Genomic DNA, 55,413 nt, shown 5'->3' with positions numbered 1-55,413 from the left:
AGGAAAAAAATCACGCAGGGGCTCTGAGGAGCGATCAATGCGCAGTCTCCAGAGATTTGATCTGCATCAGGGAAAGCCATAGACCATCAAGTTATGCTATATTGGCGATCTTTGAATATACCGCATGGAGGAGACAACATGAGACAGCTGATCTGGGCAACGCTTGGGGCGGGACTGCTGGCCGGGCCCGCGTTTGCAGAGGGATTCTTTACAATCGAACTGGCTGCAGAGTTCGAGGATGTAGCGCTGGATGTCGAGGACGCGATCACGAATCGCGGGCTGGTCATCGACAGTGTCAGTCATGTCGGGCCGATGCTGGCGCGCACCGGTGCCGATCTTGGGGCAGAGACCGAACTCTTTGCGGATGCGCGAATCTATTCCTTCTGCTCGGCCACATTGTCCCGCGAAGCGATGGAGGCTGACCTGCGCAATCTGCAATATTGCCCCTATAACGTCTATGTCTTTCAGGCAGCCGAGGAAGGGGCCCCTGTCATCGTGGGGTATCGCGAGGCCGATGTGCCCTCGATGCGCAATGTGAACGGATTGCTTCAGCAGATCGTCGCGGCGGCAGCCGGAGCGAACTGACGAATGGCGAAAGTGGTCCCGCTTTACCGCGCGATCCGCACATCATCGTGACTTGAACAACGAAGGAACGCGGGCTTAGCACCGGCCTGCGGTCTTTCAACAGCTTTCCCGGATTTTTGAGACTCATCCGCCTCAGGACATGCGCCGTATTCTCCGCGGTATCAATGACGATACATCAAAGGAGATCTTCCATGTACACATCACCTCTCAAGGCACTCGCCATCTCGACGGCATTGATGGTTCCCGCAGCAGCCTATGCGGATAGCCACGCGCCGAGCGGGGATATTGTCGACATTGCTGCGGGCAACGAAGCTTTTTCGACACTCGTGGCTGCGGTAACGGCGGCCGGGCTGGTGGACACACTGAAAGGCGACGGGCCCTTCACGGTCTTCGCCCCCACAGATGAGGCTTTCGCGGCCCTCCCCGAAGGCACTGTCGAGGCGCTGCTGGAGGATATTCCGGCACTGACCGCGATCCTCACCTATCATGTGGTGTCCGGCGCGGTCATGTCCGGGGATCTGGCGGCAGGCTGCAATGAGGTCGAAACCGTCAATGGCGCCAGCGCGACCATCTGCGCGGGCGAGAGCGTGACCATTGATGGCGCCAATGTCGTGCAGGCAGACATCGCGGCGAGCAATGGCGTGATCCATGTCATCGATGCGGTGATCATGCCGGAATAAGGCGGCACTTCCGCACCGATACTTTGCTACAGACCATCAGGCTGGCCGGGAAACGCACCGGCCAGCTTTTTCATACCCGCAGGCAGGTCGTGGCTTGCCATCCCCGCACCGCACTGCCTAAGGTTGCGCACACCACGGCACCGGGGGGCGCATGTCAGAAAGCCGCAAACGCATCTGGGGATGGTGGATGTTCGACTGGGCCAACCAGCCCTATAACACCCTTCTTCTGACCTTCATCTTCGCGCCCTATTTCACCTCTTTCGTGGCCCCCGACCCGGTAACGGGACAGGCCATGTGGGGCTGGATGCTGGCGATCTCGGGCATATTGATCGCGATCTGTGCGCCCATACTCGGCGCAATCGCAGACAGTTCGGGATACAAGCGGCGCTGGCTCTTGCTCTGGTCGGCGCTCTATCTGTCAGGCTCTGCAACGCTCTGGTTTGCCGTGCCGGACGCAGACAGCGCGACGGTTCTGTTCATTCTGGTCGCTTTCGCCATCGGGCTGGTCGGACTGGAATACGGGATTGTCTTCACCAACTCGCTCCTGCCCAGCCTTGCCCCGCGCGAGGAGCTGGGGCGCATTTCCGGCAATGGCTGGGCCCTGGGCTATCTGGGCGGGCTTGCCTCCCTCGCGATCATGCTGCTTCTGCTGGCCGAGAACGAAGCGGGCGTGACCTTCCTCGGAATCGCCCCGATCTTCGGACTGGATGCCGAGGCACGGGAAGGAACCCGCGCTGTCGGCCCCTTCACCGCGCTCTGGTTCGCGGTCTTCGTGATCCCCTTCTTTCTCTGGGTCAAGGAGCCACCTGCCGTCAAAGCACCACGCGGGGCTGTCAGGCGCGGGCTGGCCGAACTCGGCGCCAGCCTGCGCGCCCTGCCGCATCGCCGCAGCCTCTTTGCCTATCTCGGATCCTCGATGATCTACCGCGACGCGCTGAACGGCATCTATGCCTTTGGCGGCATCTATGCCGCGGGCGTTCTGGGCTGGTCGGTGGTTCAGATCGGGGTTTTCGGCATCGTCGCCGCAGCCATCGGCGCGGGGGCCTGCATTCTGGCCGGAAGGATCGATTCGCGCTTCGGGCCGAAACCGGTGATTCTGGGCGCGATCAGCTTGCTGATTCTGGTCTGCATCATTGTCGTCGGAACAGATCGCAGCATGGTGCTGTTCATTCCCATCCCCGAGGGTTCCAGCCTGCCCGATATCGTCTTCTATATCTGCGGCGGGCTGATTGGTGCGGGCGGCGGCAGCCTGCAATCCTCATCGCGCACCATGATGGTGCGCCAGGCCGATCCCGAACGCATGACCGAAGGGTTCGGGCTCTATGCCCTGTCGGGCAAGGCGCTGTCTTTCGTGGCCCCGGCGCTGATCGCCCTGACGACCACATTGACCCAAAGCCAGCGTCTGGGCGTTGCGCCCCTGATAGGGCTTTTCGTTCTGGGGTTGATCCTGCTACTCTGGGTGAAACCCGAAGGTGAGCCCGAGTTCCAATGCGTATCCCCCTCTTCGCCCTGATCCTAGCCATATTGCCTGCGACTGCCTCGGCACAGCAACTTGCCAATCGTCTGTTTGGCGCGCATCCCATGCCCTCGCTGCAAGGGCCCGAGGCCATCGGTTCCTACGCCAAAGGCTGTGCCGCGGGCCTGGTGCGCCTGCCGGAAACCGGGCCGACATGGCAGGCGATGCGCCTGTCGCGCAATCGCAACTGGGGCCATCCCGAAGCGATTTCCTATGTTCAGGATCTATCGCGCAAGGCGGTGCAGATCGGCTGGAACGGCCTTTATATCGGCGATATCAGCCAGCCTCGGGGCGGTCCGATGACCTCGGGCCATGCCAGTCACCAGATCGGGCTGGATATCGATATCTGGATGCTGCCGCCGCGCCGCCTGAATCTTTCCGCCGCTGAACGCGAATCGATCAGCTCGATTTCCGTGCGCACCGAGGATCAGCGCAGCGTCAACAGCAACTGGTCGCGCCAGCACCATGAATTGCTGCGCCAGGCTGCGCTTGACCCGCGCGTCGACCGGATCTTCGTCGCGGCTGCGGTCAAGATCGAGATGTGCAAAACCGCCACCCGCGCCGACACGCCCTGGCTGCAGAAAATTCGCCCCGCAGTGGGCCACAACTATCATTTCCATGTCCGTCTGCGCTGCCCGCAAGGCAATCGCAACTGCGTAACGCAGTCACCAACCGTTGCCGAACTGAGCAATGGCGGCAATGGTTGTGACGAAACCTTGCAATGGTGGGTCACGGATTTCCTGAACCCGCCCCGGCGCGAGCGCACGGAAGAACCGGCACCGCGCCAACGCCATCCGCGCGAATACACAATGGCCGATCTTCCGGCACAATGTCAGCAGGTTCTGGCATCGAACTGACGCGCGCGCCGAAATTCCTTGCGCGAAAGGGCAGGCTGCCTAAGCTTGTCATCATTGTGTTGCATTGTCCGGGCAGTTGCTCGGTATCCGGAAGCAGCACTGACTTTCAACAGAGGATGGCAGATATGGCACATAACAAGCTTACCCCCGCGCTCAGTCGGCGCGGTTTCCTATCGGTCGCGGGCGCAAGCCTTGCGCTTGCGGGCGCGGGGCGCTTCACAATCGCCACTGCGCAGGCAGGAACGGGTTTCAGCCTTGCGATCCTGCATATCAACGACATGCATAGCCGCGTCGACGAGATCAGCCGGTTCAACTCGAATTGTTCGCCCGCAGATGCAGAGGAATCCAATTGCTTCGGCGGCTCATCCCGCCTTGCCACGGCGATTCGCCAGCACCGCGCCGCGCATGAAGAGGCTGGCCGCGCGACTGTAACACTGGATGCGGGCGATCAGTCGCAAGGCACGCTCTACTACACCACCTATGGCGGGCGCGCGGAAATCCAGATGATGAATGCCATCGGCTTTGACGCCATGACCATCGGCAATCATGAATTCAACCGCGGCCCCGAGAATCTGGCGCGGATGATCGACGAGGCCGATTTCCCCTTCGTCGCGGGGAATATCAAACTCACAGAGGACTCCCCCCTTGCAGGCAAGATCGCGCCGCATCTGATCGTCGAGCGCGATGGCGAGCAGATCGGCATTCTGGGCATCACGACCCCGGATACGGTGTTTCTGTCCTCGCCGGGCGATACTGTCAGCTTTCAGGACGAGATCGAGCACCTGCGCGAAGGCGTGGCCGAATTGCAGGCGCAGGGCGTTTCCAAAATTCTTGTCCTCAGCCATGTGGGCTTCGTGCGCGACCAGCAGATCGCCGCAGAAGTCGATGGTATCTCGGCGATAATCGGCGGGCATAGTCACACACTGATGTCGAATACCGAAGAGGGCGCCGTGGAATATGCCACGCTGGTCTCAAGCCCTTCGGGCCGCGCGGTTCCCATCGTGCAGGCTTTTGCATTCTCGCGCTATCTGGGCGATCTGACGCTGGAATTTGCCGAAGATGGTGCAGTGATTTCCGCGACGGGCGACACGATTCTTCTGGATGCGAGCTTCGCACCCGCCGAGGATATCGAGGCGCTGATCGAGCCCCTGCGCGCGCCCATCGAGGAACTGACACGCCGCCCCGTGGCAGAACTGGCCGCTGACATTGATGGCAGCCGCGAGACCTGCCGCGCGCAGGAATGCGAGATGGGCAATACGGTCGCTGATTCGATGCTGGCCGAAGTCGCCCATCAGGGCATTCGCGTGGCGCTGGCGAATGGCGGCGGTTTGCGTGCCTCGCTGGGCGCGGGCACAGCCACGCTGGGCGATGTGTTGACCGTCCTTCCCTTTCAGAACACGCTCTACACGCTCGAAGTCTCTGGCGAGACACTGCTTGCCGCGCTGGAGCATGGCGTGAACGGCGTCGAGGAAGGCGCTGGTCGTTTCCCGCAGGTCGCCGGTGTCCGCTTCAGGCTCGACCTCTCCGTCGCGCCGAATGAAGGGCGCGTCTCGGAGGTTGAAGTCATGGGTTCGGACGGATGGGAGTCATTGGACCCAGGCGCCACCTATGGTCTTGTGACCAACAACTTCATGGCGGGCGGCGGCGATGGCTATGCGATGCTGCGCGACGGCGGCATGAATGGCTATGACACGGCGATTGACCTCGCCGAAGTACTGGCGCGGCATCTGTCCGAGAACGAACCCTACGCTCCGAGCCTCGACGGGCGCATCATCCAGTAAACCTTTGGCCCCGGCGGCAACGCCGGGGCCTTGCCTGAAGCCGCACAAGTCGCTATCTGCGCGACGTCCATCGGGCACAAGTCTCCGCAACCTTGCCAAAACGGAAACCATATCCATGACCCGCAGCTACCTGCCCGGCATTCTTGCCATGGCGGCCATCGTCGTCGCCTCGAATATCCTCGTTCAGTTCCTGTTCGGAAACTGGCTCACCTGGGGGGCCTTTACCTATCCGCTGGCCTTCCTCGTCAATGACGTGATGAATCGTGTCTATGGTCCCGCTGCTGCGCGTCGCGTGGTCTGGGTCGGCTTTGGCGTCGGTGTCGCCTGCTCGCTGATCGGCACGCAGATCATCGGCGAATTCGGGCCGCTTGTGACCCTGCGCATCGCCCTTGGCTCGGGCATCGCCTTCCTGACCGCGCAGATGCTCAACATCTTTGTCTTCGACCGGCTTCGCGAAGGGCGCTGGTGGCGCGCGCCGCTGGGCTCCACCCTGATCGGGTCGGCGGTGGATACTGCCCTTTTTTTCAGCATCGCCTTTTCGGCAAGTTTGAGCGTCATCGCACCCGGTGATGACGTGTCCTGGGCGGGGGAGATCCTGCCAATGCTGGGTTTTGGCCCGGAATTGCCGCTCTGGGTCAGTCTTGCAGTCGCCGATTGGGGTGTGAAGCTGTCACTGGCCCTGCTGGCACTGGTGCCGTTTCGCCTGATCGTGAGGAAATTAACGCAACCTGTCGCATAATTTCTTTTGACAAACACCAAATATGTGCCACCATCCCCTTATCGGCAACTTATTGAAAGGAGGTGATCCAGTGTCTAGAGTGATGTTGGAGAGAGGTGCAAAGACAGTCAGAGGGGGCAGAACCTGACGGCAGCCCAGATGGGAAAGCCACTCTGATTGGGCCAAGACTCTAACTTGGACCATCTCCTTAAACTCGCTTAGGGCCGCCTCGTTACCAAGGCGGCCCTTTCGATTCAGAACCCGGTAAGTGCCGATGCGTATCAATGACCAGATCACCTTGCAGGACTGGGAACTATCCGAAAGCTTCACCCGCGCCACCGGGCCGGGCGGGCAGAATGTCAACAAGGTCTCGACGGCTGTGGAGCTGCGCTTTGAGGCCGAGCGCAGCCCGAACCTGCCCGCCGCTGTCAAGGCACGGCTGAAGCGACTGGCCGGGCGGCGCTGGACACAGGATGGCGCGCTGATCCTGCGGGTCGAGGAAACGCGCAGTCAGGCACGCAACCGTGACATCGCACGAAAGCGGCTTGCAGAACTGATCACACAGGCGCTGGAGCGCCCCAAGCCGCGCATCGCGACACGCCCGACCCTTGCAAGCAAACGCCGCAGACTTGAAACCAAGGCACATCGCGCCACAGTAAAGGCAATGCGCGCACCACCGAAGAACGGCCTTTGACCGTCATCAAATTGTAATTCACGCGTGCCACCGCGTGTAACAAACGAGACTCATAGCCGATGAATGTCCTGACATCACCAATGGAAAAAATAGGGGCTTTCCTGAACCTCATCCGGCCCAGTTTCGTCCAGACTGGGTCGCTGTGCTGGCGCGCAGGCCCCGAAGGGCCAGAGGTGCTTCTCGTCAAGACGTTGCGACGCGGCCATTGGATCATTCCCAAGGGCTGGCCGATGGCGCGCAAGACACTCGCAGAAGCAGCCGCAATCGAGGCATGGGAAGAAGCTGGCGTGATCGGAACTGTCGCTGCCGAGCCGATTGGCGCGTTTACATATACCAAGATCAAGAAGAGTGGACTTCCGGTCCAATGCAGGCCGCAGGTCTATCTGCTAGCAGTCGCGCAAACCGAAGATGTCTATCCCGAATCCGGCAAGCGCATCCGCAAATGGTTCGCCCTGTCCGAGGCGTCGCAGGCCGTCCAGAATACGGGACTGAAGACCCTGCTCGCCTCTCCGCACCTGGGGAAGGCGCTCACGCCCGCGAAATGATTGCTCATCGCGGCACGCTCTGATACTGCGCCGTGTAACAATTTTATGACACACCCCAGCGTCAGAAAGGCCCCGCGTGAGCAATACTCCCGAACGGTCGTGGAAGACCCTCAACAAGGATCTTGAGCGCATAACCGCGCTCGAACAGGCGACCAGCCACATATCCCGTCCGCTGGTGGCGCCTGGGCTTGCGCTGGCCTTCATGGCCCTGACCGGGCTGATCACAGCCGTGCTGATCGGCTTCGACCCGCTGGGGCTGATCGTTGTCGCCGCGGCGATCATCGGCGCCTATATGGCGATCAATATCGGCGCGAATGATGTCGCCAACAATATGGGCCCCGCAGTTGGCGCGCGCGCGCTGACGATCGGCACCGCCCTGATCATCGCGGCCATCTGTGAAACCGCGGGCGCATTGATCGCGGGCGGCGATGTGGTGGGCACGGTGTCGCGCGGGATCATCGCCCCCGAGGCCGTCGCCGAAACGCAGGTCTTCATCTGGGCGATGATGGCCGCGCTGCTGGCCGGCGCGCTCTGGGTGAATCTCGCCACCTGGATCGGGGCGCCGGTCTCGACCACGCATTCCATTGTCGGCGGGGTCATGGGCGCGGGCATCGCCGCGGCCGGATTTGCGGCTGTGAACTGGCCGATGATGGGCCGGATCGCGGCAAGCTGGGTGATTTCACCACTTCTCGGCGGGGTATTCGCGGCCATCTTCCTGGCCATCATCAAATCGCGCATCATCTACCGCCCCAATATGATCGAGGCGGCCCGCACCTGGGTGCCGATCCTGATCGGCATCATGGGCGGGTGCTTCGCCACCTATCTCGCAATCAAGGGGCTGGACAAGATCTACAAGGTCAGCTTCGGCAATGCGGTGATGCTCGGTGTCGTGATCGGTGTCGTGCTGACATTGCTGATGCGGCCCGTGATCCGCCGCCAGTCGGCGGGACTGGACAACCGCAAGAAATCGCTGAAGGTACTTTTCAACATCCCGCTGATCTTCTCGGCCGCGCTTCTGTCCTTCGCGCATGGGGCGAATGATGTGGCCAATGCCATCGGCCCGGTCGCGGCCATCGTGCATGCGGTGCAGGATGGCGGGGCGTCTGATCGCGTGGGCATCCCGCTCTGGGTCATGCTGATCGGCGCGGTCGGCCTGTCGGTCGGGCTGCTTCTCTTTGGTCCGAAACTGATCAATATCGTCGGCAACGAGATCACGCGCCTGAATGCCATGCGCGCCTATTGTGTTGCGCTGGCGGCGGCCATCACGGTGATTTTCGCATCCTGGCTTGGCCTGCCGGTCAGTTCCACGCATATCGCCATCGGCGCGATCTTTGGTGTGGGCTTCTTCCGCGAATGGTATCACGAGCGGGTTCTGCGCGAGAACCGGCTCGATACGACCAGCCCGCCCGAAGTGCGCAAGCGCAAGAAAGTCGTCCGCCGGGGGCATTTTGCGACGATCCTCGCAGCCTGGATCATAACAGTCCCCTCGGCGGCCCTGCTTTCCGCCATCCTCTTCTATCTGCTCAATCTGATCGTGATCTGAACCGGACCAGAATCAATGAAAAAAGGCGCGAAGGTCATTCCCCTCGCGCCTTTTCTCTTTTGTCTTCCTGGTACTTACTCGGCCGGAACTGCCTCTGCTTCATGGCTCAGCGGCTGAGGCAGATGGATCAGCATCTCTTTCGGACAGACCTGTACGAAATGCGCTTTCTCACGATCCCAGTTGCGCAGGATCTCACGGGCGCGCTGCGATTCCGTCTCGGCAGCGTGGCGCTCGATCAGCGAATGCAACTGCTCTTCCCAATGCGCCACCGTGACAGGGCATGTGACCAGGGTTTCCGTATTGATCAGCGGGGCCACTTCACCTGCAGGATCATAAAGATAGGCCATGCCCCCGGTCATACCCGCGCCGAAATTGGCGCCGATGGAACCAAGGATCACCGCGACCCCGCCGGTCATGTATTCGCACCCGTTGGAGCCACAGCCCTCGATCACGACCTTCGCGCCGGAGTTGCGCACAGCAAAACGCTCGCCTGCCCGGCCCGCAGCAAAGAGATAGCCATCCGTCGCACCGTAAAGCACCGTGTTGCCGATGATCGTATTCTCATGCGCCACAAGCGGAGAGGACATGCGCGGACGCACCACAATCAACCCACCCGAGAGACCCTTGCCAACATAGTCATTGGCGTCACCAAAAACCTCGATCTTCAGGCCCGGTGCGGCAAAGGCCCCGAGCGCCTGCCCGGCACTGCCCGCAAGCTTCACGGTCAGGTGATCGGGTTGCAGATTGTTGCGCATCCCGAAGCGCTGAACAATATGGCTGGAGGCGCGCGTGCCGACCGTGCGGTGGGTATTCTCGACCGCATAGGAAAGCTGCATCTTCTCGCCATCCTCGAAGAACCGTGCGGCATCGCGGATGATTTCAGCATCCAGCGTATCCGGCACAGCATTGCGCGGCTTGGCGCGGTCATAGCGGATCTGATCCGCGCCATCGACCGTCAGCAGCAGCGGGTTCAGGTCCAGATCATCGAGATGCGCGGCGCCGCGGCTGACCTGTGCCAGAAGATCGGCACGGCCAATCACCTCGTCCAGACTGCGCGCCCCGATCGAGGCGAGGATCTCGCGAACCTCCTGAGCGTAGAAGGTGATCAGATTCACCACCTTATCCGCATTACCGGTGAATTTCGCGCGCAGCGATTCATCCTGCGTGCAGACGCCCACCGGGCAGGTATTCGACTGGCATTGCCGGACCATGATGCAGCCCATCGCGATCAGCGCAGCGGTGCCGATCCCGTATTCCTCGGCCCCCATCATCGCCGCCATAACGATATCGCGGCCCGTGCGCAGCCCGCCATCGGTGCGCAGCGTCACCCGCTCGCGCAACCGGTTCATCGCCAGAACCTGATGCGCCTCCGACAGGCCCATTTCCCAGGGCAGACCAACATATTTGATCGAGGTGCCGGGGCTTGCGCCCGTGCCCCCATTATGGCCCGAAATCAGGATAACATCGGCCTTGGCCTTGGCCACACCGGCGGCAATCGTGCCCACACCGGATTGCGCCACCAGTTTCACGGTGACTTTGGCGCGCGGGTTGATCTGTTTCAGATCATAGATCAGCTGCGCCAGGTCCTCGATAGAGTAGATATCGTGATGCGGTGGCGGCGAGATCAGCGTCACACCCGGCGTCGAATGCCGCAGCCGTGCGATCAGCTTTGTCACCTTCATCCCCGGAAGCTGACCGCCTTCGCCGGGCTTTGCGCCCTGGGCGATCTTGATTTCCAGCTCCTCGCAGGCGTTCAGATATTCCGCCGTCACCCCGAACCGCCCCGAGGCCACCTGCTTGATCTTGGCGCAGGGATTGTCGCCATTGGGCAGCGGATGCGCATGCGCCGGGTCTTCCCCACCCTCGCCCGAATCCGATTTCGCGCCGATCCGGTTCATCGCGATGTTCAGCGTCATATGCGCTTCGGGCGAAAGCGCCCCCAGCGACATGCCGGGCGTGACGAAACGCTTGCGGATCGCGGTGATCGATTCGACCTCCTCGATGGGGATCGCCTTGCCCAGAGGCTTGATATCCAGCAGATCACGCAGATGGATCGGCGGATTGGCCTGCATCGCGCTCGAATACTGCTTCCACATCGCATAGCTGGAACTGTTGCACGCCTGTTGCAGCATATGCATGGTCTGGGCTTCCCAGGCGTGTTTCTCGCCCGAGCGCCGCGCCTTGTAGAACCCACCGATGGGCAGAATATCCTGACCCTGACGCCAGCCTTTCGCGTGGATCTCTTCCAACTTCATCTGGATGCCGTGCAGACCGATCCCCGAGATCCGGCTCTGCATGCCGGGGAAATACTCGGCGACCAAGGCGCGCGACAGCCCGACAGCTTCGAAATTCAGCCCGCCACGATAGGAAGAGAGAACCGAAATCCCCATCTTCGACATGATCTTGAGCAGACCCAGATTGATCGCTTCGCGATAACGGCGCATTGCGTCGATCAGGCTGCCTTCGATCAGCCCGCGATCAATCCGGTCGGCGATGGTTTCCTGCGCCAGATAGGCATTGACGGTCGTGGCACCGCAGCCGATCAGGACGGCGAAGTAATGCGGGTCAACACATTCTGCCGAACGCACATTCAAGGAACAGAAAGTGCGCAGCCCCTTGCGCGTCAGCCAGCTATGCACCGCGCTCGTGGCAAGGATCATCGGCATGGAAACCTTGTCCGGTCCCTGATGCACATCGGTCAGCACCAGATGCCCGGCCCCTGAACGCACCGCATCCTCGGCCTCGGCGCGAATACGCTCCAGCCCGTCGCGAAGCGCATCTTCGCCAGCATCAGCCGGGAAGGTACAGTCGATGAAAGCCACCTGATCGCCGAATTCGCGCACCATCTCGGCAAATTCGCCATTCGCCACAAAAGGCGATTCCAGCACCAGAATTTCCGTCTGGCTGCTGTCCTCATCCAGCACGTTCTTCAGGTTGCCGAAGCGCGTGTTCAGGCTCATCACCCGGTATTCGCGCAGGCTGTCAATCGCAGGGTTGGTCACCTGGCTGAAGTTCTGACGGAAGAAATGCGACAGCGGGCGATAGATCTTTGACAGCACCGCTGCGGGCGTATCATCGCCCATCGAGGCGACCATTTCCTTGCCGTCCTCGGCCATCGGCGCGAGAACCTGCTCGATTTCCTCGATGGTGAAGCCCGCCGCGACCTGCCGCTTGCGCAGTTCAGATGCCTCCATCTGCCGCGTCTCGGGAATGTCGCGCAGCTTTTCGTTCAGATCAACGATCTTGTCGTTCCACTCACCAAAGGGCTGGGATTTGGCCAGCTTGTCCTTGATTTCAGTGTCGTGATAGAGCTTGCCCTCTTTCAGATCGACCGCAATCATCTGACCCGGACCGAGCGCACCCTTTTCGCGCACGGCCAGTTCGTCAACCGTGACCATCCCTGCCTCGGAACCGGCAATCAACAACCCGTCACCGGTGACAACATAGCGCATCGGGCGCAGGCCATTGCGGTCAAGCCCGGCGCAGACCCAGCGGCCATCCGTCATGGCCAGCGCGGCAGGGCCGTCCCATGGCTCCATCACCGAGTTGCAATAGGAATACATGTCGCGCCAGGCGCTGGGCATCTCAACCGCCTGTCTGGACCAGGCTTCGGGCACCAGCATGGTCTTGGCCATCGGCGCATTGCGCCCTGCGCGCACCAAGACCTCGAATACCGCATCCAGCGCCGCCGAATCCGACGCGCCAGAGGCGACGATGGGCTTGATATCCTCCGCCATCTCGCCAAACGCCCCAGAGGCCATCCGGATCTCATGGCTTTTCAGCCAGTTCAGATTGCCCTTGAGCGTGTTGATCTCACCGTTATGCGCCAGCATCCGGAAGGGTTGCGCCAGCCACCATTGCGGGAAAGTATTGGTCGAATAGCGCTGGTGATAGATCGCAAAAGCCGATTCAAACCGCTCATCTTTCAGATCCGGGTAGAACTCGGCCACCTCTTCAGCCAGCATCATCCCCTTGTAGATGATCGAACGGCAGGAAAGCGAGCAGATGTAGAACCCTGCGATCCCGGCGGAGGTTATGGCTTTCTCGATCCGGCGACGGATCACATAGAGTTCGCGCTCGAAAGTCTCTTCATCCGTCCCCTTGGAGTTGCGGATCAGAATCTGTTCGATCTCGGGGCGGGTCGCATTGGCCTTTTCGCCCAGCACGGCCACATTCACCGGCACATGCCGCCAGCCATAGATTGCATAGCCCATGCGCAGAACTTCGGTTTCCACAATCGTGCGCGACCGCTCCTGCGCACCGAAATCAGTGCGCGGCAGGAAAACCTGACCCACGGCCATAAGCTGATCCAGCTGCGGATGATGGCCCGTGCGCTGGATCTTGTCGTAGAAGAAATTGACCGGAATCTGCACATGGATCCCGGCCCCGTCGCCGGTCTTGCCATCAGCATCCACAGCGCCGCGATGCCAGATCGCTTTCAGCGCGTCGATCCCGTTCTGAACGACCTGCCGCGACGGCTTGCCGTCCAGCGCTGCGACCAGCCCGACGCCGCAGGACGAATGCTCGTCCTCGGCCTTGTAGAGACCATGTTCCGCCATATAGGCGCGGCGGGCTTCTTCGGCGGCGGCCCAGGCTTCATCATATGTCGTCATGTCAGTTATCCTCTTCCGAGATACCGAATCCTGCCAGCGTTTCCTTGCGTGTCAGCCGGGGATGATCCCCCGAATACGCAAATGCCTGTGGCTTGTGGTCGATAAAGATTTCCTTGCTCAGCGTCAGGCCCGACGGATCGTCAAACAGACCAAGCGACAGTTCGAGCGAGGCGCTGAACGGCCCCTCTGTGGTCACATGATAGTAAAGCGGTGCGCCGCATTCCTTGCAATTCGCGCGCTCTGCCCAATCCGAACTCTGATAACGCCGGATCGCCTCGCTGCCCGTCCATGTGATCTCGCGCACCGGTACGGTAACCGCGAGGAACGCACTACCGGTCCAGCGTCGGCACATCTCGCAATGGCAGCCATGCACCTCGCGCGTGCTGACCTTTGCCGAGAACCGGACAGCCCCGCAAAGGCAGCCCCCTTCCCGGATTGTGGCTTCCGCGCTCATTCTGCGGCCACCCGTGCCGGAGCAGCCAGATAGCTCAGGATCGCATCCGCCGCCTCGCGCCCGTCGCGGATCGCCCAGACCACCAGCGACGCGCCGCGCACGATATCACCCACGGCCCAGACGCCCGGCAGATCGGTTTCATGCGTGTTGAACTTCGCCTTGATCGTACCCCAACGGGTGACAGCCAGTTCCGGCACGCCCCAAAGCATCGGCAGATCTTCCGGTTCAAACCCCAGCGCCATGATCGCCAGATCGGCCTCTTCAGTGTAATCCGCCCCCTCGATCAGTTCCGGCGCGCGGCGTCCCGTAGCATCGGGCTGCCCCAGACGCATCTTCTGAACCCGCACCCCCGTCAGCGTGCCGTCCGCATCCGTCACAAAACCCGAGGGCGCGGTCAGCCAGACAAACTCGACGCCCTCTTCTTCGGCATTCTGGGTTTCACGGCGCGACCCCGGCATATTGTCCCGGTCACGCCGATACAGACACCGCACCGAGGTCGCCCCCTGACGCACCGCCGTGCGCACGCAATCCATCGCCGTATCGCCCCCGCCGATCACGACCACGCGCTTGCCGCGCGCATCCAGATCGCCATTGTCGAATTCCGGCACCTCATCGCCAAAACTCTTGCGGTTCGAGGCGGTCAGGAATTCCAGCGCCTTGACCACACCCGGAGCCCCGGAATTGGGCGCGACCAGATCCCGCGCCTTGTAAACTCCGGTCGCGATCAGAACGGCGTCATGCTTGCCGCGGATAGCGTCAAAGGTAATGTCCTCGCCAACAGTGCAGTTCAGCACGAATTCGACGCCACCGGCCTCAAGCTGCTCGATCCGGCGCATCACCACGGGCTTTTCCAGCTTGAAACCCGGAATGCCATAGGTCAGCAGCCCGCCTGCGCGGTCATAGCGGTCATAGACCGTGACCTGCACCCCGGCGCGGCGCAGCACATCCGCCGCAGCGAGCCCGCCGGGCCCGGCACCGATGATCGCGACCGATTCCGGGCGCTCCTGCGCGGGCGCAATGGGTTTGACCCAGCCCTTTTCCCAGGCGGTGTCAGTAATGTACTTTTCGACCGACCCGATGGTCACAGTTCCATGCCCGGATTGCTCGATGACGCAATTGCCCTCGCAGAGACGGTCCTGCGGACAGATACGACCGCAAATCTCCGGGAACGTATTGGTCGCCTGTGACAGTTCATAGGCTTCCTGCAAGCGCCCCGAGGCGGTCATCAACAGCCAGTCGGGAATGTTATTGTGCAACGGGCAATGGCTCTGACAATAGGGAACGCCGCACTGGCTGCACCGGCCCGCCTGTTCGGTGGCCTTCTCGTCCGAATACTCGCTATAGATCTCGTCGAAGTCTTCCGCGCGCAGAGCGGGCGGGCGCTTCTCGGGCATTTCGCGACCGATCTTTACGAAACGGAGCATTGGCTGTTTGGCCATTGGCTGATCCTCCAGAATTTTCCAGTCTTCTAGCCTGAGTTGCGCGACATGAAAAGTCATAATTGCTGACCTAAAACCAGAAAAATGTCACGCACAGCGCCTCATCTACCAGAAGAAGGCGGTTTTTAGGTCATCTTTGCTGACATATATTCGCGATTCCCCTGCCCCCTCAGAGACTTTAGGTTCTGCGCGACTCATCATAAAGGCCCACCATGACGCTCTTTCACATCTTCCTGCTCGCCGCGATTCAAGGCGTCACCGAGTTTCTACCCGTCTCCTCTTCCGGCCATCTTATCCTGTTGCCAGCGCTGACCCCGCTCGAAGATCAGGGGCTGGCATTGGATGTGGCCGTGCATATCGGCACACTTTTCGCGGTCTGCTGGTATTTCAGAACCGATGTGGCCCTGGCGGTGCGGGGCGTCCCCGAATTGCTGCGCGGACGGGTGGAAACGCAGGCTGGCTTTCTGGCGCTCTGCCTGATCATCGCCACCATCCCCGTGATCATCCTCGGGCTGATCTTCAAGCTTCTGGGCGTGATGGAAATGCTGCGCTCGATCGCGGTGATCGGCTGGATGATGATCCTCTTCGGCATCGTGCTCTATCTGACAGACCGGATGGGACCGCAGACCCGCACGGCACAGGGCTGGACGATGAAACATGCGCTCTATCTGGGGCTGTGGCAGGCCATCGCCCTGATCCCCGGCACATCACGCTCGGGCATCGTGATTTCGGGCGCCCGCGCCCTGGGCTATGCGCGCCATGACGCCGCGAAACTCTCGATGCTCATGTCGATCCCGACCATCATCGCCTCGGGCACTCTGATGACCTTCGATGTGATCCGGGTCGCCGACTGGGACGTCGCCCGCGACGGCGCCATCGCCGCCGTGATTTCCTTTTTCGCAGCCTGGGCCGCGCTCGTCTTCATGATGAAACTGCTGCGCTCGGTCAGCTTCACCCCCTATGTGATCTATCGTCTCGTGCTTGGCGTGATCCTGCTCTTCATCGCCTATACCTGATCTGGCTTCATCTTGCCCAAAATACTCAAACTCACCGCTTCACCGAAGCGGTGACATAGTTCACGGACAGATCTTGCGCGGAAAGCGACCATGACCATGTGATCTTGTTGAACACAAACCCCTTGCGATCCACAGGCTCCAGCCCGGCCTTGCCGATCAGATCGTATAGCTCGTCAGGGGTGATGAATTTCGACCAGTCATGCGTGCCTCTGGGCAGCCAGCGCATGACATATTCCGCGCCGATGATCGCCATGAGATAGCTCTTGGGGTTGCGGTTGAGCGTAGAGCAGATCATCAGCCCGCCGGGCCGTAGAAGCTGCTGGCAAGCGGTCAGATAGGCCAGCGGATCGGCGACATGCTCGACCACTTCCATATTCAGCACCACATCGAACTGCTCGCCCGCCGCCGCCAGATCCTCGGCGGTGGTATGGCGATAGTCGATCTCCAGCCCTTCCTGCTTGGCATGAAGCCGGGCCACGGGAATATTCCGCGCCGCCGCATCCGCCCCCACCACCGTCGCCCCGAGCCGCGCCATCGGCTCTGACAGCAACCCGCCACCGCAGCCGATATCCAGCAGCCGCAACCCTTCGAACGGACGCGCGTGCGCCAGATCCCGGTCGAACTCGGCCGCGATCTGCTGGGTGATATAGTCCAGCCTGCACGGATTAAGCATGTGCAGTGGCTTGAATTTGCCATGCGGATCCCACCACTCAGCGGCCATGGCCTCGAATTTCGCAACTTCGCTGGGGTCGATGGTCGAGACGCTCATGCTTCCTCCGGTTTTTCCCTTCTCGCCCATGGCAGGGCGGCGCAACACGCTATATAGTCTGCGGGATGGACAAGTCTGCAGGACATGACAGCGCAGCCCCGGCACTTTATCCCGTGGCAGAGCCGTTCGACCAGCGCCTTCTGGACGTAGGCGACGGGCATCGCGTCTATGTCGAGCAGATCGGCCATCCCGACGGGGTTCCGGTGGTCGTCCTGCATGGCGGCCCCGGCGGAGGATGCAGCCCGACAATGCGCCGCTTCTTCGATCCCAAAACCTACCGCGTGATCCTGTTTGACCAGCGCGGCTGCGGGCGCTCGAAACCCGCCGCCTCGATCACCGCGAATACGACCCAACACCTGATCGCCGATATCGAGTTGATTCGCGAAACGCTGGGCATTGCGCGCTGGATGGTATTCGGCGGAAGCTGGGGCGCAACGCTGGCATTGGCCTATGCTCAGGCCCATCCCGACCGCGCCGCCTATCTGATCCTGCGCGGCGTGTTCATGGGAACACGCGCCGAACTCGACTGGTTCTACGGGGGCGGCGCGGCGCGGTTCTTTCCCGAAATCTGGGCGCAATTCATCCGCCCCATTCCGGCCGATGAACAAGGCGACCTGATCGCCGCCTACGCAAGGCGCCTGTTCAGCGGCGATCCGCATGAAGAAAACCGATTCGCGCGCAACTGGACCCGCTGGGAAAATGCGCTGGCCTCGATCGAAACCCGCGGGCTGGGTGTCGGCGATGCGCCCTCGGACTATGCCCGCGCCTTCGCCCGGCTGGAGAATCACTATTTCACCAATAGCTGCTTTCTGGGCGAGGATGGCGCGCTGATGCACGGCCTGAACCGGATGCAAGATGTTCCGGGCACCATCGTGCAGGGGCGCTATGACATGATCTGCCCACCGCAAACCGCCTGGAACCTGCATGCAGGCTGGGGGCGGTCGCGGCTGGAAATGGTGCCTGTCGCGGGCCATGCGCTGTCGGAGCCGGGCATCAGTGCCGAACTTCTGCGGGTGATGAACCATCTGCGCCATGAGGCCGCGCGCCTGAAGCTGTGACTGAACGCTTGCAATACACGCGCGACTTGCCTATACGGCGCTCAACAGCGGTGCCTGTGTGACAGGCTCCACCGGAAATCACAACGGGCCGCGCGGCCCGTTTTTTTGTTTTGCCCGAAGGAGGGCGTGCATGAGCGATCTGATCGCCAAGACCTCCATTGACCAGCGCCTCGCCGAAATCGTGACCCCGGTCATCGAAGGCCTGGGCTTTGAACTGGTGCGCCTGCGGCTCATGGCCGGCAAGACGCGCACGCTGCAGATCATGGCCGACCGGCCCGAGGGCGGGATCGAAGTGCAGGATTGCGCCGATATCTCCACTGCGGTCTCTGCCGTGCTCGATGTCGATGACCCGCTTGAAGACGCCTATACGCTCGAAGTTTCCAGCCCCGGCATCGACCGCCCCCTGACCCGGCTGAAGGATTTCGCCACATGGGAAGGCTATGAGGCGCGGATCGAGACCTCGGAACTGATCGACGGGCGGCGGCGCTTCAAGGGCGTTCTGGCGGGCGTTGAAGAAAATGAAGTGCTGATCGAGATCGAGGAAGGCAGCGAGACGCTGACCATCGGCCTGCAATTCGACTGGCTGTCGGACGCGAAGCTGATCCTGACCGATGAGTTGATCGCCGAGATGCTGCGCGCCCGCAAGGCGAGTGGCGCCATCGACGAAAGCCAGTTTGACGAGATTGAGACGGAAACAGAGGAGGGCGCGGAATCCGCGACCCGTCAGGAGGACTGAGACATGGCAATCACCTCTGCCAACCAGCTTGAACTGCTGCAGACCGCCGAAGCGGTCGCCCGCGAGAAGATGATCGACCCCGATCTGGTCATTCAGGCGATGGAAGACAGCCTCGCCCGCGCGGCCAAGTCGCGCTACGGCGCGGATATGGATATCCGCGTCAAGATCGACCGCAAGACCGGCGTCGCAAAATTCACGCGCGTGCGCACCGTGGTCGCGGACGAAGAGCTGGAAAACTATCATGCGCAACTGACCGTTGCCCAGGCCGCGCCCTATCTTGATGACCCGCAGATCGGCGACGAGATCATCGATCAGGTGCCGCCGGTGGAACTGGGCCGGATCGCCGCGCAATCGGCCAAGCAGGTGATCCTGCAGCGCGTGCGCGAAGCCGAGCGTGACCGCCAGTATGAGGAATTCAAGGACCGCGCGCAGACGATCATCAATGGCGTGGTCAAGCGCGAGGAATACGGCAATATCATCGTCGATATCGGCCGCGGCGAAGCCGTGCTGCGCCGCAACGAGAAGATCGGCCGCGAAAGCTATCGCCCCGGCGACCGCATCCGCTGCTTTGTCAAGGATGTGCGCCGCGAAGCGCGCGGGCCGCAAATTTTCCTCTCGCGCACCGCGCCCGAATTCATGGCCGAACTGTTCAAGATGGAAGTGCCGGAAATCTATGACGGCATCATCGAGATCAAGGCCGTCGCCCGCGACCCCGGCTCGCGCGCCAAGATCGGCGTGATCAGCTACGACAATTCCATAGACCCTGTGGGCGCTTGCGTCGGTATGCGCGGCAGCCGCGTGCAGGCCGTGGTCAACGAACTTCAGGGAGAGAAAATCGACATCATCCCCTGGACCGAGGATCAGGCCACCTTCCTCGTGAACGCGCTGCAGCCCGCCGAGGTCAGCAAGGTCGTGATCGATGACGAGGCCGGCAAGATCGAAGTTGTGGTGCCGGATGAACAGCTTTCGCTGGCCATCGGTCGGCGTGGACAGAATGTGCGTCTGGCCAGCCAGCTTACTGGTCTGGACATCGACATTCTGACGGAATCCGAAGAATCGACCCGCCGTCAGGCCGAGTTCGCCGAGCGCACCAGATTGTTCATGGATGAACTCGATATCGATGAAATGATGGCACAGCTTCTGGTTGCCGAGGAGTTCACCTCGCTTGAGGAAGTGGCCTATGTCGATATGGACGAGTTGCTGACCATCGACGGCTTTGACGAGGAAACCGCTGCAGAACTGCAGACCCGTGCGCGCGAGCGGCTGGAAGCGATTGCCGCGGCAGCGCTGGAAAATGCCCGCGCTTTGGGGGCAGAGGACAGCCTCATCGATTTCGACGGTCTTTCCCCACAAATGGTCGAGGCGCTGGCCAAAGACGGCATCAAGACGCTTGAGGATTTCGCAACCTGCGCAGACTGGGAACTGGCGGGCGGCTGGACGACCGAAAACGGCCAGCGCATCAAGGATGAAGGGTTGCTCGAATCCTTTGACGTCAGCCTGGAAGAGGCGCAGACTCTGGTGATGACCGCGCGGGTCATGCTGGGTTGGGTAGACCCGACCGAGCTTGAGGCCGAAGAGGATGCCGAAACGGAAGACGAGGAAGCGGCGCACTGAGGCATTCGGAGACAAGACATGGCGCGCGGCGGCAGGCAGGTTGAGAAGGACGGGCCAGAGCGGCGTTGCATCGTCACTGGCACATCCGGCGGGAAACGTGGCCTGATCCGCTTCGTGGTCGGGCCGGAGAACGGAATCGTGCCCGATATTGCCGCGCGCCTGCCGGGCCGGGGCATATGGGTCAGCGCCGACCGCGCGGCGCTGGACAAGGCCGAAGCAAAGAAGCTCTTTGCCCGCGCAGCCCGGCAGGCCGTCACCGTGCCTCAGGGGCTGGCCGATCTGGTCGAGACGCTCCTGCGACAGCGGGTGATCGAATTGCTGTCACTCGCCCGAAAAAGCGGGCAGGCGGTGGCAGGATATGAAAAATGCCGCGATGTCGCGCTCAGGGGCGAGATGGCGGTGCTGGTTCAGGCCCATGACGGCTCGGAACGCGGCAAGACGAAACTGCGCCCGCCCGAAGGGGCGGACAGCTATGTCGGTTGTCTGAGCGCACAGGAATTGGGTTTGGCATTCGGGCGCGATCATGTGATACATGCCGCGCTTCGTGCTGGTGGACTCAGTCAAGCTGTTGTAGAGGAAGCGGCAAGACTGCAAGGTTTGCGCTTGAATATCGGTGGATACGCCACCGGAGAGGATTAGACGGACGCATGAGCGATACAGACGGTAAGAAAACACTCGGACTTGGCGGCAAGGGCGGCCATGTGAAGCAGAGCTTCAGCCATGGGCGCACAAAATCTGTGGTCGTCGAGAAGAAACGCAAGCGCGTCGTGGTGCCGAAGCCCGGTGCCGCACCAGCTTCCGGTGCGCAAGGCTCTGCGCCCGCGAAACCCGATCCCGCACGCCGTCCGGCAGGTATTTCCGACGCGGAAATGGAGCGCCGTCTCAAGGCCCTCGCGGCTGCGAAAGCGCGCGAGACCGAGGAAGCCGCGACACGCGCCCGCGAAGAGCGCGAGCGCGAGGAAGAGCGCCAGCGCCGCCGCGATGAGGCCGAGGCCCGCGAGCGCGAGGAACGCGAGCGCGAAGCGGCCCTGCGCGCCAAGGAAGAAGAAGACGCACGTCAGGCTGCCGAAGCAGAGGCGCGCAAGGCCCGCAAGGCGGCAGAGCAGGCCCCTGCCGCGACGCCCGAACCGGTCGCCCCGCTCTCCGAGCGCGCCAAGCCCGTAACGCCTTCGGATGTGCGTAAACCGGTCAAGCAACGTGCCGAAGACGACCGTCAGGCGCGGGCGAAACCGCGCGATGATGCAGGCGGCCGCCGCGCCGGGAAACTGACCCTGAATGACGCGCTCTCGGGTGAAGGCGGGCGCCAGCGCTCGCTTGCCGCCATGAAGCGCAAGCAGGAACGCGCACGGCAGAAAGCCATGGGCATGAACCAGTCGCGCGAGAAAGTCGTGCGCGAGGTCCAGTTGCCGGAAACCATCGTGGTGCAGGAACTGGCCAACCGCATGGCCGAACGCGTCGCGGATGTGGTCAAGGCGCTGATGAAAATGGGCGTCATGGCGACCATGAATCAGACCATCGACGCCGATACCGCCGAACTGGTGATCGACGAATTCGGCCACAAGGTCGTCCGCGTCTCGGATTCGGATGTCGAACAGGTCATCACTCAGACGCCTGATGACGAAGCCGACCTGCAGTCCAGACCCCCGATCATCACGATCATGGGCCATGTCGACCACGGCAAGACCTCGCTTCTGGACGCGATCCGCAAGACCAATGTGGTTTCCGGCGAAGCAGGCGGGATCACGCAGCATATCGGGGCCTATCAGGTCACGACCGATAGCGGTGCGGTGCTCAGCTTCCTCGACACACCCGGTCACGCGGCCTTCACCAGCATGCGCGCCCGCGGCGCGAATGTGACCGATATCGTGGTTCTGGTGGTCGCAGCCGATGATTCGGTCATGCCGCAGACGATCGAGGCGATCAACCACGCCAAAGCGGCCAAAGTGCCGATGATCGTCGCGATCAACAAATGCGACAAGCCCGCCGCCGAGCCGAACAAGGTGCGCACCGAACTTCTGCAACACGAAGTCGTGGTCGAGGCCATGTCCGGCGATGTGCAGGATGTCGAAGTCTCTGCAGTCACCGGTGCGGGGCTGGATCAGCTTCTGGAAGCCATTGCGCTGCAGGCCGAGATTCTGGAACTCAAGGCCAATCCCGACCGCGCCGCAATGGGCGCCGTGATCGAGGCCCAGCTTGATGTCGGTCGCGGGCCCGTGGCCACGGTTCTGGTGCAGAACGGCACCTTGCGGCAGGGCGATATCTTTGTCGTCGGCGAGCAATGGGGCAAGGTGCGTGCGCTGGTCAATGACAAGGGCGAACGCGTCAAGGAAGCCGGTCCCTCGGTCCCGGTCGAGGTTCTGGGCCTGAATGGCACGCCAGAGGCCGGGGATGTGCTGAACGTCGTCGCCACCGAAGCGCAGGCGCGCGAGATCGCCGAATACCGTGCGCAATCGGCGAAAGACAAGCGCGCGGCAGCGGGTGCTGCGACCACGCTGGAACAGCTCATGGCCAAGGCCAAGGCGGATAAGGATGTGGCCGAACTGCCCGTGCTGGTCAAAGCGGATGTGCAGGGCTCTGCCGAAGCCATTGTGCAGGCGCTGGAAAAGATCGGCAATGATGAGGTGCGCGTGCGTGTCCTGCATTACGGCGTGGGCGCGATCACCGATACGGATGTCGGTCTGGCCGAAGCCTCCGGTGCGCCGATCATCGGCTTCAACGTCCGCGCCAATGCCACGGCCCGCGCCTCCGCGCAGCAAAAAGGGGTCGAGGTGCGCTATTACTCGATCATCTATGATCTGGTCGATGACATCAAGGCAGCGGCCTCCGGCCTGCTCTCTGCGGAAGTGCGCGAGAATTTCATCGGCTATGCCGAGATTCGCGAAGTCTTCAAGGTCTCGGGCGTCGGCAAGGTCGCAGGCTGTCTGGTCACCGAAGGGGTGGCACGCCGCTCCGCCGGTGTGCGTCTGCTGCGCGACAATGTTGTCGTGCACGAGGGCACGCTCAAGACGCTCAAGCGCTTCAAGGACGAGGTCAAGGAAGTGCAATCCGGTCAGGAATGCGGCATGGCCTTCGAGAATTACGACGATATCCGCGCCAAGGATGTGATCGAGATTTTCGAGCGCGAAGAAGTCGAGCGCAGCCTGGCCTGAGGCGCAAACGCGACAGGTAGGGTGCGTGCTGAGCACGCACCCTACGGCAACGCGCCCGCCCCAAGGCATCGGCAGTTTTCAAAACCCTGTGCCGGAGGGCACTCATGTCCCAAAGTCAGGCTTCCGCCTCAGGTCGCAATTTCTATGGCCGGATCAAGGGCAAGACACTTCGCCCTGTCCAGAAACTCTATCTGCGCGAAGATCTTGACACCTTGCGCCTGCATGGCGTCGCAGAAGCAGAGAACCCCGCGCGCAACCCTGTCGACCCGACCGCTTTTTTCGGCGACGACCGCCCGCTCTGGCTGGAAATCGGCTTTGGCGGGGGCGAGCATCTGGTGCATCAATGCACGCAGAACCCGGAGATCGGCTTCATCGGCTGTGAGCCCTTCATCAATGGCGTCGCGATGCTGCTGGGCAAGCTGCGCCGCCAGCAGGTCACGAATCTGCGCCTGCATCCCTGGGATGTCCGCGAGCTTTTCGACGTTCTGCCCGATGCCTGTCTGGACCGCGCCTTCCTGCTCTATCCCGACCCCTGGCCCAAGGCGCGCCATCATCGCCGCCGCTTTGTCACGCCGGACCATCTGGATCCGCTGGCGCGCGTGCTCAAACCCGGTGCGATTTTCCGGGTTGCAACCGATATTCCCGATTACGTCCGCCAGACGCTGGAAGAGGTGCCGCCTGCTGGGTTTGACTGTCTGTCTCCCACACCGGAGGATTGGTCAACCCCTTGGGACGACTGGCTTTCCACCCGTTACGAGCAGAAAGCCCTGCGCGAGGGCCGCCGCCCGCATTACCTGACCTTCCGGCGCACCGCGCAACCTGCACGCGCATAAGCCCATCGGGCGCACACGTCATGGAACTGTTACCCCCCTGTCGCGCCGCTGACACGCGACTCGATTAGCTGACCTCGCAGGAGCGCTCACAGCGCCCTTGATCCAGCCGAAGGGGAGCAAGATCATGAAAGACTATCAGAACGATTACCCGGACCACACCCAGAGCCCGGATTACGAGCATGGCGACGAAGCACCGTCGAACCGCTCCAACAACCCGACCTTCTTTGACGTGATCGAAGCCCGCGCCTCGCGCCGTGGCTTCCTGATGGGCGGTCTGGCCGCAGCGATCACCGGATTGGTCGGGGTTGGTGTCTCGACCCGCGGCGCGCTCGCCGCCTCTACGTCGCCGCTTCTGGGCTTCAACGCGGTTCCCGTGACCGAAGACGACATGATTCATGTCCCCGAAGGCTACAAAACCCAGATCCTCGCGCGCTGGGGCGATGCCATCAGCGGCGACATGCCCGCCTATCACGGTGCCAATACGGGCGAAGAGCAGGGCCATCAGGTCGGCATGCATCATGACGGCCAGCATTTCTTCCCGATCGAGGGCGAAAGCCCCTATGAAGGATCCTCGACCGACGGTCTCTATGTGCTCAACCACGAATATATCGAACCGCGCTTCCTGCATGCCGAGAAATATGCCGGGCAGGAACTGGATTCGGGCGCGGTCGTCTATCACGATGGCAAGCGCGACGACGACGAAGTGCTCAAGGAAATCAACGCCCACGGGGTCGCAGTGTTCCGCGTGCAGAAGCAGGAAAATGGCGACTGGGAAATCATCGCCGATCCGCGCAACCGCCGCATTACCGGCAATACGCCGATGGAAATCGGCGGGCCTGTCCGCGGCTCGCATCATGTCGTCACCAAATATTCGCCTGACGGCACCATGACTCGCGGCACGCTGAACAACTGCGCCCATGGGGTGACGCCCTGGAACACCTATCTGGCGGCAGAAGAAAACTGGGCAGGCTATTTCTCGAATACCGATCAGGAAGACCAGAAACCCAACCTGCCCCGCGAACATGCGCGCTATGGTGTCTCGACCAATCCCAACGCGCGCTACGGCTGGCACCATGCCATGTCGGGCGCAGATGAATACCTGCGTTTTGATGCCTCGACCAAAGGCGCATCTGCAGCCGAAGACTACCGCAACGAGCCCAATGGCTTCGGCTGGGTTGTCGAAATCGATCCGTTCAACCCCGACAGCACGCCGGTCAAGCGCACGCATCTGGGCCGGTTTGCGCATGAGGGTGTCGTCTTTGCCAAGGCTGAAGCCGGCAAACCGATCGTGGCCTATGCAGGCGACGATGCGCGGTTTGAATACATCTACAAGTTCGTGTCGCGCGATGTCTACACCCCCGGCGAAACAGACGGCGCGATCCTGGATGAAGGCACGCTCTATGTGGCGAAGTTCAATGCCGACGGCACCGGCGAGTGGCTTGCCCTGGCGCCGGGTCGCAATGGCCTGACCCGCGACAACGGCTTTGCCGATCTGGCGGATATTCTGGTCAATACCCGTCTGGCTGCCGACACGGCAGGCGCGACCAAGATGGACCGCCCGGAATGGGGCGCAGTCGATCCGGCGACGGGCGAGGTGTATTTCACGCTGACCAACAACACCCGCCGCACCGAAGCACAGGTCGATCCGGCCAACCCGCGTGCGGGCAACCAGTTCGGCCATATCATCCGCTGGCGCGAAGGGCGCGACGATCCGGCAGCGACGAGCTTCACTTGGGATCTGTTTGTGATCGCGGGCGATGTCGGCACTTCGCGCACCTTGAGCGGCGACTCTCTGGACGAAGACAACATCTTCGCCTGCCCCGATGGTCTGTGGTTCGATGCGGATTCGCGCCTCTGGATCCAGACCGATATCGGCGAAAGCGCGCAGAACAAGGGCGATCTTGCCCCGGTCGGCAACAATGCCATGCTGGCCGCAGACCCGCGCACAGGCGAGATCCGGCGCTTCCTGACCGGCCCGATGGGGCAGGAGATCACCGGCGTCTGCACCACCCCCGATCAGCGCACCATGTTTGTCGGCGTGCAGCATCCGGGTGCCACCACAACGCCCGAAGATTTCGCGGCGGGCACTCTCGCCTCGCATTGGCCCGATGGCGGCGACGCCGTCCCGCGCTCCGCGCTCGTCGTGATCACCCGCGAAGATGGCGGCGTGATCGGCGCCTGATCTGGCTGACAGAATCGGAAAGAGCGGGCCCAGCGCCCGCTCTTTTCAGTTTGCGCGCCCCTTGAACCAACACGAGCCAGGCAAACAGCCGGAATATGGCCCCGGATCACCTCCGGGGCCGTATTTCTGTCAGTGCACCAGCTTCACACGCGGCGCATCCTCATCCCCGAAGCTCTTGCCTCCGATGATCAGCCCCTCCGGGCCGGTCGTGACCGGAACAGAGGCACCGTCCAGCACCTCACCCGCCAACAGCATCTGCGCCAGCGGATCCTGCAGATAGCGCTGGATCACCCGCTTCAGGGGCCGTGCGCCATAGACCGGATCATAGCCCTTATCCGCAAGCCATATGCGGGCGTCGGCATCCATCTCCAGCGTGATCTTGCGCGCCAGCAGCCGTTTCAGCAACCGCGCCATCTGGATATCGACAATCGCATCCATATCGTCGCGCGACAGCCTGTCAAAGATCACCGTCTCATCCAGCCGGTTCAGGAATTCGGGCCGGAAATGCGCGCGCACCGCCTCCATCACTTCGGCCTTGACGCTGGCACGGTCAGCCCCTTCCGCCATCCGGCTCAGGGCGTGGCTACCAAGGTTTGAAGTCAGGATGATCAGCGTCTGCTTGAAATCCACCGTCCGGCCGTGACTGTCGGTCAGTTGCCCGTCATCCAGCACCTGCAACAACACGTTGAACACCTCGGGATGCGCTTTCTCGACCTCATCGAACAGCACGACCTGATAGGGCCTGCGCCGCACGGCTTCGGTCAGGACACCCCCTTCTTCATAGCCAACATAGCCCGGAGGTGCCCCGATCAGCCGCGCCACCGAATGCTTTTCCATGAACTCGGACATGTCGATCCGCACCATCGCCTGATCATCGTCGAACAGATATTGCGCCACCGCCTTGGTGAGTTCGGTCTTGCCCACGCCGGTCGGCCCAAGGAACAGGAAACTGCCCAAGGGGCGGTTCTCGTCATTCAGCCCCGCCCGCGCCCGGCGCACCGCATTGGCGACCGCGCGAATGGCCTCATCCTGACCGACAACGCGCTTGTGCAGCTCTGCTTCCATGCGCAGAAGCTTCTCGCGCTCGCCTTCCAGCATTTTCGAGGTCGGAATTCCCGTCCAGCGCTCGACCACTTCCGCGATCTGCTCGGGGCGCACGGCATCGGCCACCAGCTTTTCCGCCTCGCGCGCCTCAGCCTCGGCCAGCTTGCGCTCCAGTTCCGGGATCACCCCATATTGCAGTCGCCCGGCATTGGCGAAATCGCCGCTGCGCTTGGCGGTTTCCAGATCGATCCGCGCGCGGTCCAGCTCTTCCTTGATCTGGCGCGCAGCTTCCAGCATGTCGCGCTCGGACTGCCAGGAAGCGGTCATCTCGGCACTACGCTGCATCAGGTCCGACAGTTCCTTTTCCAGCGTCGCCAGCCGGTCCTTGCTGGCCGCATCATCTTCCTTCTTCAGCGCTTCGGCCTCGATCTGCTTTTGCAGAATATCGCGGTCCAGCGCATCCAGCTCCTCAGGCTTGCTGTCCACTTCCATCCGCAGGCGCGAGGCCGCCTCGTCCATCAGGTCGATGGCCTTGTCGGGCAGGAACCGGTCCGTGATGTAGCGATGCGAGAGCGTGGCCGCCGCGACCAGCGCGCTGTCGCTGATCCGCACGCCATGATGCAACTCATATTTTTCCTTGATCCCGCGCAGGATCGAGATCGTATCCTCGACTGTCGGTTCTTCCACGACAACGGGCTGGAAGCGCCGCGCAAGGGCTGCGTCCTTCTCCACATGCTTGCGATATTCGTCCAGCGTGGTCGCCCCCACGCAATGCAACTCGCCCCGTGCAAGCGCAGGCTTGATCAGGTTCGCGGCATCCATCGCGCCCTCGGATTTGCCCGCACCGACCAGCGTGTGCATCTCGTCAATGAAGAGAATGATCTCACCATCCGCTGCCGTCACCTCTGACAGGATCGCTTTCAGCCGTTCCTCGAACTCGCCGCGATATTTCGCCCCGGCGATCAGCGCGCCCATATCCAGCGCCATCAGCTTCTTGTCGCGCAGGCTCTCCGGCACATCGCCATTGACGATACGCAGCGCCAGGCCTTCCGCAATCGCGGTCTTGCCCACGCCGGGCTCGCCGATCAGGACGGGGTTATTCTTGGTGCGCCGCGACAGCACCTGCATCGCGCGGCGGATTTCATCATCGCGCCCGATGATCGGGTCGATCTTGCCATCGCGCGCCGCCTGCGTCAGGTCGCGGGCGTATTTCTTCAGCGCGTCATAACCTTCCTCGGCCGAGGCACTGTCCGCCGTGCGCCCCTTGCGAATGTCATTGATCGCGGTATTGAGTTTCTGCGCCGTCACCGCGCCTGCATCCAGCGCGTCCTTGGCGTCGGATTTCACCAGCGCCAGCGCGGTCAGCAACCGCTCGACCGGCACGAAACTGTCCCCGGCTTTCTTGGCAAGCTGTTCGGCCTGATCCAGCAGCTTGGCGGTCTGCGGATCGAGATAGATCTGACCTTCGCCGCCCGAAACCTTCGGCATTTTCGCAAGCGCGATTTCGGTTGCCTGCACCACGCGTTCCGGCGATCCACCTGCGCTGCGGATCAGATTTGCGGCCATGCCCTGATCATCGTCCAGAAGCGCCTTAAGCACATGGACAGGCGTCACGCGCTGATGATCCTCGCGCAAGGCAATTGTCTGGGCGGCCTGAATAAATCCGCGCGCCCGCTCGGTGAATTTGTCTAGTGTCATGGCATCTTCTCCTACATAAGCGCCCGGAAATCCGGCCATGCCTGACACGCAGCACATGGCCCTGTCGGGCCTTCAAACTCATGTGGGAAAGGCAGCGGCCTGTTGCAAGATGGGCACAGCCGCCGCGTGCAAGATTTTCACTCAGCCCGGCAGCGTGACGGGCTTGTTCAGGCTCGCCCAGTCGGTCACATGCTGGCGCTGCATCCGGAATTCCTGCCAATCGCCCTCAATACCGACCCGTGTCCAGCCCAGACGCTCCAACACACGCTGCGAGGCCATGTTCTCGCGATGCACCCGCGCATTGATCATCGAGAGCGCGGGAAAGATGCTGAAGCAGCGCCAGGAAAACAGCGCGATCATCGGCGCGGCCAGCCCCAGCCCCCAATAGTCGCGCCCCAGCCAGTAGCTGATCTCGCCCGATTGCGGCGGCGTGACATCGGTCTTCCACTGCATGCGCATCTGGCCGATCACCCGGCCCTGATATTCGACCGCACGAACCTTGTGATGACTGGCCTGCCGCGACAGTTCAATCAGCGTACCCGCCATATCCGGGGAGATCTCGCCCGGATACGCCTCGGGCATATAGCGCCAGAGTTCCGCATCATCGAGCATGCGCTGATAGACCGGGGCGTCATCGGCCTCCCACGGGCGAAAGCAGTAACGCGCCATCACCTGCGCGGGCGGCTGACGCAATTTCGCCAAGGATAGCTGCTTGCCGCGCAAGGTCTCCAGCGGCCCAACGGTTCCGGCCTCGGAAACGAAGTGACGGTCAGTCCTTTCAGACATGATCTCCCTCCTGCAAACACGCAAATGACGTCAATTATCGTTAAGATAGCGTGAAAAAGCCGGTTTTCCTAGGCAAAACGTCGCTGCGTCACGCGACCGCACCACTCCAGCAAAGCGTGCGGCGCGGGGTCAAGCGCTTCGGCCATTCCTTCGGCAAACTGCTGGAACCCGGCCAGATTGGCCTTGTTCACAGCGGTCAGCACCGGCACATCCGCTGACAGCGCCTTCCCGATGACGTTGCGGAACCCGCGCCCGTCCAGTTCGGATTTGCCGAATTTGTTCAGGATCAGCAGCGCCGGTTTGCGGTCCAGATCGGCCTCGACCAGCCCCACGGCGGTTTCCAGCCCAAGCGGGTCCAGACGACAGCCACGCGCATGCGGCCCGAGGCTCTGGCTGATCCGGACAGTGTGGTCATGGCCCAGCACCTGCAAATCCATGTCGCACAGCCGGTCCGGGCGGGTTTCACGATTGATCTGGATGACCCCGGCCAGATCGACACCGCGCGCGCTCAGATCATGCGCCAGATCGGCCAGCACCCTGTCCGATGCCCCGCGCCCTTCAAGCGTGATAAAGCCCAACATTGCCCTGCCCTTTGCCTTCGCAGATGTTATATCCATCTAGATTGAAACAGGCCGCAGGACCAGAGCGCAATGGTGCAAGCCCCCCGCTATCTGCCCGACACCGACAACCCGAGGCTGACCCGCGCAGTCGAAGGACATGACCAGACCGGGCAACGCCAGACCATCCGCGTCGTCGAAGAGCGCCCGCTGACGATCTTTCTGAATGCACAGGAAATCGTCACCGCCATGACGATCGGCGATTACCCGGAATATCTGGCGCTGGGCTTCCTGCGCAATCAGGGGATGCTGCGGGCGGATGATCAGGTCACAGCCATCGAATATGACGAAGATCTGGAAGTCGTCGTCGTGCGCACAACCCGCCAGACCAGCTATGAAGAGAAGGTGAAGAAAAAGACCCGCACCTCGGGCTGCGCCGTGGGCACGGTCTTTGGCGATATGATGGAAGGGCTTGAGGGTCTGACCCTGCCCGAGGCAGAGATCCGCACAAGCTGGCTCTATGCGCTGGCAAAGACGATCAACACCGTGCCATCGCTCTATCTGGCGGCAGGGGCGATCCATGGCACTGTCCTGTGCCAGCGCGACGAGGTTCTGGTCTATATGGAAGATGTCGGCCGCCACAATGCCGTGGACAAGATCTCGGGCTATATGTTCCGGCATGGCGTGACCGGGGCAGACAAGATCCTCTACACCACCGGACGCCTGACCTCGGAAATGGTGATCAAGACCGCGCAGATGGGCATTCCGGTGCTCGCCTCGCGCTCGGGCTTCACCGCTTGGGGCGTTGAAATCGCGCGGCAGGTCGGCCTGACCCTGATCGGGCGCATGCGCGGGCAGCGTTTCATCTGCCTGTCCGGCGAAGAGCGTCTGATCCGCGATGCCGACCTCAGCGCGGTGCCCGAAGAGGATCGCAAGCACCGCCGCAAAGGGGCCGGGGCATGAGCCTGCCGCTCGGGGTGATCCTTGCGGGCGGGCAGGCCACGCGCATGGGGGGCGGCGACAAGGGGTTGCGCCAAGTCGCAGGCAGGCCACTTCTGGATCACGTCATCGTGCGTCTGGCGCCGCAGGTGGGGGGTATCGCGCTCAATGCCAATGGCAATCCCTCGCGATTTGCTGAATATCGCCTGCCGGTCATCGCCGATAGCCTGCCCGATTGGCCCGGCCCGCTTGCGGGCGTGCTGGCCGGGATGGACTGGGCCGCGAAACAAGGGGCGGATTCCGTGGTCTCTGTCGCCGCCGACACGCCGTTTTTCCCGCATGATCTGGTCGCGCAGCTTCAGGCCGCTGCCGGGCCAAGTGGCCTCGCGCTCGCTGCCACGCGCGAAGGCGGCAAGCTCTGGCGTCAGCCGACCTTCGGCCTCTGGCCGGTTGCCCTGCGCGATGATCTGCGCGCAGCCCTGATCGGCGGGTTGCGCAAGGTCGTGCTCTGGACCGATCAGCATGGCGCGGGCACCGCAGAGTTCGGCACAGACCCTTTCGATCCCTTCTTCAATATCAACACGCCAGAGGATATTGCTGTTGCCGAACAGATCGCAGGGCAGGCATGAAAATCTACGGCGTTACCGGCTGGAAGAACACGGGCAAGACCACCTTGATGGAACGGCTGGTCGCTGAATTCGTGTCGCGGGGCTTGCGTGTCTCGACCGTAAAACATGCCCATCACGACACCGAAATTGACCATGAAGGGCGCGATTCCTACCGTCACCGCATTGCAGGTGCGCGCGAGGTCGTCCTGTCCTCGCCCCGGCGCTGGGCGGTCATGCATGAGTTGCGCGATGCGCCGGAGCCACCCCTTGCCGATCTTCTCACGAAGCTCTCACCCGTCGATCTGGTGCTGATCGAGGGCTATAAACGCTCTGATCACCCCAAGATCGAAGCCTATCGCCTTGCGGCCGGACGCGATCTGCTGGCGCGCAGGAATGCCAGCATCCGCGCCGTAGCGACCGACACGGCCATAGACGATATCGACCTGCCCCAGCTTGATCTGAACAACACGCGCGCCATCGCGGATTTCATCCTCGCCGATCTGGGGATGCAGGCATGAGCCGGTTTGACCGCATCCTTGTGGTGGATTGGTCGGCCAATTCCACCCCGAAACGCGGCGCAGATTCCATCTGGATCGGCATGGCAGGGGCGCAGGCCGACCCCCCGCAGAATTTCGCGACCCGTGCCGAGACAATGGCCTATCTGCGCAACCAGATGCGCGCGGCGCTGGCGGAAAATCAGCGCATGCTGGTCAGTTTCGACATCGGCTTCGGTTTTCCCAAAGGCTTTGCCAAACATCTGACCGGCCGGGCCGAAGCGCTGGCCGTCTGGGACTGGCTGGCGGCACGGATCGAAGATGACGCGACGAACCGCAACAACCGGTTTCATGTCGCAGCCGAGATCAACCGCCGGTTTCCGGGGCTGGGGCCCTTCTGGGGCAGGCCAGATCATCTTGATCTGCCCGACCTGCCAGCCAAGGGCAAGGAACGCAGCGGGCACGGGCTGGCAGACCTGCGCGCGACCGAAGCGCTCTGCGCCGGGTCGCATCCGATGTGGAAGCTCTACACCACCGGCTCTGTCGGCTCGCAAAGCCTGCTCGGTCAGGCCCATCTGGCGCAGTTGCGCGCGGAATTCGGCGACGCTCTCGCAGTCTGGCCGATGCAGGATACCCCTGCGCCGCTGGTCCTGACCGAAACCTATCTCTCGCTGATCGACAGCGCTGTGCGCGCGGCCCAAGGCTATGCCTGCAAGGATGCCGCGCAGGTCGATCTGCTGGCGCGCGCCTTTCACGCGGCGGATTTGGCCCCCATGATGCGCCCGGAGGCCCCGCGCGATATCCTGCGCGAGGAAGGCTGGATACTGGGTGCCGGACACGGCGCAGAGCTGCTCTCGGCGCTGGGCCAGCCAGCCCTGACCCCGCCGCGCCTGCGCAATGACTGTTTCGCCATGCCGCAGGGCGTGGACTGGGTGCCGGTGGAGGCCGCCCTGACCCGGCTGCGCGACGCGCTGCACCCTGTCACCACCACTGAAGACCTCGCCACGGCACAGTCCGGCGGGCGCGTACTGGCGCAAGACCTTATCGCCCGCCGCGCCAACCCGCCTGCTGCCAATTCCGCCGTGGATGGCTATGGCTTCGCCCATGCCGCGCTTGCAGGCGACGGCCCCTACACCTTGCCGCTGGTGGCGGGCCGCGCCGCCGCAGGTCAGCCCTATGACGGCCCCCTGCCCGCAGGCCATGCCATCCGCATCCTGACCGGCGCCATCCTGCCGCAAGGGGTCGATACCGTCGTGCTGGAGGAAGACTGCGCAACCGACGGCGCCCGCGTAGCCTTTGACGGCCCGGTCAAACCGCGCATCAACACCCGCAAGGCCGGCGAGGATGTGCAGGCCGGCGCGGTTTTCCTGCGCACCGGGCGCATCCTGACGCCGCCCGATCTGGCGCTGGCCTCGGCACTCGGGGTCGCGCGCATCCCGGTGCATCGCCCGCTGCGGGTGGGCGTGCTCTCCACCGGCGACGAAATCCTGTCGGATCCAGCGGCACCGGCAGCCCTGCACCAGATCTATGACGCCAACCGCCCCATGCTCTTGGAGATCGCCCGCAAATGGGGCTATCAGCCGGTCGACCTGGGACATTGGCCCGACAACGAGACCGCCATTGCGGGCGCGCTCGATCAGGGCGCGCAGAGTTGCGATGTGATCCTGACCTCGGGCGGGGCCTCTGCCGGGGATGAGGATCATGTCTCGCGCCTGCTGCGCGCGCGCGGCACGCTCAGCAGTTGGCGCATCGCCCTGAAACCCGGTCGCCCGCTCGCCTTGGCGCTCTGGCAGGGCGTCCCGGTTCTGGGCCTGCCCGGAAATCCGGTCGCGGCCCTTGTCTGCACCCTGATCTTCGGCCGCCCCGCCCTGTCACTGCTGGCGGGAAGCGGCTGGATCACACCGCAGGGCTTCGAGCTTCCGGCAGCCTTCAGCAAATCCAAGAAACCGGGGCGGCGCGAATATCTGCGCGCAAGGATCAATGAGCAGGGCGCGGTCGAGGTCTTTGCCTCGGAAGGATCGGGCCGCATCAGCGGGTTGAGCTGGGCCGAAGGACTGGTCGAATTACCCGACGCGGCAATCCAGATCACGCCGGGCACTCCGGTCCGATACATCCCCTTCGCCAGCTTCGGCCTGTAGGGCGCGGCCCCATAGCCCGCCGCGCAGGATTGTCGCGAAACCGCGACCAGTCCCGCCGCCGCTGTTTACCGTTTTCGCAGAAATCCGCCCATTCGCTGTGCATTGTCCCAGTGCTGACCAGTCACGACCGTATTCTTGCCCGAATTGAACCCGAAAGTGAAACCCGACACGAATGTTTTGCGTAGGGCAGAGTAATGGACAGATTGACCGAGATGGAAGCATTCGCCACGGTGGTAGACCAGGGCGGCTTCACAGATGCAGCGCGGAAGATGGGGATCTCGAAATCCGCCGTCTCCAAACATGTCTCTGCACTCGAAGCCCGGCTTGGCGCGCGCCTGCTGAACCGCACGACACGCCGCGTCAGCCCCACGGATATCGGTCTGGCCTATTACGACCGCGCGCGCCGCGTGCTGAACGACGCGGGCGAAGCGGATAATCTCGTCGCCTCGATGCAATCCGCGCCTTCGGGGATTCTGCGCCTCGCCGTGCCCACGGATTTCGGCGCCACGCATCTGTCGCCGGTCCTCGGCGAATTTCTGAACCGCTACCCGGATGTGTCGGTCAATATGGTCCTGAAAAACCGCTATGTCGAACTGATCTCGGAAGGGTTCGATCTCGCCATCCGCATGGGCGAGATGGACGATTCCAGCCTGCGCGCCCGCAAGATCTGCGAAGCCACCCAGCGGCTGATCGCCGCTCCAGCCTATCTGGCAGAGCATGGCCGCCCGCAACGCATCGATGATCTGAACGATCACCGCCTGCTCTATTACTCGCATAACGCGGCCAGTTCGGTCTGGAAGATCACCGCACCTTCGGGCGAGGTCCGGCAGGTCCGTTCATCCTCGTGGTTTTCGGTCAATGACGGCCAGTCACTGTTGAACGCGGCGATCAACGGGCTTGGCATCGCCTATCTGCCCAGCTTTCTCTATGCCCCCGCGATGAAAGCAGGGCTGATCGAAGATGTCATGCCCGACCTGCCGCGCGATGTGCAAAGCCTCTATGCCGTCTATCCCGCCGGGCGCTACACCCAGCCCAAGGTCCGCGCCCTGATCGATTTTCTGGTCGAGAAATTCGGCACCCGCGCCGCAGACGGCTGGTAGCCGCCGCCGCAGTCTTTCCCTCCGGGCAGGTTCTCCCTCCCCTGTCTTGCCAACTGGCCAGAGCCTTGGTGCTCTGGCTTTTTTCATGGATCAGTCGCGGTGATAGGGGCTGCCGGACAGGATGGTCGCGGCCCGGTAAATCTGCTCGGCCAGCATCACGCGCACCAGCATATGCGGCCAAACCATCACCCCGAAGGACAAACGCCTGTGCGCCGCGTCGCGCAATTCGGGTTCCAGCCCATCCGCCCCGCCGATGAGAAAGGCCATCTCGCCTGCCCCCGAATCGCGGGTTGTTTCCAGCAATCGCGCGAAACCGCGCGAATCCAGATTGTCGCCGCGCTCATCCATGGCGACCACAACAGCACCGTCGGGAATCACCCTCTCCAGCCCGCGCGCCTGTTCCCGCATCGACACGGCCTTGCGCTCATCGAGCTCATGCTCAAGGCAAGGCCCAAGCGACAGGGCGCGGCCTGCGCGGTCAAACCGTGTGATATAGTCGCTGATCAGATCGCGTTCCGGCCCCTTCCGAAGCCGACCCACTGCACAGATATGCAGGCGCATCAGGCCGCTGACGGCCCGCCCGCGCCCTGCCACATCTTTTCAAGCTGGTAGAACTCGCGCACTTCCGGGCGGAAAACATGCACCACGACATCGCCGGTGTCGATCAGCACCCAGTCGCCCACATCCTTGCCCTCGGACCGGGCCGACAGACGAAAGGTCTCTTTCAGCCGGTCAAGCAATTTCTGGGCAATCGCGGCCACCTGCCGCGTTGAGCGCCCGGAGCACACGACCATGTGATCGGCCATGGCCGTCTTGCCACGCAGATCAATGGTGACGATATCCTCGGCCTTGTCGTCATCCAGCGACGACAGGACCAGATCAAGGATGGCCTCGCTGGAAATGGGCAGGACAGGCTGTGTCTCTGTCTGATCGGCGAAAGCAGTTGTATCGGTGTAAGACAGAGACCTGTCCTCCTATGGGTAAGTTACCCCTCCAGTATAGCATCTCGCATGGGCCTTCTCAATATTCTGCGCCAGAATCCGGCGCATTGATGCAAACTTGCGCAGCACATCGCCGTTACCCGCCGCGCGCATGCCCGTTGCCTTGCACAGCGTTTCAGCGTATCCACCCATGCATGACTCGTTTTTTCGACATGACCGACCATGCACGCCTGCCCCAGCGCTTCCAGCGCGAGGCCCGGTCGGTTCTGGCCCGACTGCCGCTGATCTGATCACATGGCCCATTGCGGCCACTCTCAGCAGACAAGTTTTCCTTCCAGCCAAGAGTTATAACCATGGCCAAGACCCTCTATGACAAGATCTGGGACGCCCATGTCGTCCATGAAGACGCGGATGGCACCTGCCTTCTCTATATCGACCGCCATCTGGTGCATGAAGTGACCAGCCCGCAGGCCTTTGAAGGGTTGCGCATGACCGGTCGCAAAGTCCGCGCCCCGGAAAAAACCATCGCGGTGCCCGACCATAACGTGCCGACCACACCTGATCGTGAAGAGGGCATCAAGAACGAGGAATCGCGCATTCAGGTCGATGCGCTCGACCGCAATGCGCGTGAATTCGGTGTGCATTACTACCCTGTGTCGGATATCCGTCAGGGGATCGTGCATATCGTCGGGCCCGAACAGGGCTGGACCCTGCCCGGCATGACCGTTGTCTGCGGTGACAGCCATACCGCTACGCATGGGGCGTTTGGGGCGCTTGCCCATGGCATCGGCACCTCCGAGGTCGAGCATGTTCTGGCCACCCAGACGCTGATCCAGAAGAAATCGAAGAACATGAAGGTCGAGATCACCGGCTCGCTGCGCCCCGGTGTGACCGCCAAGGACATCACGCTCTCGGTGATCGGCGCGACCGGCACCGCGGGCGGCACCGGCTATGTGATCGAATATTGCGGTCAGGCCATCGAAGATCTGTCGATGGAAGGGCGGATGACCGTGTGCAACATGGCCATCGAGGGCGGCGCCCGCGCCGGTCTTATTGCGCCAGATGAAAAAACCTTTCAATATGTGCAGGGTCGCCCCCATGCGCCCAAAGGCGCACAATGGGACGCCGCACTGGCCTGGTGGAAGACGCTGAAATCGGACCCGGACGCGCATTGGGACAAGGTGATCACGCTGAAGGGTGAAGATATCGCCCCGGTCGTGACCTGGGGTACCTCGCCCGAAGACGTGCTGCCGATCACCGCAACGGTACCGGCCCCCGAGAGCTTTACCGGTGGCAAGGTCGAGGCCGCACGCCGCGCGCTCGATTATATGGGGCTGCAAGCCGGTCAGAAACTGACCGATATCGAGATCGACACCGTGTTCATCGGCTCCTGCACCAATGGCCGGATCGAGGATCTGCGCGCTGCGGCCGAGATTCTCAAAGGCCGGAAAATCGCGGTCAAACGCGCGATGGTCGTGCCGGGCTCGGGCCTTGTGCGCGCGCAGGCCGAGGAAGAGGGGCTCGCCCAGATCTTCATCGATGCGGGCTTTGAATGGCGCCTTGCGGGCTGCTCGATGTGCCTTGCCATGAACCCCGACCAGCTCTCTCCGGGCGAGCGCTGCGCTGCGACCTCGAACCGGAATTTCGAGGGCCGTCAGGGCCGCGGCGGACGCACGCATCTCATGTCCCCCGCCATGGCCGCCGCTGCCGCCATCACCGGCCGGCTGACCGACATCCGCGAGATGATGACAGAGACTGTCTGATTTTCTTGCCCGAAATACTCTGGGGTCCGGGGCAAAGCCCCGGCGCTCCGGATCAGGAGAACCCAATGGACAAATTCACCACGCTTTCCGGTGTCGCAGCGCCCATGCCGCTTGTGAATATCGACACGGACATGATCATCCCGAAACAGTTCCTGAAGACGATCCAGCGCTCTGGTCTCGGCAAGAATCTGTTCGACGAGATGCGCTATGACGACAATGGCCATGAAATCCCGGATTTCGTGCTCAATCAGCCTGCCTATCGCAAAGCCCAGATTCTGGTAGCAGGCGATAATTTCGGCTGTGGCTCGTCGCGCGAACATGCGCCCTGGGCGCTCGCGGATTTCGGGATCCGCGCGATCATCTCGACCAGCTTCGCCGATATCTTTTACAATAACTGCTTCAAGAACGGGATGCTGCCGATCGTCCTGCCAGAGGCGCAGGTCGAGATCCTGATGGAGGATGCGCGCAAAGGCGAGAATGCGCGTATCGCGATCGATCTCGAGTCGCAGACCGTAACTAGCGCCGACGGGCAGGAATTTTCCTTCCAGATCGACCCGTTCAAGAAGCATTGCCTGCTCAACGGCCTTGATGACATCGGGCTGACGCTTGAAAAAGTATCTTCAATTGATGCTTTCGAGGCCGCAGCTTCGCAAGCACGCCCTTGGGTCTGAGCCTTTATTTGAACCACCGGCGCGGCAACCCCCTCGGGTTGCCGCATTTTTTCCATCAATTTGATGCAAAGGCGCGACAGTTTCTTCTCGAAATCGCCTCACCACTGCCTGATCCTGTTCTCGACTATTGCGAGGGTGGCAAGAAATGGGCAACATTGTGTCAAGAATGAGGCACGCGCTGCCGGTGTGGCAGGGTGACACAAGATTAGCGCGATCAGCTTGGTCCGGCAGAACGGCGCGAAGGCGAGGCAACGGTTTTTCAATGTCACATGTGGCACAATGCCTATTGCGCGGCGTTTGTATTGCGCTTCTGGTGCTTTTTCCTGCATTGCTTCTGCCCGCTATCTCGCAGGATGTCGCACAAGGCATCACTTTGCTTGCATTGATGGCCGCGGTCGTGATTGTCACCGAGTATTCGGCTTCCTATCCCGGACTCGTCGAATTCCGGGATGCACGGCCCTATAATCGCTGGCGTTTCCTCATTCTCGCGGCCGTTGTTCTGGCCGTGACCATGCTTCAGCGTGACCTTCTGCTTGACCCGCAGACCACAAGCTTTGTCACCACCGCCGCCTTTGCCCTCGGAAATGTTCTGGATTTCCCGTTCAGCCCGGTTCGGCTGCTGGTCTTCTCGCTCCCGCAGGGGTTGCCGGACGCGCATATCGCCAATGTCACTGCTGCGGCGGGGCTGGCTTATATCCTGTCCCTCATGGGCGCGATCTTCGTTCTGGGATCCATGCTGCTGGGCTATTGGCCCCGCAATGAAGTGGCCTTCAACGTCTGGGTCAATCTGCCCAATTTCGACCCGACCAAAGGGGTTGATGTCGTCCAGCGCCTCGAACGTGATGCCCAGGTTAACATCTTGTTAGGAATCATTCTGCCATTCTCCCTGCCGGTGCTGCTGCATATTTCGACGCTGCTGGTTCAGCCGATGACCTTGCAGACGCCGCTGGCGCTTGTTTGGGGGATCTCGCTCTGGGCCTTTATTCCGGTCAATCTGATCATGCGCGGCGTTGCCATGCATCGGATCGCGCAACTGGTGCGCGCCCAGCGGCGACGCATTGCAGAAGCAGAAGATGCCCTGCCCTTGCCGGTCCGCTCTGCCTATTCCTGATCCTGAGCCTCGCCTTTGCCGGGGCCAGCGCCGCGAATGACGCGACCGTGCTGCGGCTGGCCTTCTGGCGGGTCGATCTAAGCGGGCGTGGACCGGGCTACGCGTTGCGGGACATCGAGGCGCAAAGTGCAGCCCCGCTGCTCAAGGCACAGGTGATTGCGCATATCGCGCCGGATGTGCTGGTCCTGTCGGGAATTGACTACGATCACGGGCTGGCAACCCTCGGGGCATTCAGAGACCTGATCGCAACGCAGGGGTAGGATTTCCCGTTCCTCTATGCCTTGCCCTCGAATGCGGGGCTGCAGGTCACCGGCCAACCGGTCTGGTCCGCATATGGCGGAACCGCCGATGACGCGCAGGGCTACGGGCCGTATCGCGGCGCGCGCGCCCTCGCGCTCTTGTCGCGCCTGCCGATTGACCCGGATGCCGTTCGCGACTTCTCCAGCTTTCTGTGGCGCGACCTGCCGGGGGCGCTGTTGCCACAGATGCCCCCCGAACGCCTTGAAATCCAGCGCCTCTCCAGCACCGGGCATTGGGATATCCCGCTCCTGCTCTCCCCCGAGCGCCGCTTGCATCTGCTGATCTATCAGGCTGGCCCGCCGGTTTTCGGCCCGGATGCCCAGTTCAATCGCAATCGCAACCATGACGAAACCGCCTTCTGGCTGGCCTATCTGGACCATCGCCTGCCCCTGCCCCCGCCCACGGCACCTGTTATCCTGCTCGGCGGCAGCAATCTCGATCCCTACGATGGCGACGGGCTGCACAGCGCGATGCGCGATCTGCTGGCGCACCCGCGCCTGCAAGACCCTGCACCCGCCAGCACGGGCGCAAGGCGGGCGGCCATGACAGAGCAGGATCTATCGCATCGCGGCCCGCCGGAACGGGACACGGTGCATTGGCCGCAAGAGAACGGGCCGGGCAACCTGCGCGTCAGCTATATCCTGCCGGACGCGAGGCTCCGCCTGCGCGCCTCCGGGGTTTTCTGGCCGGAACCGGGCAGCCCGGAGGCCCGGCTGATGGGCGATCCGCTAGCGCCGCCGACACCGCACCGCATGGTCTGGGTGGATCTCGACCTGAGCGGGCTTAATTGATCAGCCCGGCATGACGCATGGCCGCATCCATCTGCGCCTTGGCGCCCTCGGTCAAGCCCAGCAACGGCAAGCGCACCTCTTCGCGGCATCTGCCCAGACGGGACAGCCCATATTTCGCCCCGACCAGCCCCGGCTCGGCAAAGATCGCGACATGCAGCGGCATCAGCTTGTCATGGATTTCCAGCGCGCGCTTCGCGTCACCGGCAAGGCTGGCTTCCTGAAACTCGGCACAAAGACGCGGCGCAACATTCGCCGTGACCGAGATACAGCCCACCCCACCCTGCGCATTGAACCCCGGCGCCGTGGCGTCCTCGCCCGAAAGCTGGATGAACTCCGGCCCGCAGGTCATGCGTTGCAGGCTGACGCGCTCCAACTTGCCGGTCGCATCCTTCACACCGATGATGCGCGGCAGTTCCGCCAGCCGCCCCATGGTTTCCGGCGTCATGTCCACGACCGAACGACCGGGGATGTTATAGATGATGATCGGCAACTCGCAGCAATCATGCAGCGCGGTGAAATGCGCGATCAACCCCGCCTGCGTGGGCTTGTTGTAATAGGGGGTGACAACCAGCGCCGCATCTGCGCCGACGCGCTCGGCATGGCGCATGAAGCCCATCGCCTCGACCGTGTTATTCGACCCCGCCCCCGCGATGACCGGCACACGCCCTGCGGCGGCCTTGACCACCTCTTCGATAACCCGCTCATGTTCGGCATGGCTCAGGGTCGGACTTTCGCCCGTGGTGCCCACGGGGACCAGACCATGCGATCCCTCAGTGATCTGCCACTCGACCAGATCATGCAGCGCATCAAGATCCAATGCGCCATCCTTCAGAGGCGTGACCATTGCCGGAAGGGATCCTTTGAATGTCATCTGCGCCTCCTGATGTCGTTAAGCACTGGCCTTGGGCTGCTTTCGGAATTGTGTCTTGCTGCCCCGCCCGTGGCGGTTAGAACTATCCCGGATGATTTTCAAGGTGAAAAGAAGGCCCGTCATGCGCCATACTCCTCTCTCGGCGACGCTCCGGGGCGCTGCCATATTGGGGCTGTCCTGGCTTCTTGGTCAGCCCGCTTTCGCGCAGGGCACCGCGCCCCCGCCCCGCGCCGCCGGCTTGCTGGGCACCGCCATGGTCGCCGCGCAGGCCGGGCATCTGACCGAAGCGCTGGCGCAAGTCACCCCGATCCCGCCGGTTGCCGCCGACCTTGTACGCTGGCAGGCTCTGCGCGCCGGTCATGGCACGCTGAACGACTATATCCAGTTCCTTGATCACAATGCGCATTGGCCATTGATCAATCCGGTCCAGCGCAACGCGGAAAAGCTGATCGCCAACCAGCCCCCCGAGGCGATTCTGCAGTTCTTCGCCAAGCATGCCCCCATATCAGAAGAGGGGCTGCTTGCGCAGGTCTTTGCCTTGCGCGACAGCGGACAATCCGCCGAGGCCGAGGCCATCGCCCAGCGCCTGTGGCGTGAAGAGGGGCTGAGCGCCGAAGGCGAGTTGCGCCTGTTGCGGGCATTCGAGACCGCGCTGGCTGCAGAGCATGTCGCGCGCGTGGATATGCTCTTGTGGCGCGGCGAGCGCAACGCCGCGCTGCGCCATCTTGACCGGATAGACGAGGGCCAGCGCAGCCTCGCACGCGCGCGCATCGCCCTGCAGGAACGTGCCAATGGTGTGAATGCGCTGATCGACGCCGTGCCTGCCGGCCTGCAGACACATCCGGGCCTGATGCATGACCGCTTCGCGTTCCGGATGCGCGCGGGCAATACCGAAGGTGCTGCCGAGTTGCTCCTTGCCCAGTCGCGCCATGCAGATGGGCTTGGCGATCCCGAAGCCTGGGGCCGCAGTCGCGTCTTTCTGGTGCGCAATGCCCTGTCCGAGGGCGAATTTCAGCGCGCCTATGATCTGGCCACGCCCAACGGGCTGGAGGATGGTCTCTTCTTCGTCGATCTGGAATTTCTGGCAGGCTTTATCGCGCTGGAATATCTGGATGAGCCCGAGAAAGCGCTCAATCATTTCCGCGCGCTGCGCGTGCGCAGTTCCAGCCCGATCAGTCTGGGCCGCGCCGGTTTCTGGGAAGGGCGCACATATGAGCGGTTGGGCGATGCGATCTCTGCACAGGCAGCCTATGAATTCGGGGCCGAGCATCAGAGCGGTTATTACGGCCAGCTGGCGGCAGACCAGTTGGGCCAGTCCCTCGATCCCGCACTGATCGACGGGCCGGATTACCCGGACTGGCGCGAAACTTCGCTGGCAAACTCTGATCTTTTGCAGGCGGCCTTGTTGCTGCGCGAGGCCGGACAATGGCACGAAGCGCGCCGCTTCGTGATCTTTCTCGCCCGCCAACTGGAAACCGAAGCCGAACTCGGCGCGCTGGCAGATCTGATGCTGGCCCTGAATGAGCCGAATTTCGCGCTGAATGTAGCCAAGATCGCGGTGCAGTCCGAAATCGTGCTGCCGCGGGCCTATTTCCCGCTGACCGAACTGACGCAGGCAGAATTGCCCGCGCCGATGGATCTGGTCAAGGCCATCGCGCGGCGCGAAAGCGAGTTCGATCCCATCGTCGTCAGCCCGGCGGATGCGCGCGGGCTGATGCAGGTGCTGCCGGGCACAGGCCAGATGATGGCGCAAAAGCTTGGCCTGCCGTTTCAGGCCACCGATCTGACGACCAATCCGGCGCTGAATGCGCGACTTGGTGCCGCCTATCTGGCAGAGCTGCGCGAGGAATTCGGCCCCTCGCTGGCGCTGGTCGCAGCAGGCTACAATGCCGGGCCGGGACGGCCGCGCCAATGGATCCCGCGCCTTGGCGATCCGCGCGACACATCGGTGGATTTCATCACCTGGGTCGAAAGCGTGCCTTTCGCCGAGACGCGCAATTACATCATGCGTGTCGCGGAATCGCTGGTGGTCTACCGCTCAAAGCTGGCAGGCAGCCCGCAACCCATTGCGATGGAATCCCTTCTGCGCGGGCGCTGATCACGTCACGGCAATCACACCGCCGACGGCGATCAGCAAACCGCCTGCGATCCGGTTCGTGCGCGCAATGGCACGCCCCGATTTCAGCAGCGCGCGCGCTTTGTCGATCAGCAGCGCCAGCCCCAGATTGCCCAGCATCGGGATCGAGGCAGAGACCAGCAGGATCGCCATGATATCGGCCCATGTCAGCCGTGTCAGATCGAAGAAGCCCGGCAGCACCCCCATATAGAACAGGATTGCCTTGGGATTGGCCAGAATGACCGTCACCCCCGCCGCAAAACCCGCCGCCGCACCGGGGCGGGTCAGGCGGCTGTCGGCAGACAGATCCCGCGCGGCATGGCGGATCAGTTGCAGCCCCATGATCACGAACATCGCGACAGCGATCCATTTCATCGCCCCCAGCAGATCGCCATAGATCGACAGGATCCATGTCAGTCCGAATATCGCCGCCAAGGGCCAGAACATATCGCCCATGGCCACGCCGACCGCCAGAGGTGCCGCAGAAGCGAACCCGCCCGACATCGCCCGCGCGGTCAGCGCCACCCAGACCGGACCGGGGGTCAGAAACAGGATCAGGATAGCCCCGGCATAGAATGCCAGTTCCAGAAATGTGATTGTCATGTTGCCTCGGGCAAGGTCAGGCTGCCATCTTCGGCAAGCGGCCAGAACGGATTATGCGCCAGTTCCCAGACATGGCCATCAGAATCGGCGTAATAGCCGGAATAGCCGCCCCAGAACACCGCCTCCGGGGCTTTCAGTTCCTTGGCCCCGGCGGCCAGCGCCTTGGCAAAAGCCGCATCCACATCCTCACGCGTCGCGAAATTCTGCGCCAGCGTCATCGCACCGGTGCCAAGCGCAGCCCCCTCCCGGCCCTGATCCTTGGCCAGATCGGCCAGTCCGAACAGCCCCAGAACCTGCCCCTGCATCTGATAGAAGGCAACGCCTTCGCTTTCCCCGGCGACCTTCCAGCCCAGTTGCGCATAGAAGCGACGCGCGCGGTCCAGATCGGCAACGCCCAGAGTGATCAGACTGACGCGCTGGCATGGCAGGCTCATGGTGTTGTCTCCTTCAGTTGCGAGAGGCCCTCGACCTCGGTCACGTCGAAATGCTGTGCACGGGCCCCCAGTTCGGAAAACAGTTCAGCCCCGGTGCCGGTCAGAAAAGCCTGCGCGCCAAGACCGCAGATCGCGTCATAAAGCGCCGCGCGCCGCGCCGCGTCAAGATGCGCCGCCACTTCATCCAAGAGCAGGATCGGCGGAGCGCCGCGCATCCGGCTCAGCGCGCGCGCATTGGCCAGCAGGATGGAAATCAGCATCGCCTTCTGTTCGCCGGTGGAACACTGCGCGGCCTGCATGCCTTTTGCCGTCCAGATCGCCCCCAGATCGGCGCGGTGCGGGCCGGTCAGACTGCGCCCGGCGGCCATGTCGCGCCGTCGCCCCTCGGCCAGTGCCGTCGCCAGATCATCGGGGTCGGCGGGCGCCTCGCAATTCAGCGTCAGCTCCGCCTCGGGAAAAGGTCCGTCCGGGTCGCCATGCTCGGCCAGCGCCGCGAGCGCATGCGCCCGGTTCGCCGTCAGTTGCGCCCCGGCCTGCGCCATCTGCGCCTCAAGCGCCGCGTACCAGCCCGAATCCGTCACCCCCTCGCGCAGCAGGCGGTTGCGCTCGCGCATGGCTTTCTCATAGGCAAGGGTGCGCCCCGCATGATCAGGACGGAAACTCAGAACGATCCGGTCCAGAAACCGCCTGCGCCCTTCCGGGGCCTCCAGCCAGAGCCGGTCCATCGCCGGCGTCAGCCACAGCATCGCGGCAAGTTCGCCCAGCGCGGTCTGCGGCGCGAGTTTCTCGTCAATCCGCACCATGCGGCTTTGTCCGGGTTCGGCCCATGTCTCGATCAGGCGCGGCCCGTCCGGCATGGCCATTTCGGCGCGGATTTTCCACCCCAGCGCTTGCGGGCGCCGGGCGATTTCATCCTGCGCCGCGCGGCGCAACCCGCGTCCGGGCGAGAGCAGCGAGACCGCTTCCAGAAGATTGGTCTTGCCCGCACCATTGCGGCCCGACAGCACCACAGGCCGCCCGTCGAACTGCGCCCGCATGCGCAGATGCGAGCGGAAATGCGAGAGCAGGAGTGAGGCGACATGAACCGGCATGGACAAGCGGTAGAAAGTTTCGCGCCAAACTTCCAGCAACAAAAAGCCCCGCGCGCGGGCGGGGCTCTGAAACGACGCATAGACCGGGGATTACACCCGCATCGGCATCACCACATAAACCGCGCTGGTATCATTGCCTTCCCGCATCAGGGTCGGATCACCGGAAGAGTTGAACATGAAGACCGCATTCTCGCGATCCACCTGGCTGGCGATTTCCAGCAGGTATTTCGCGTTGAAGCCGATCTCCAGCCGCTCATCGCCATAGGCCACGATCAGTTCTTCCTCGGCCGCGCCGGAATCGGGCGCGTTGACGGAAAGCACCAGCTTGTCATCTTCCAGCGCAAGCTTCACCGCGCGCGAGCGCTCCGACGAGACCGTTGCCACACGGTCCACGGCCTTGGCAAATTCGGCGGCATCCACTTCCAGCCGCTTGGCATTCTGGGTGGGAATGACGCGGGTGTAATCGGGGAAAGTCCCGTCAATCACTTTCGAGGTCAGGGTGATATCCGGCGTCGCAAAACGTACCTTGGTTTCCGACACGGACACCGCGATTTCCATGTCATCCTCTTCCAGCAGCTTGCGCAACTCGCCCACCGTCTTGCGCGGGACGATCACACCGGCCATGGACTCGGCCCCTTCAGGCAAGGCCGCATCAATCCGGGCCAGCCGGTGCCCGTCGGTCGCAACGCAGCGCAGAACCCGCCCCCCCTCGCCCTCGGCCACATGCATATAGACGCCGTTCAGATAATAGCGCGTCTCTTCGGTCGAAATCGCGAATTTCGCCTTGTCGAACAGGCGGCGCAGCACCTTTGCCGGGGCCGAGAAATTGGCGCTGTACTCGCTCGACGCCATCACCGGGAAATCCTCTTTCGGCAAGGTCGCCAGCGAAAACACCGACCGCCCGGCAGAGACCTGCAACCGCCCGGTGCGCGGGTCATTGATCAGTTCGACCAGCGCGCCATCCGGCAGCTTGCGGATAATCTCATGCAGCAACACCGCAGAGACTGTCGTGGCGCCAGCGTTTTCCACCATCGCGGGCGCGCGATCCACCACCTCGATATCCAGATCGGTCGCGCGCAGCCGGACATTGCCCTCATCAGCCTCGATCAGGACATTCGCAAGGATCGGGATCGTGTTGCGACGCTCGACAACAGATTGAGCCTGTGACACGGCCTTGAGCAAAACGGCCCGTTCAATGCTGATCTTCATGTCATAAGTCCTATTGTCTGACAGGCCGCTACGGCCCCATCGGGGACCGCGAGCCTAGTCAATTTTGCACTGGCGACAAGAGGGAATCTCACAATGTCGCGTGCAGCATCAGTTTTCCAGAAGCCTGCGCAGCAGTTCGATATCTTCGTTCAGCTGGCTGTCCGCCGCGCGCATTTCCTCGACCTTGCGCACGCCATGCAGGATCGTGGTGTGGTCGCGCCCGCCAAACCGACGCCCGATTTCCGGCAGCGACCGCGAGGTCAGTTCCTTCGACAGATACATCGCGATCTGGCGCGGGCGCGCGATGGTGCGGGTGCGCTTCGGCCCCAGCATGTCGGATAGGCGAATATTGAAATGCTCCGCCACCTTGCGCTGGATCTCCTCGACCGTCACCCGCCGCTCCGAGGTGCGCAGGATATCGGACAGGCAATCCTGCACCATATCCATGGTGATTTCCTGCCCGATCAGGCTGGAAAACGCGAAAAGACGCTGCAGCGCCCCCTCAAGCACGCGCACATTGTTGCTGATGCGATGCGCCAGAAACTCGAAGATCCCGTCGCTGATGGTCACGCTGCCATAGGATTGGGCAAAATGCGCGGCCTTGCGCTGCAGGATGCCCAGGCGCAATTCGTAATTCGTCGGGTGCAGGTCCACGACCAGACCGCATTGCATCCGCGACGAGATCCGTGCTTCCAGATCCTTGATCTCACCGGGCGCGCGATCGGCAGAGATCACGATCTGCTTGTTCTGATCCACCAGCGCGTTGAAGGTGTGGAAGAATTCTTCCTGCGTGCTGTCCTTGCCTGCGATGAACTGCACATCATCGACCATCAGGACATCCACCGAGCGGAAGATATTCTTGAAATCCATGATCTCGCGGTCCCGCAGCGCCTGCACGAAGCGATACATGAATTTCTCTGCGGACAGATACAGCACCTGCAGATCGGGGCGCTTCTCGGTCAGTTCCCAGGCAATCGCCTGCATCAGATGGGTCTTGCCCAAGCCCACGCCACCATAGAGGAAAAGCGGATTGAAGGTCACCGCCCCGCCTTCGGCGACACGTCGCGCGGCAGCATGGGCCAGTTCATTCGGCTTGCCGACAACGAAATTGTCGAAATTCAGCTTGGGGTCCAGGACGGTGCCTTGCAGCACGTCATCGCCGGATACGGGCGCGCGCGCGGCCTCGGCCTTTGGCCGCGCGGCAACTGCGCCGCTGACCACGAAATCAAGCCGTGTGACATCGGTGCCGGAATTGCGGATCAGGGTCAGGATCTGATCGTGATAGTTGCGCTTGACCCAATCACCCACAAAACGCGACGGCGCCCGGAAATGCGCAACCCCTTCCTTGATCGCAAGGCATTCAAGTGGTTCTATCCAGCTCTTGTGATTGCTCTCCCCGACTTCCCGCCGCAATTCATTCGATATCCCTGCCCAGCTATCTGTCACTTCGCACCCCAGCCTGTTTTCTTCGTTCCACGCAAAGCGCATCGAAACGTTTTTTGGCAGCGCCGAATCGGACAACGGCGCCTGCAGACATACTTGTCCAAGACATGGCTGATCGCCCGCAACAGGGATCAGAATGTTCTTACAGTAGTGTCATGCCCCGACGCTCTTCACCGCACCCAGCACCCAAGATCACATTGTCGTATCGCAGACGACGATATCTGGCCGCATGGACCAGATAGCCACTGTTCAGTCCCCCCAAGGCCTTCCCGAGTCGCTGAGTGACATTACCAACCGACACAGAATAACCGCAACCGAACAACAGACTTGACTGTCACTCCGGTGACAAAGAATCGGATCGATGCGGCAAATCTGCATCTTGAGCAGGCATGAAAAAAGGTGCCCGAAGGCACCCTTTATTCCGCATATCATGCGAAAAATTACTGCGCGCTCAATGCCTTGACGCGCGACGAGAGGCGCGACATCTTCCGGGCAACAGTGTTCTTGTGCAGCACACCCTTGGTCACACCGCGCGCCAGTTCCGGCTGCGCCTGACGCAGGGCTTCCTTTGCGTCATCTGCATTGCCCGATGCGAGCGCTTCCTCGACCTTGCGCAGGAAGGTGCGGATACGCGAGCGGCGTGCTTTGTTGACTTCGGTGCGGCGCTCGATCTGACGCGCGCGTTTCTTCGACTGGGGCGTATTTGCCATGGGTTCTCGTCTTTCGGTTCCGTTTCAAAACTGTCGCACAACGGCCCCGCGACTGGTCTGACCGACCAGTTCCGACTCATGCCTTTAGCGGGCCCACGCGCATGTGGCGCTGCACATACGCCAGATACAGGCGAAAGAAAAGCGCGAATCGCAGATCAGCTGTCGCGGAATTGCGGCTGGCGCTTTTCCAGAAAGGCCGACATGCCCTCTTTCTGATCGTCAGTGCCGAACAGGCTGTGGAATACCCGCCGCTCGAAGAGCAACCCTTCGCGCAGCGTGGTCTCATAGCTGCGATTGACGGCTTCCTTGACCACCTTGACCGTGATCTGCGATTTCTCGGCGATCTTGGCCGCTGCGGCCATCGCCTCTTCCATCAGTTTCTTGGCGGGCACGACCCGGCTGACCAGCCCCGAGCGCTCGGCTTCCTCGGCATCCATGAACCGGCCTGTCAGATGCATGTCCATCGCCTTTGACTTGCCCACAAAGCGCGTCAGGCGCTGCGTCCCCCCGATTCCCGCCACGACACCAAGGTTGATCTCGGGCTGGCCGAACTTGGCCGTATCGGCGGCGATGATGAAGTCGCACATCATCGCCAGCTCGCAGCCTCCGCCCAGCGCATAGCCTGCCACAGCGGCAATGATCGGCTTGCGGATACGCAGGAATGCCTCGGTCTCGGGTCCGAACATGTCCTGCTCGAACATGTCCACAAAGCCCTTCTCGGACATTTCCTTTATATCGGCGCCAGCGGCGAAAGCCTTGTCAGACCCGGTGATGACGATGCAGCGCACCTTGTCATTCTTGTCGGCGGCGCTCAGGGCCTCGACCAACTCACCCAGAAGGGTGCTGTTGAGCGCGTTGAGGGCATCGGGGCGGTTGAGGCGGATCAGTGCGACATGATTCTCGATATCGACGATCAGCGTTTCATAGGCCATGTGGCGGCACCTTGGTTGTGGCTGTCAGGCCCCTTGGCATAACAGCTTGGCGCATGGGTTCAAGTCATCTCTGGCAGGACGGGCAGTAGAAGGTCGAGCGCCCGGATTGCACGATACGGCGCACGGTATCCCGGCAATCCGGCGTCACACAGGGCGCGGCCTCGCGTCCATAGACGCGGAAGGAATGCTGGAAATACCCAAGCTCGCCATTGGCTTGACGGTAGTCGCGCAGCGAAGACCCCCCTGCCTCGATCGCCTCCAGAAGAGTCGCGCGGATCGTATCGGTCAGGGTCGAAATCCGCGCGGCGCTGATCCGTCCGGCCGGGCGCTCCGGGCGAATGCCTGCCCGGAAAAGCGCCTCGCAGACATAGATATTGCCCAGACCCGCAACGATTCGCTGATCCAGCAGCGCCGCCTTGATCGGGGTTTTTCGACCTGCCAGACGGCTGGCCAGATATCCCGCGTGAAAGCCGTTGCCCAGCGGTTCCGGCCCGATACTGGCCAGCAGCGGATGCGCCTCCAGCCGGTCGGTCGCGCAAAGATCCATCGCCCCGAACCGGCGCGGATCGTTGAACGTCACGCGCGCGCCCTGCCCCATGTGAAAGATCACATGATCATGTTTTTCAATCGCCGGATGGTCAAAATGGAACTGCCCCGGCACATGCGGCGCGCTCAGCCCCGAAATCACTATCCGCCCCGACATGCCCAGATGAATGATCAGGCTCTCGCCCCGGTCCAGATCGGCAAGGATGTATTTCGACCGCCGCCGCAACTGCGACACGCGCGCCCCGGTCAGCCGCGCCGCCATATCCGGCGGAAACGGCCAGCGCAGATCGCCCCGGCGCAACTCGGCCCTTGCGATCACCTGCCCCTCCATCGCGGGGGCAAGACCGCGCCGCACGGTTTCGACTTCGGGCAATTCGGGCATGATCGCGGTCCTGACTGTCACGGGGTCGCATTGTATCGCCCCCCAAACACCCTATAAGGAAGCACAAAGCGCCCCGGCAAGGGGCAGAACGTGGAGCATGGCCGCGATGACCGGGACAGACAGAACCACCCATTTCGGCTTTCAGACCGTGGATGAAGACCAGAAAGCCGGTCTGGTGCAGGGGGTATTCACCTCGGTTGCCTCGAAATACGATGTGATGAATGACCTGATGTCCGTGGGTATTCACCGCATCTGGAAAGACGCGATGATGGACTGGCTCGCCCCGCGCCCCGGTCAGAAATTGCTGGATGTGGCGGGCGGCACCGGCGATGTGGCCTTCCGCTTCCTTGGCCGCGCGGGCGAGAGCGCGCAGGCCACGGTTCTGGACCTGACCGAATCCATGCTGATCGCAGGGCAGCAACGCGCCGAAGCCGCGAATATGGCCCATCAGCTTGACTGGATTGTGGGCGATGCGATGGCGCTGCCCTTCGCGGCCAATACATTCGATGTCTACACAATCAGCTTCGGCATCCGCAACGTGACCCGGATCGAGGAGGCGCTGTCAGAGGCGTTCCGCGTCCTGCGTCCCGGCGGGCGCCTGATGGTGCTGGAATTCAGCCAGATCCCGAATGAGTTGCTGCAGAAAGCCTATGATCTCTATTCCTTCAATGTGATTCCGGCGATGGGCCAGATCGTGACCGGCGACCGCGACAGCTATCAGTATCTGGTCGAATCGATCCGCCGCTTCCCCGATCAGGACCGCTTCGCCGAAATGATCCGCGCGGCAGGGTTCGAGCAGGTCAAATACCGCAACCTGTCGATGGGCATCGCGGCTTTGCATTCGGGCTGGAAGATCTGAGATGGTCTCGGGCGTCTTCAATCTCTGGCGGCTGATCCGCACCGGCGCCACATTCGAGCGCACGGGCGCCATGGCCGTGGTGCTGGAAAAGATGAATGTGCCGCCCCGCCTGCGCGTCGCCGCGCGGATTCTGGGCTGGCCGTTCAAATGGCTGGGGTTGAGGGGCGATCCGGCCCTGCCACCCCTGACCCGCGCGCTGACCGCCCTTGGCCCGGCCTATATCAAATTCGGCCAGACCCTTGCGACCCGCCCCGATGTGGTGGGGCAGGAACTGGCCGATCAGCTGCGCTATCTGCAGGACCAGTTGCCCCCCTTCCCCCGCGCCGTCGCCCTCGACGTCATCGCCGAGGAACTCGAACGCCCGGTAGCGGAACTGTTCCGCGATATCTCCGAGCCGGTCGCCGCCGCCTCGATCGCGCAGGTCCATTCGGCCTGTCTGGCCGATACCGGCGCGCGGGTGGCGATCAAGGTGCTGCGCCCCGGTGTCGAACGCGCCTTTCGCACCGATATCTCCGCCTTCTATTTCGCCGCGCGGATGATCGCGATTCTTCTGCCCAAAACCCGCCGCCTGCGCCCGCTGGACGTGATCGCGCATTTCGAATCCGTGGTCGAAGCCGAACTGGACCTGCGCCTAGAAGCCGCCTCTGCCGCCGAGTTTGCCAAGAACACGACCGATGATACCGGATTCCGCGTACCCCTTCCGCATTGGAACCTCTCGTCGCGCCGGGTAATGACGCTCGATTGGGCCGAGGGTGTGTCACTGGGCGACAATGCCGCGCTCGACCGGCTGGGCCTGGACCGCGCGGAACTGGGCACCCGCGTCCTGACCCTGTTTCTCAGCCATGCGCTGCGCGACGGGCTGTTTCACGGCGACATGCATCAGGGCAATATGAAGGTCACGCCGACCGGCGAGATCATCGCCTTCGATTTCGGCATCATGGGGCGCATCGACATGCTGACCCGCCGCGCCTATGCCGAAATCCTCTATGGGTTCATCCAGAAGGATTACCGCCGCGTGGCGGAAGTCCATTTCGAGATGGGCTATGTCCCGGCGGATCGCGATATCGACGAATTCGCCCGCGCGCTGAGCGCCGTGGGAGAGCCCATTTTCGGCATGGATGCGCGCCATATCTCGATGGCCCGCCTGCTGGCCTATCTGTTCGAAGTCACCGAGCGCTTCGGCATGGAAACCCGCACCGAACTGATCCTGCTGCAACGCACCATGGTCGTGGTCGAAGGGGTCGCGCGCTCGCTTCATCCCGAAATCAACATGTGGCAGACCGCGCGCCCTGTGGTCGGGGATTACATCCGCGACAGTATCGGCCCCAAAGCACTCGCGCGCGATCTGGCCCAGACCCTGCGCATCCTGACCCGGTTCGGACCACATCTGCCGCGCCTTGCCGAAGAGGCGCTGATCGCACAGGCACAGGGCGGCAAATCTGCAACGCCCCCGCGCCTGATCGGCCCTGTCACCGGCGCCATGATTGGTGCGGCGCTTGTTGCGCTGGGTGTCGGGCTGGGCGCGCTGCTATAGCCTCACAGCCAGTCCGGCCCCTCGGGCAGTCGCCGGACGATCTGTTCCAGACAGTCGCGCTCCAGCAGCACCAGCATACCGGGCCTGTCAAACTCCAGATCCACCCGCGCCTGATCCGCATGGTTTGATGTGCCGATCGTCTCTGCCGGAGAAAAATGCAGGCCCTCTATCGGCCAGTGCAACCCCGCAGAGCGGCCCGTGACCGCCGCCATGGGAAAGAGCGAGACACGCGCGCCGGGGTCCAGATCAAGGCTGATCCGTGGCGGGGCGAGAAAGCAGATATCTTCGGCGCAAAGCAGCACGACCCGCGCCCGCCCGTGCCAGACCAGCGATGTCATCGCCGCCAGAGTATGATCCAGCCGCGCCCCGTCGAAGCCCAGACCAATGATGACCGGGGCCGAAATCCGGCTCAGGCATTTATCGAAATCCGTGCTGTCCTGATCGGGAACATGCAGGACACGCGCCCCCAGCCGGTCGCGCAAGGCGGGATCAAGCGAGTCCAGATCACCGATAACACGCTCCGGCACCCTGCCAGCGGCGCACAGCCCGTTGGCCCCGCCATCGGCGGCCACCAGCACGGGGGCCAGCAAAAGCGCCCGCTCCAGATCGGCTTTTGCATAGCGCCCACCCCCGACTAGGGTCACACCATTGAGAGTATCGACAGACAAATTCATCGCTATAGACTCATGATTCAGGCGAATCGCCACAGTTTTGGCCACATTCAGATCATTAAAAAACCTAAGTCTGAACATGTAATCGCTCATCTGCTCTGAGAGTGTTGCCGGGTATAAGTTAGGAAAGCGAGCACAGTATGGTTGGTCCCAACAAGATACTTACAGTATCCTACGGCACGTTTTCGTGCACGCTGGAAGGGTTCGACGAGCCTTTCGGCACAATGAAAGCCATTGCCGAGTATTTCCGCGACCTCGCCTCCGAGGATCGCTATTTCGGCGCCGAACC

Annotated in this window: 50 protein-coding genes (1 of these 50 running past the window's edge); 31 read left to right on the top strand and 19 right to left on the bottom strand. The window is 62.4% G+C overall.

Annotated features, from left to right (window positions below; genetic code table 11):
* Nucleotides 1-138 precede the first annotated feature (138 nt).
* The 9 genes from BG457_RS02610 (at nucleotide 139) to BG457_RS02570 (ending at nucleotide 8,919) form a co-directional block, all read left to right on the top strand.
* A complete protein-coding gene (locus BG457_RS02610; protein ID WP_071795426.1) occupies nucleotides 139-585 on the top strand; it encodes a DUF302 domain-containing protein in 447 nt (148 codons plus the stop codon).
* Nucleotides 586-776: 191 nt separating this feature from the next.
* Nucleotides 777-1,265: a fasciclin domain-containing protein gene (locus tag BG457_RS02605; RefSeq protein ID WP_084657429.1), complete on the top strand. Its 489-nt coding sequence runs from the start codon at nucleotides 777-779 to the stop codon at nucleotides 1,263-1,265.
* Nucleotides 1,266-1,416: 151 nt separating this feature from the next.
* A complete protein-coding gene (locus BG457_RS02600; protein ID WP_071795422.1) occupies nucleotides 1,417-2,778 on the top strand; it encodes an MFS transporter in 1,362 nt (453 codons plus the stop codon).
* On the top strand, nucleotides 2,754-3,638 hold the full coding sequence (gene mepA / locus BG457_RS02595) for a penicillin-insensitive murein endopeptidase (protein WP_071795420.1): 885 nt from the start codon (nucleotides 2,754-2,756) through the stop codon (nucleotides 3,636-3,638). The genes BG457_RS02600 and mepA overlap by 25 nt, the downstream gene beginning before the upstream one ends.
* Nucleotides 3,639-3,763: 125 nt before the next feature.
* Entirely contained in the window at nucleotides 3,764-5,419 is a 1,656-nt protein-coding gene (locus BG457_RS02590; RefSeq protein WP_071795466.1) for a bifunctional metallophosphatase/5'-nucleotidase, read from the top strand.
* A 115-nt stretch (nucleotides 5,420-5,534) separates the two neighbouring features.
* A complete protein-coding gene (locus tag BG457_RS02585) occupies nucleotides 5,535-6,158 on the top strand; it encodes a queuosine precursor transporter (RefSeq protein ID WP_071795418.1) in 624 nt (207 codons plus the stop codon).
* Nucleotides 6,159-6,411: 253 nt separating this feature from the next.
* Nucleotides 6,412-6,831, top strand: coding sequence for an alternative ribosome rescue aminoacyl-tRNA hydrolase ArfB (gene arfB, locus BG457_RS02580; protein WP_071795416.1), 420 nt, complete (start codon nucleotides 6,412-6,414; stop codon nucleotides 6,829-6,831).
* Nucleotides 6,832-6,911: 80 nt separating this feature from the next.
* Entirely contained in the window at nucleotides 6,912-7,376 is a 465-nt protein-coding gene (locus tag BG457_RS02575; protein WP_084657427.1) for an NUDIX hydrolase, read from the top strand.
* A gap of 76 nt (nucleotides 7,377-7,452) precedes the next feature.
* Complete coding sequence (locus BG457_RS02570) at nucleotides 7,453-8,919, top strand: inorganic phosphate transporter (protein WP_071795413.1); 1,467 nt, start codon at nucleotides 7,453-7,455, stop codon at nucleotides 8,917-8,919.
* A 74-nt stretch (nucleotides 8,920-8,993) separates the two neighbouring features.
* On the opposite strand, the gene gltB is transcribed toward BG457_RS02570, so the two are convergent.
* Genes gltB through BG457_RS02555 form a run of 3 tightly spaced genes read right to left on the bottom strand, consistent with a single transcriptional unit; the run spans nucleotide 8,994 to nucleotide 15,425 of the window.
* Nucleotides 8,994-13,532: a glutamate synthase large subunit gene (gene gltB / locus BG457_RS02565; RefSeq protein ID WP_071795411.1), complete on the bottom strand. Its 4,539-nt coding sequence runs from the start codon at nucleotides 13,530-13,532 to the stop codon at nucleotides 8,994-8,996.
* Between the two features lies 1 nt (nucleotide 13,533).
* Complete coding sequence (locus tag BG457_RS02560) at nucleotides 13,534-13,986, bottom strand: GFA family protein (protein ID WP_071795409.1); 453 nt, start codon at nucleotides 13,984-13,986, stop codon at nucleotides 13,534-13,536.
* Nucleotides 13,983-15,425, bottom strand: a complete 1,443-nt coding sequence (locus tag BG457_RS02555) for an NAD(P)-dependent oxidoreductase (RefSeq protein WP_071795465.1) — start codon at nucleotides 15,423-15,425, stop codon at nucleotides 13,983-13,985. Before BG457_RS02555 ends, BG457_RS02560 begins: the two co-directional genes overlap by 4 nt.
* A 212-nt stretch (nucleotides 15,426-15,637) precedes the next feature.
* Here BG457_RS02555 and BG457_RS02550 point away from each other — a divergent pair, with 212 nt between their 5' ends.
* Nucleotides 15,638-16,441, top strand: a complete 804-nt coding sequence (locus BG457_RS02550; protein ID WP_071795407.1) for an undecaprenyl-diphosphate phosphatase — start codon at nucleotides 15,638-15,640, stop codon at nucleotides 16,439-16,441.
* Between the two features lie 31 nt (nucleotides 16,442-16,472).
* Here the strand turns inward: BG457_RS02550 and ubiG are convergent, their stop codons facing one another.
* On the bottom strand, nucleotides 16,473-17,210 hold the full coding sequence (gene ubiG / locus BG457_RS02545; protein WP_071795405.1) for a bifunctional 2-polyprenyl-6-hydroxyphenol methylase/3-demethylubiquinol 3-O-methyltransferase UbiG: 738 nt from the start codon (nucleotides 17,208-17,210) through the stop codon (nucleotides 16,473-16,475).
* A gap of 65 nt (nucleotides 17,211-17,275) precedes the next feature.
* Here ubiG and pip point away from each other — a divergent pair, with 65 nt between their 5' ends.
* The 7 genes from pip (at nucleotide 17,276) to BG457_RS02510 (ending at nucleotide 26,782) form a co-directional block, all read left to right on the top strand.
* On the top strand, nucleotides 17,276-18,268 hold the full coding sequence (gene pip, locus BG457_RS02540) for a prolyl aminopeptidase (RefSeq protein ID WP_071795403.1): 993 nt from the start codon (nucleotides 17,276-17,278) through the stop codon (nucleotides 18,266-18,268).
* A gap of 130 nt (nucleotides 18,269-18,398) precedes the next feature.
* A complete protein-coding gene (gene rimP, locus BG457_RS02535; protein ID WP_071795401.1) occupies nucleotides 18,399-19,004 on the top strand; it encodes a ribosome maturation factor RimP in 606 nt (201 codons plus the stop codon).
* Between the two features lie 3 nt (nucleotides 19,005-19,007).
* Nucleotides 19,008-20,618 (top strand): transcription termination factor NusA, encoded by a 1,611-nt coding sequence (gene nusA, locus BG457_RS02530; RefSeq protein ID WP_071795399.1) that lies wholly within the window; start codon nucleotides 19,008-19,010, stop codon nucleotides 20,616-20,618.
* Nucleotides 20,619-20,636: 18 nt separating this feature from the next.
* The gene (locus BG457_RS02525; protein WP_071795398.1) at nucleotides 20,637-21,257 is read left to right on the top strand and encodes an RNA-binding protein; all 621 of its coding nucleotides are present in this window, start codon (nucleotides 20,637-20,639) and stop codon (nucleotides 21,255-21,257) included.
* Between the two features lie 8 nt (nucleotides 21,258-21,265).
* On the top strand, nucleotides 21,266-23,767 hold the full coding sequence (gene infB / locus BG457_RS02520) for a translation initiation factor IF-2 (protein WP_071795397.1): 2,502 nt from the start codon (nucleotides 21,266-21,268) through the stop codon (nucleotides 23,765-23,767).
* Nucleotides 23,768-23,871: 104 nt separating this feature from the next.
* Nucleotides 23,872-24,600, top strand: a complete 729-nt coding sequence (gene trmB, locus BG457_RS02515) for a tRNA (guanine(46)-N(7))-methyltransferase TrmB (protein ID WP_071795396.1) — start codon at nucleotides 23,872-23,874, stop codon at nucleotides 24,598-24,600.
* 124 nt (nucleotides 24,601-24,724) lie between these two features.
* The gene (locus BG457_RS02510; protein ID WP_071795464.1) at nucleotides 24,725-26,782 is read left to right on the top strand and encodes a PhoX family protein; all 2,058 of its coding nucleotides are present in this window, start codon (nucleotides 24,725-24,727) and stop codon (nucleotides 26,780-26,782) included.
* Nucleotides 26,783-26,911: 129 nt separating this feature from the next.
* Here the strand turns inward: BG457_RS02510 and clpB are convergent, their stop codons facing one another.
* The 3 genes from clpB to BG457_RS02495 form a co-directional block, all read right to left on the bottom strand.
* Entirely contained in the window at nucleotides 26,912-29,524 is a 2,613-nt protein-coding gene (gene clpB, locus BG457_RS02505; RefSeq protein WP_071795395.1) for an ATP-dependent chaperone ClpB, read from the bottom strand.
* 141 nt (nucleotides 29,525-29,665) lie between these two features.
* Nucleotides 29,666-30,310 carry a GNAT family N-acetyltransferase gene (locus tag BG457_RS02500; protein WP_071795394.1) on the bottom strand — a complete coding sequence of 215 codons (645 nt, stop codon included), beginning with the start codon at nucleotides 30,308-30,310 and terminating at the stop codon, nucleotides 29,666-29,668.
* A gap of 68 nt (nucleotides 30,311-30,378) precedes the next feature.
* Nucleotides 30,379-30,891: a DUF2478 domain-containing protein gene (locus tag BG457_RS02495; protein ID WP_071795393.1), complete on the bottom strand. Its 513-nt coding sequence runs from the start codon at nucleotides 30,889-30,891 to the stop codon at nucleotides 30,379-30,381.
* A gap of 69 nt (nucleotides 30,892-30,960) precedes the next feature.
* Between BG457_RS02495 and BG457_RS02490 the strand changes: the two genes are divergently transcribed.
* From BG457_RS02490 to BG457_RS02470, 5 genes are all read left to right on the top strand, one after another.
* Nucleotides 30,961-31,830: a formate dehydrogenase accessory sulfurtransferase FdhD gene (locus BG457_RS02490; RefSeq protein WP_071795392.1), complete on the top strand. Its 870-nt coding sequence runs from the start codon at nucleotides 30,961-30,963 to the stop codon at nucleotides 31,828-31,830.
* On the top strand, nucleotides 31,827-32,435 hold the full coding sequence (gene mobA / locus BG457_RS02485; RefSeq protein WP_071795391.1) for a molybdenum cofactor guanylyltransferase MobA: 609 nt from the start codon (nucleotides 31,827-31,829) through the stop codon (nucleotides 32,433-32,435). Before BG457_RS02490 ends, mobA begins: the two co-directional genes overlap by 4 nt.
* The gene (mobB, locus tag BG457_RS02480) at nucleotides 32,432-32,932 is read left to right on the top strand and encodes a molybdopterin-guanine dinucleotide biosynthesis protein B (protein ID WP_071795390.1); all 501 of its coding nucleotides are present in this window, start codon (nucleotides 32,432-32,434) and stop codon (nucleotides 32,930-32,932) included. The genes mobA and mobB overlap by 4 nt, the downstream gene beginning before the upstream one ends.
* Entirely contained in the window at nucleotides 32,929-35,046 is a 2,118-nt protein-coding gene (locus BG457_RS02475; protein WP_071795389.1) for a molybdopterin-binding protein, read from the top strand. Before mobB ends, BG457_RS02475 begins: the two co-directional genes overlap by 4 nt.
* Before the next feature lie 194 nt (nucleotides 35,047-35,240).
* Nucleotides 35,241-36,146, top strand: coding sequence for a LysR family transcriptional regulator (locus tag BG457_RS02470; protein WP_071795388.1), 906 nt, complete (start codon nucleotides 35,241-35,243; stop codon nucleotides 36,144-36,146).
* 90 nt (nucleotides 36,147-36,236) lie between these two features.
* Here BG457_RS02470 and rlmH read toward each other — a convergent pair whose 3' ends face one another.
* On the bottom strand, nucleotides 36,237-36,707 hold the full coding sequence (gene rlmH, locus BG457_RS02465) for a 23S rRNA (pseudouridine(1915)-N(3))-methyltransferase RlmH (protein ID WP_071795387.1): 471 nt from the start codon (nucleotides 36,705-36,707) through the stop codon (nucleotides 36,237-36,239).
* Nucleotides 36,707-37,054, bottom strand: coding sequence for a ribosome silencing factor (rsfS, locus tag BG457_RS02460; RefSeq protein ID WP_071795386.1), 348 nt, complete (start codon nucleotides 37,052-37,054; stop codon nucleotides 36,707-36,709). The genes rlmH and rsfS overlap by 1 nt, the downstream gene beginning before the upstream one ends.
* Nucleotides 37,055-37,434: 380 nt before the next feature.
* Here rsfS and leuC point away from each other — a divergent pair, with 380 nt between their 5' ends.
* From leuC to BG457_RS02440, 5 genes are all read left to right on the top strand, one after another.
* On the top strand, nucleotides 37,435-38,850 hold the full coding sequence (leuC, locus tag BG457_RS02455) for a 3-isopropylmalate dehydratase large subunit (RefSeq protein WP_139257517.1): 1,416 nt from the start codon (nucleotides 37,435-37,437) through the stop codon (nucleotides 38,848-38,850).
* Between the two features lie 65 nt (nucleotides 38,851-38,915).
* Complete coding sequence (gene leuD, locus BG457_RS02450) at nucleotides 38,916-39,521, top strand: 3-isopropylmalate dehydratase small subunit (RefSeq protein ID WP_071795384.1); 606 nt, start codon at nucleotides 38,916-38,918, stop codon at nucleotides 39,519-39,521.
* A 145-nt stretch (nucleotides 39,522-39,666) separates the two neighbouring features.
* Nucleotides 39,667-40,632, top strand: a complete 966-nt coding sequence (locus BG457_RS02445; protein WP_139257510.1) for a hypothetical protein — start codon at nucleotides 39,667-39,669, stop codon at nucleotides 40,630-40,632.
* Between the two features lie 47 nt (nucleotides 40,633-40,679).
* Nucleotides 40,680-40,892, top strand: coding sequence for a hypothetical protein (locus tag BG457_RS19615; protein ID WP_084657423.1), 213 nt, complete (start codon nucleotides 40,680-40,682; stop codon nucleotides 40,890-40,892).
* Nucleotides 40,893-40,913: 21 nt separating this feature from the next.
* Nucleotides 40,914-41,723, top strand: a complete 810-nt coding sequence (locus BG457_RS02440) for an endonuclease/exonuclease/phosphatase family protein (protein WP_084657421.1) — start codon at nucleotides 40,914-40,916, stop codon at nucleotides 41,721-41,723.
* On the opposite strand, the gene dapA is transcribed toward BG457_RS02440, so the two are convergent.
* Nucleotides 41,716-42,594: a 4-hydroxy-tetrahydrodipicolinate synthase gene (dapA, locus tag BG457_RS02435; RefSeq protein ID WP_071795382.1), complete on the bottom strand. Its 879-nt coding sequence runs from the start codon at nucleotides 42,592-42,594 to the stop codon at nucleotides 41,716-41,718. The two genes, BG457_RS02440 and dapA, sit on opposite strands and share 8 nt — an antisense overlap.
* A 121-nt stretch (nucleotides 42,595-42,715) precedes the next feature.
* On the opposite strand from dapA, the gene BG457_RS02430 reads away from it, so the two are divergent.
* Nucleotides 42,716-44,692, top strand: a complete 1,977-nt coding sequence (locus tag BG457_RS02430) for a lytic transglycosylase domain-containing protein (RefSeq protein WP_071795463.1) — start codon at nucleotides 42,716-42,718, stop codon at nucleotides 44,690-44,692.
* Here the strand turns inward: BG457_RS02430 and BG457_RS02425 are convergent, their stop codons facing one another.
* The 8 genes from BG457_RS02425 to mutM all read right to left on the bottom strand — a co-directional run bounded on the left by BG457_RS02425 (nucleotide 44,693) and on the right by mutM (nucleotide 52,060).
* On the bottom strand, nucleotides 44,693-45,313 hold the full coding sequence (locus BG457_RS02425; protein WP_071795381.1) for a LysE family translocator: 621 nt from the start codon (nucleotides 45,311-45,313) through the stop codon (nucleotides 44,693-44,695).
* A complete protein-coding gene (locus BG457_RS02420) occupies nucleotides 45,310-45,741 on the bottom strand; it encodes a VOC family protein (RefSeq protein ID WP_139257516.1) in 432 nt (143 codons plus the stop codon). Before BG457_RS02420 ends, BG457_RS02425 begins: the two co-directional genes overlap by 4 nt.
* A 2-nt stretch (nucleotides 45,742-45,743) precedes the next feature.
* Nucleotides 45,744-46,838 (bottom strand): DNA replication/repair protein RecF, encoded by a 1,095-nt coding sequence (gene recF, locus BG457_RS02415; RefSeq protein WP_071795379.1) that lies wholly within the window; start codon nucleotides 46,836-46,838, stop codon nucleotides 45,744-45,746.
* A gap of 90 nt (nucleotides 46,839-46,928) precedes the next feature.
* Nucleotides 46,929-48,047 carry a DNA polymerase III subunit beta gene (gene dnaN, locus BG457_RS02410; protein ID WP_071795378.1) on the bottom strand — a complete coding sequence of 373 codons (1,119 nt, stop codon included), beginning with the start codon at nucleotides 48,045-48,047 and terminating at the stop codon, nucleotides 46,929-46,931.
* Nucleotides 48,048-48,155: 108 nt separating this feature from the next.
* The gene (gene dnaA / locus BG457_RS02405) at nucleotides 48,156-49,535 is read right to left on the bottom strand and encodes a chromosomal replication initiator protein DnaA (protein ID WP_071795462.1); all 1,380 of its coding nucleotides are present in this window, start codon (nucleotides 49,533-49,535) and stop codon (nucleotides 48,156-48,158) included.
* A gap of 395 nt (nucleotides 49,536-49,930) precedes the next feature.
* Nucleotides 49,931-50,200, bottom strand: coding sequence for a 30S ribosomal protein S20 (gene rpsT / locus BG457_RS02400; protein WP_071795377.1), 270 nt, complete (start codon nucleotides 50,198-50,200; stop codon nucleotides 49,931-49,933).
* A gap of 155 nt (nucleotides 50,201-50,355) precedes the next feature.
* A complete protein-coding gene (locus tag BG457_RS02395) occupies nucleotides 50,356-51,132 on the bottom strand; it encodes an enoyl-CoA hydratase (protein WP_071795376.1) in 777 nt (258 codons plus the stop codon).
* Nucleotides 51,133-51,196: 64 nt separating this feature from the next.
* Complete coding sequence (mutM, locus tag BG457_RS02390) at nucleotides 51,197-52,060, bottom strand: bifunctional DNA-formamidopyrimidine glycosylase/DNA-(apurinic or apyrimidinic site) lyase (RefSeq protein WP_071795375.1); 864 nt, start codon at nucleotides 52,058-52,060, stop codon at nucleotides 51,197-51,199.
* A 106-nt stretch (nucleotides 52,061-52,166) separates the two neighbouring features.
* Between mutM and ubiE the strand changes: the two genes are divergently transcribed.
* Both ubiE and ubiB read left to right on the top strand, forming a co-directional pair.
* Nucleotides 52,167-52,919 (top strand): bifunctional demethylmenaquinone methyltransferase/2-methoxy-6-polyprenyl-1,4-benzoquinol methylase UbiE, encoded by a 753-nt coding sequence (ubiE, locus tag BG457_RS02385; RefSeq protein ID WP_071795374.1) that lies wholly within the window; start codon nucleotides 52,167-52,169, stop codon nucleotides 52,917-52,919.
* Nucleotide 52,920: 1 nt separating this feature from the next.
* Nucleotides 52,921-54,453, top strand: a complete 1,533-nt coding sequence (gene ubiB / locus BG457_RS02380) for a 2-polyprenylphenol 6-hydroxylase (RefSeq protein ID WP_071795373.1) — start codon at nucleotides 52,921-52,923, stop codon at nucleotides 54,451-54,453.
* Between the two features lie 2 nt (nucleotides 54,454-54,455).
* On the opposite strand, the gene BG457_RS02375 is transcribed toward ubiB, so the two are convergent.
* Entirely contained in the window at nucleotides 54,456-55,127 is a 672-nt protein-coding gene (locus BG457_RS02375; RefSeq protein ID WP_071795461.1) for a thiamine diphosphokinase, read from the bottom strand.
* Between the two features lie 137 nt (nucleotides 55,128-55,264).
* Between BG457_RS02375 and BG457_RS02370 the strand changes: the two genes are divergently transcribed.
* Nucleotides 55,265-55,413 carry the start of a hypothetical protein gene (locus tag BG457_RS02370; protein WP_139257509.1) on the top strand. 2,257 nt of this gene lie beyond the right edge of the window, so the window shows 149 of its 2,406 coding nt (coding positions 1-149); its start codon is at nucleotides 55,265-55,267; the stop codon falls past the right edge of the window.

Source organism: Natronohydrobacter thiooxidans (assembly GCF_001884735.1).
GTDB lineage: Bacteria > Pseudomonadota > Alphaproteobacteria > Rhodobacterales > Rhodobacteraceae > Roseinatronobacter > Roseinatronobacter thiooxidans_A.
This window is presented reverse-complemented; position numbering and strand designations above follow the sequence as displayed.

What these genes read in the sequence shown, in the direction of transcription:
- BG457_RS02610 (WP_071795426.1), top strand. Translation starts at nt 139, where the DNA reads ATGAGACAGCTGATCTGGGCAACGCTTGGGGCGGGACTGCTGGCCGGG.
- BG457_RS02605 (WP_084657429.1), top strand. Translation starts at nt 777, where the DNA reads ATGTACACATCACCTCTCAAGGCACTCGCCATCTCGACGGCATTGATG.
- BG457_RS02600 (WP_071795422.1), top strand. Translation starts at nt 1,417, where the DNA reads ATGTCAGAAAGCCGCAAACGCATCTGGGGATGGTGGATGTTCGACTGG.
- mepA (WP_071795420.1), top strand. Translation starts at nt 2,754, where the DNA reads ATGCGTATCCCCCTCTTCGCCCTGATCCTAGCCATATTGCCTGCGACT.
- BG457_RS02590 (WP_071795466.1), top strand. Translation starts at nt 3,764, where the DNA reads ATGGCACATAACAAGCTTACCCCCGCGCTCAGTCGGCGCGGTTTCCTA.
- BG457_RS02585 (WP_071795418.1), top strand. Translation starts at nt 5,535, where the DNA reads ATGACCCGCAGCTACCTGCCCGGCATTCTTGCCATGGCGGCCATCGTC.
- arfB (WP_071795416.1), top strand. Translation starts at nt 6,412, where the DNA reads ATGCGTATCAATGACCAGATCACCTTGCAGGACTGGGAACTATCCGAA.
- BG457_RS02575 (WP_084657427.1), top strand. Translation starts at nt 6,912, where the DNA reads ATGGAAAAAATAGGGGCTTTCCTGAACCTCATCCGGCCCAGTTTCGTC.
- gltB (WP_071795411.1), bottom strand. Translation starts at nt 13,532, where the DNA reads ATGACGACATATGATGAAGCCTGGGCCGCCGCCGAAGAAGCCCGCCGC.
- BG457_RS02560 (WP_071795409.1), bottom strand. Translation starts at nt 13,986, where the DNA reads ATGAGCGCGGAAGCCACAATCCGGGAAGGGGGCTGCCTTTGCGGGGCT.
- BG457_RS02555 (WP_071795465.1), bottom strand. Translation starts at nt 15,425, where the DNA reads ATGGCCAAACAGCCAATGCTCCGTTTCGTAAAGATCGGTCGCGAAATG.
- BG457_RS02550 (WP_071795407.1), top strand. Translation starts at nt 15,638, where the DNA reads ATGACGCTCTTTCACATCTTCCTGCTCGCCGCGATTCAAGGCGTCACC.
- ubiG (WP_071795405.1), bottom strand. Translation starts at nt 17,210, where the DNA reads ATGAGCGTCTCGACCATCGACCCCAGCGAAGTTGCGAAATTCGAGGCC.
- pip (WP_071795403.1), top strand. Translation starts at nt 17,276, where the DNA reads ATGGACAAGTCTGCAGGACATGACAGCGCAGCCCCGGCACTTTATCCC.
- rimP (WP_071795401.1), top strand. Translation starts at nt 18,399, where the DNA reads ATGAGCGATCTGATCGCCAAGACCTCCATTGACCAGCGCCTCGCCGAA.
- nusA (WP_071795399.1), top strand. Translation starts at nt 19,008, where the DNA reads ATGGCAATCACCTCTGCCAACCAGCTTGAACTGCTGCAGACCGCCGAA.
- BG457_RS02525 (WP_071795398.1), top strand. Translation starts at nt 20,637, where the DNA reads ATGGCGCGCGGCGGCAGGCAGGTTGAGAAGGACGGGCCAGAGCGGCGT.
- infB (WP_071795397.1), top strand. Translation starts at nt 21,266, where the DNA reads ATGAGCGATACAGACGGTAAGAAAACACTCGGACTTGGCGGCAAGGGC.
- trmB (WP_071795396.1), top strand. Translation starts at nt 23,872, where the DNA reads ATGTCCCAAAGTCAGGCTTCCGCCTCAGGTCGCAATTTCTATGGCCGG.
- BG457_RS02510 (WP_071795464.1), top strand. Translation starts at nt 24,725, where the DNA reads ATGAAAGACTATCAGAACGATTACCCGGACCACACCCAGAGCCCGGAT.
- clpB (WP_071795395.1), bottom strand. Translation starts at nt 29,524, where the DNA reads ATGACACTAGACAAATTCACCGAGCGGGCGCGCGGATTTATTCAGGCC.
- BG457_RS02500 (WP_071795394.1), bottom strand. Translation starts at nt 30,310, where the DNA reads ATGTCTGAAAGGACTGACCGTCACTTCGTTTCCGAGGCCGGAACCGTT.
- BG457_RS02495 (WP_071795393.1), bottom strand. Translation starts at nt 30,891, where the DNA reads ATGTTGGGCTTTATCACGCTTGAAGGGCGCGGGGCATCGGACAGGGTG.
- BG457_RS02490 (WP_071795392.1), top strand. Translation starts at nt 30,961, where the DNA reads ATGGTGCAAGCCCCCCGCTATCTGCCCGACACCGACAACCCGAGGCTG.
- mobA (WP_071795391.1), top strand. Translation starts at nt 31,827, where the DNA reads ATGAGCCTGCCGCTCGGGGTGATCCTTGCGGGCGGGCAGGCCACGCGC.
- mobB (WP_071795390.1), top strand. Translation starts at nt 32,432, where the DNA reads ATGAAAATCTACGGCGTTACCGGCTGGAAGAACACGGGCAAGACCACC.
- BG457_RS02475 (WP_071795389.1), top strand. Translation starts at nt 32,929, where the DNA reads ATGAGCCGGTTTGACCGCATCCTTGTGGTGGATTGGTCGGCCAATTCC.
- BG457_RS02470 (WP_071795388.1), top strand. Translation starts at nt 35,241, where the DNA reads ATGGACAGATTGACCGAGATGGAAGCATTCGCCACGGTGGTAGACCAG.
- rlmH (WP_071795387.1), bottom strand. Translation starts at nt 36,707, where the DNA reads ATGCGCCTGCATATCTGTGCAGTGGGTCGGCTTCGGAAGGGGCCGGAA.
- leuD (WP_071795384.1), top strand. Translation starts at nt 38,916, where the DNA reads ATGGACAAATTCACCACGCTTTCCGGTGTCGCAGCGCCCATGCCGCTT.
- BG457_RS02445 (WP_139257510.1), top strand. Translation starts at nt 39,667, where the DNA reads ATGGGCAACATTGTGTCAAGAATGAGGCACGCGCTGCCGGTGTGGCAG.
- dapA (WP_071795382.1), bottom strand. Translation starts at nt 42,594, where the DNA reads ATGACATTCAAAGGATCCCTTCCGGCAATGGTCACGCCTCTGAAGGAT.
- BG457_RS02430 (WP_071795463.1), top strand. Translation starts at nt 42,716, where the DNA reads ATGCGCCATACTCCTCTCTCGGCGACGCTCCGGGGCGCTGCCATATTG.
- BG457_RS02425 (WP_071795381.1), bottom strand. Translation starts at nt 45,313, where the DNA reads ATGACAATCACATTTCTGGAACTGGCATTCTATGCCGGGGCTATCCTG.
- recF (WP_071795379.1), bottom strand. Translation starts at nt 46,838, where the DNA reads ATGCCGGTTCATGTCGCCTCACTCCTGCTCTCGCATTTCCGCTCGCAT.
- dnaN (WP_071795378.1), bottom strand. Translation starts at nt 48,047, where the DNA reads ATGAAGATCAGCATTGAACGGGCCGTTTTGCTCAAGGCCGTGTCACAG.
- dnaA (WP_071795462.1), bottom strand. Translation starts at nt 49,535, where the DNA reads ATGCGCTTTGCGTGGAACGAAGAAAACAGGCTGGGGTGCGAAGTGACA.
- rpsT (WP_071795377.1), bottom strand. Translation starts at nt 50,200, where the DNA reads ATGGCAAATACGCCCCAGTCGAAGAAACGCGCGCGTCAGATCGAGCGC.
- BG457_RS02395 (WP_071795376.1), bottom strand. Translation starts at nt 51,132, where the DNA reads ATGGCCTATGAAACGCTGATCGTCGATATCGAGAATCATGTCGCACTG.
- mutM (WP_071795375.1), bottom strand. Translation starts at nt 52,060, where the DNA reads ATGCCCGAATTGCCCGAAGTCGAAACCGTGCGGCGCGGTCTTGCCCCC.
- ubiE (WP_071795374.1), top strand. Translation starts at nt 52,167, where the DNA reads ATGACCGGGACAGACAGAACCACCCATTTCGGCTTTCAGACCGTGGAT.
- ubiB (WP_071795373.1), top strand. Translation starts at nt 52,921, where the DNA reads ATGGTCTCGGGCGTCTTCAATCTCTGGCGGCTGATCCGCACCGGCGCC.
- BG457_RS02375 (WP_071795461.1), bottom strand. Translation starts at nt 55,127, where the DNA reads ATGAATTTGTCTGTCGATACTCTCAATGGTGTGACCCTAGTCGGGGGT.